45 protein-coding genes (2 of these 45 only partly in view) are annotated in these 57,671 nt (G+C 71.4%); 28 read left to right on the forward strand and 17 right to left on the reverse strand.

Going from position 1 to position 57,671, the window contains the following annotated elements; translation table 11 throughout:
- The 10 genes from Q9R20_RS08240 to Q9R20_RS08285 all read left to right on the forward strand — a co-directional run.
- Positions 1–135 carry the final stretch of an ABC transporter permease gene (locus tag Q9R20_RS08240; RefSeq protein WP_311248882.1) on the forward strand. The gene continues 870 nt to the left of window position 1, outside the view, so only the last 135 of its 1,005 coding nucleotides appear in the window; its start codon lies beyond the left edge, outside the window; it ends in the stop codon at positions 133–135.
- Positions 132–1,091, forward strand: a complete 960-nt coding sequence (locus Q9R20_RS08245) for an ABC transporter permease (protein ID WP_396653670.1) — start codon at positions 132–134, stop codon at positions 1,089–1,091. The genes Q9R20_RS08240 and Q9R20_RS08245 overlap by 4 nt, the downstream gene beginning before the upstream one ends.
- Before the next feature lie 123 nt (positions 1,092–1,214).
- Positions 1,215–2,729 carry an alpha-N-arabinofuranosidase gene (locus tag Q9R20_RS08250; RefSeq protein WP_311248883.1) on the forward strand — a complete coding sequence of 505 codons (1,515 nt, stop codon included), beginning with the start codon at positions 1,215–1,217 and terminating at the stop codon, positions 2,727–2,729.
- Positions 2,730–2,907: 178 nt separating this feature from the next.
- On the forward strand, positions 2,908–3,792 hold the full coding sequence (gene ddaH / locus Q9R20_RS08255; protein WP_311248884.1) for a dimethylargininase: 885 nt from the start codon (positions 2,908–2,910) through the stop codon (positions 3,790–3,792).
- Positions 3,789–5,006: an ornithine--oxo-acid transaminase gene (rocD, locus tag Q9R20_RS08260; protein WP_311248885.1), complete on the forward strand. Its 1,218-nt coding sequence runs from the start codon at positions 3,789–3,791 to the stop codon at positions 5,004–5,006. The genes ddaH and rocD overlap by 4 nt, the downstream gene beginning before the upstream one ends.
- Positions 5,007–5,150: 144 nt before the next feature.
- Positions 5,151–6,332: an alcohol dehydrogenase catalytic domain-containing protein gene (locus tag Q9R20_RS08265; RefSeq protein WP_311248886.1), complete on the forward strand. Its 1,182-nt coding sequence runs from the start codon at positions 5,151–5,153 to the stop codon at positions 6,330–6,332.
- Positions 6,333–6,467: 135 nt separating this feature from the next.
- Positions 6,468–8,249, forward strand: a complete 1,782-nt coding sequence (locus tag Q9R20_RS08270; protein ID WP_295839174.1) for a circularly permuted type 2 ATP-grasp protein — start codon at positions 6,468–6,470, stop codon at positions 8,247–8,249.
- The gene (locus Q9R20_RS08275) at positions 8,243–9,175 is read left to right on the forward strand and encodes an alpha-E domain-containing protein (protein WP_058233492.1); all 933 of its coding nucleotides are present in this window, start codon (positions 8,243–8,245) and stop codon (positions 9,173–9,175) included. Before Q9R20_RS08270 ends, Q9R20_RS08275 begins: the two co-directional genes overlap by 7 nt.
- The gene (locus Q9R20_RS08280) at positions 9,172–10,017 is read left to right on the forward strand and encodes a transglutaminase family protein (protein ID WP_311248887.1); all 846 of its coding nucleotides are present in this window, start codon (positions 9,172–9,174) and stop codon (positions 10,015–10,017) included. Before Q9R20_RS08275 ends, Q9R20_RS08280 begins: the two co-directional genes overlap by 4 nt.
- Positions 10,018–10,073: 56 nt before the next feature.
- Complete coding sequence (locus tag Q9R20_RS08285) at positions 10,074–11,327, forward strand: alpha-hydroxy acid oxidase (RefSeq protein WP_311248888.1); 1,254 nt, start codon at positions 10,074–10,076, stop codon at positions 11,325–11,327.
- A gap of 6 nt (positions 11,328–11,333) precedes the next feature.
- Here Q9R20_RS08285 and Q9R20_RS08290 read toward each other — a convergent pair whose 3' ends face one another.
- The 6 genes from Q9R20_RS08290 to Q9R20_RS08315 form a co-directional block, all read right to left on the reverse strand.
- Positions 11,334–12,416: a S24/S26 family peptidase gene (locus Q9R20_RS08290; RefSeq protein WP_311248889.1), complete on the reverse strand. Its 1,083-nt coding sequence runs from the start codon at positions 12,414–12,416 to the stop codon at positions 11,334–11,336.
- Between the two features lie 4 nt (positions 12,417–12,420).
- A complete protein-coding gene (locus Q9R20_RS08295; RefSeq protein WP_311248890.1) occupies positions 12,421–13,011 on the reverse strand; it encodes a TasA family protein in 591 nt (196 codons plus the stop codon).
- Between the two features lie 155 nt (positions 13,012–13,166).
- Positions 13,167–14,774, reverse strand: coding sequence for a DHA2 family efflux MFS transporter permease subunit (locus tag Q9R20_RS08300; RefSeq protein ID WP_311248891.1), 1,608 nt, complete (start codon positions 14,772–14,774; stop codon positions 13,167–13,169).
- A 255-nt stretch (positions 14,775–15,029) separates the two neighbouring features.
- The gene (locus Q9R20_RS08305; protein ID WP_311248892.1) at positions 15,030–16,403 is read right to left on the reverse strand and encodes an MFS transporter; all 1,374 of its coding nucleotides are present in this window, start codon (positions 16,401–16,403) and stop codon (positions 15,030–15,032) included.
- On the reverse strand, positions 16,400–16,861 hold the full coding sequence (locus Q9R20_RS08310; RefSeq protein WP_311248893.1) for a MarR family transcriptional regulator: 462 nt from the start codon (positions 16,859–16,861) through the stop codon (positions 16,400–16,402). Before Q9R20_RS08310 ends, Q9R20_RS08305 begins: the two co-directional genes overlap by 4 nt.
- A gap of 450 nt (positions 16,862–17,311) precedes the next feature.
- Positions 17,312–18,835, reverse strand: a complete 1,524-nt coding sequence (locus Q9R20_RS08315; protein ID WP_311248894.1) for a DUF222 domain-containing protein — start codon at positions 18,833–18,835, stop codon at positions 17,312–17,314.
- A 476-nt stretch (positions 18,836–19,311) separates the two neighbouring features.
- Here Q9R20_RS08315 and Q9R20_RS08320 point away from each other — a divergent pair, with 476 nt between their 5' ends.
- The 7 genes from Q9R20_RS08320 to Q9R20_RS08350 all read left to right on the forward strand — a co-directional run bounded on the left by Q9R20_RS08320 (position 19,312) and on the right by Q9R20_RS08350 (position 27,854).
- The gene (locus Q9R20_RS08320; RefSeq protein ID WP_311248895.1) at positions 19,312–20,160 is read left to right on the forward strand and encodes an alpha/beta fold hydrolase; all 849 of its coding nucleotides are present in this window, start codon (positions 19,312–19,314) and stop codon (positions 20,158–20,160) included.
- A 362-nt stretch (positions 20,161–20,522) separates the two neighbouring features.
- Positions 20,523–21,719: an inositol-3-phosphate synthase gene (locus Q9R20_RS08325; protein WP_311248896.1), complete on the forward strand. Its 1,197-nt coding sequence runs from the start codon at positions 20,523–20,525 to the stop codon at positions 21,717–21,719.
- Positions 21,716–22,582, forward strand: coding sequence for an SCO3242 family prenyltransferase (locus Q9R20_RS08330; RefSeq protein ID WP_311248897.1), 867 nt, complete (start codon positions 21,716–21,718; stop codon positions 22,580–22,582). Before Q9R20_RS08325 ends, Q9R20_RS08330 begins: the two co-directional genes overlap by 4 nt.
- The gene (locus tag Q9R20_RS08335; protein ID WP_311248898.1) at positions 22,579–24,306 is read left to right on the forward strand and encodes an EboA domain-containing protein; all 1,728 of its coding nucleotides are present in this window, start codon (positions 22,579–22,581) and stop codon (positions 24,304–24,306) included. The genes Q9R20_RS08330 and Q9R20_RS08335 overlap by 4 nt, the downstream gene beginning before the upstream one ends.
- 1 nt (position 24,307) lies before the next feature.
- Positions 24,308–25,192 (forward strand): TatD family hydrolase, encoded by an 885-nt coding sequence (locus Q9R20_RS08340; protein WP_311248899.1) that lies wholly within the window; start codon positions 24,308–24,310, stop codon positions 25,190–25,192.
- Entirely contained in the window at positions 25,189–26,475 is a 1,287-nt protein-coding gene (gene eboE / locus Q9R20_RS08345) for a metabolite traffic protein EboE (RefSeq protein ID WP_311248900.1), read from the forward strand. Before Q9R20_RS08340 ends, eboE begins: the two co-directional genes overlap by 4 nt.
- Positions 26,472–27,854 (forward strand): alkaline phosphatase family protein, encoded by a 1,383-nt coding sequence (locus Q9R20_RS08350; RefSeq protein WP_311248901.1) that lies wholly within the window; start codon positions 26,472–26,474, stop codon positions 27,852–27,854. The genes eboE and Q9R20_RS08350 overlap by 4 nt, the downstream gene beginning before the upstream one ends.
- A 156-nt stretch (positions 27,855–28,010) precedes the next feature.
- Here Q9R20_RS08350 and Q9R20_RS08355 read toward each other — a convergent pair whose 3' ends face one another.
- The 3 genes from Q9R20_RS08355 to Q9R20_RS08365 all read right to left on the reverse strand — a co-directional run bounded on the left by Q9R20_RS08355 (position 28,011) and on the right by Q9R20_RS08365 (position 31,373).
- Positions 28,011–29,015 (reverse strand): sugar phosphate isomerase/epimerase family protein, encoded by a 1,005-nt coding sequence (locus Q9R20_RS08355; RefSeq protein WP_311248902.1) that lies wholly within the window; start codon positions 29,013–29,015, stop codon positions 28,011–28,013.
- Positions 29,016–29,038: 23 nt separating this feature from the next.
- On the reverse strand, positions 29,039–30,229 hold the full coding sequence (locus Q9R20_RS08360; protein WP_311248991.1) for a Gfo/Idh/MocA family oxidoreductase: 1,191 nt from the start codon (positions 30,227–30,229) through the stop codon (positions 29,039–29,041).
- Between the two features lie 94 nt (positions 30,230–30,323).
- Positions 30,324–31,373, reverse strand: coding sequence for a substrate-binding domain-containing protein (locus Q9R20_RS08365; protein ID WP_311248903.1), 1,050 nt, complete (start codon positions 31,371–31,373; stop codon positions 30,324–30,326).
- A 215-nt stretch (positions 31,374–31,588) separates the two neighbouring features.
- Between Q9R20_RS08365 and Q9R20_RS08370 the strand changes: the two genes are divergently transcribed.
- The 3 genes from Q9R20_RS08370 (at position 31,589) to Q9R20_RS08380 (ending at position 35,487) form a co-directional block, all read left to right on the forward strand.
- Positions 31,589–33,160, forward strand: a complete 1,572-nt coding sequence (locus Q9R20_RS08370) for a sugar ABC transporter ATP-binding protein (RefSeq protein WP_396653671.1) — start codon at positions 31,589–31,591, stop codon at positions 33,158–33,160.
- Positions 33,157–34,206, forward strand: a complete 1,050-nt coding sequence (locus Q9R20_RS08375; RefSeq protein ID WP_396653672.1) for an ABC transporter permease — start codon at positions 33,157–33,159, stop codon at positions 34,204–34,206. The genes Q9R20_RS08370 and Q9R20_RS08375 overlap by 4 nt, the downstream gene beginning before the upstream one ends.
- Positions 34,207–34,305: 99 nt before the next feature.
- Positions 34,306–35,487: an ROK family transcriptional regulator gene (locus tag Q9R20_RS08380; RefSeq protein WP_311248905.1), complete on the forward strand. Its 1,182-nt coding sequence runs from the start codon at positions 34,306–34,308 to the stop codon at positions 35,485–35,487.
- A 316-nt stretch (positions 35,488–35,803) separates the two neighbouring features.
- On the opposite strand, the gene Q9R20_RS08385 is transcribed toward Q9R20_RS08380, so the two are convergent.
- From Q9R20_RS08385 to Q9R20_RS08400, 4 genes are all read right to left on the reverse strand, one after another.
- A complete protein-coding gene (locus Q9R20_RS08385; protein WP_311248906.1) occupies positions 35,804–37,000 on the reverse strand; it encodes a DUF916 domain-containing protein in 1,197 nt (398 codons plus the stop codon).
- A 75-nt stretch (positions 37,001–37,075) separates the two neighbouring features.
- A complete protein-coding gene (locus Q9R20_RS08390) occupies positions 37,076–38,347 on the reverse strand; it encodes a hypothetical protein (RefSeq protein WP_311248907.1) in 1,272 nt (423 codons plus the stop codon).
- 17 nt (positions 38,348–38,364) lie between these two features.
- The gene (locus tag Q9R20_RS08395; protein WP_311248908.1) at positions 38,365–39,393 is read right to left on the reverse strand and encodes a TIM barrel protein; all 1,029 of its coding nucleotides are present in this window, start codon (positions 39,391–39,393) and stop codon (positions 38,365–38,367) included.
- Positions 39,394–39,479: 86 nt separating this feature from the next.
- Positions 39,480–43,013, reverse strand: coding sequence for a PQQ-dependent sugar dehydrogenase (locus Q9R20_RS08400; RefSeq protein WP_311248909.1), 3,534 nt, complete (start codon positions 43,011–43,013; stop codon positions 39,480–39,482).
- 418 nt (positions 43,014–43,431) lie between these two features.
- On the opposite strand from Q9R20_RS08400, the gene tatA reads away from it, so the two are divergent.
- Positions 43,432–43,671 (forward strand): twin-arginine translocase TatA/TatE family subunit, encoded by a 240-nt coding sequence (gene tatA / locus Q9R20_RS08405; protein WP_311248910.1) that lies wholly within the window; start codon positions 43,432–43,434, stop codon positions 43,669–43,671.
- Positions 43,672–43,723: 52 nt separating this feature from the next.
- On the forward strand, positions 43,724–44,176 hold the full coding sequence (locus Q9R20_RS08410; RefSeq protein WP_311248911.1) for a twin-arginine translocase TatA/TatE family subunit: 453 nt from the start codon (positions 43,724–43,726) through the stop codon (positions 44,174–44,176).
- On the opposite strand, the gene Q9R20_RS08415 is transcribed toward Q9R20_RS08410, so the two are convergent.
- Complete coding sequence (locus tag Q9R20_RS08415; RefSeq protein WP_311248913.1) at positions 44,098–45,012, reverse strand: LysR family transcriptional regulator; 915 nt, start codon at positions 45,010–45,012, stop codon at positions 44,098–44,100. The two genes, Q9R20_RS08410 and Q9R20_RS08415, sit on opposite strands and share 79 nt — an antisense overlap.
- Before the next feature lie 71 nt (positions 45,013–45,083).
- Here Q9R20_RS08415 and Q9R20_RS08420 point away from each other — a divergent pair, with 71 nt between their 5' ends.
- On the forward strand, positions 45,084–46,058 hold the full coding sequence (locus Q9R20_RS08420) for a DMT family transporter (protein ID WP_311248914.1): 975 nt from the start codon (positions 45,084–45,086) through the stop codon (positions 46,056–46,058).
- A 201-nt stretch (positions 46,059–46,259) separates the two neighbouring features.
- Here the strand turns inward: Q9R20_RS08420 and Q9R20_RS08425 are convergent, their stop codons facing one another.
- On the reverse strand, positions 46,260–47,285 hold the full coding sequence (locus tag Q9R20_RS08425; protein WP_311248915.1) for a WxL protein peptidoglycan domain-containing protein: 1,026 nt from the start codon (positions 47,283–47,285) through the stop codon (positions 46,260–46,262).
- The gene (locus Q9R20_RS08430; protein ID WP_311248916.1) at positions 47,282–47,902 is read right to left on the reverse strand and encodes a hypothetical protein; all 621 of its coding nucleotides are present in this window, start codon (positions 47,900–47,902) and stop codon (positions 47,282–47,284) included. Before Q9R20_RS08430 ends, Q9R20_RS08425 begins: the two co-directional genes overlap by 4 nt.
- A gap of 462 nt (positions 47,903–48,364) precedes the next feature.
- On the opposite strand from Q9R20_RS08430, the gene Q9R20_RS08435 reads away from it, so the two are divergent.
- The 5 genes from Q9R20_RS08435 (at position 48,365) to Q9R20_RS08455 (ending at position 57,114) form a co-directional block, all read left to right on the forward strand.
- Positions 48,365–51,712, forward strand: a complete 3,348-nt coding sequence (locus Q9R20_RS08435; RefSeq protein WP_311248917.1) for a family 16 glycoside hydrolase — start codon at positions 48,365–48,367, stop codon at positions 51,710–51,712.
- Positions 51,713–51,783: 71 nt separating this feature from the next.
- Complete coding sequence (locus Q9R20_RS08440) at positions 51,784–53,946, forward strand: MMPL family transporter (protein WP_311248918.1); 2,163 nt, start codon at positions 51,784–51,786, stop codon at positions 53,944–53,946.
- A gap of 9 nt (positions 53,947–53,955) precedes the next feature.
- Positions 53,956–55,005 (forward strand): biotin/lipoate A/B protein ligase family protein, encoded by a 1,050-nt coding sequence (locus Q9R20_RS08445; protein ID WP_311248919.1) that lies wholly within the window; start codon positions 53,956–53,958, stop codon positions 55,003–55,005.
- On the forward strand, positions 54,984–55,955 hold the full coding sequence (locus Q9R20_RS08450) for a site-specific DNA-methyltransferase (protein ID WP_311248920.1): 972 nt from the start codon (positions 54,984–54,986) through the stop codon (positions 55,953–55,955). The genes Q9R20_RS08445 and Q9R20_RS08450 overlap by 22 nt, the downstream gene beginning before the upstream one ends.
- A gap of 175 nt (positions 55,956–56,130) precedes the next feature.
- Positions 56,131–57,114 (forward strand): LLM class F420-dependent oxidoreductase, encoded by a 984-nt coding sequence (locus Q9R20_RS08455; RefSeq protein ID WP_311248921.1) that lies wholly within the window; start codon positions 56,131–56,133, stop codon positions 57,112–57,114.
- 288 nt (positions 57,115–57,402) lie between these two features.
- Here Q9R20_RS08455 and Q9R20_RS08460 read toward each other — a convergent pair whose 3' ends face one another.
- Positions 57,403–57,671, reverse strand: the 3' portion of a protein-coding gene (locus Q9R20_RS08460) for a hypothetical protein (protein ID WP_311248922.1). 19 nt of this gene lie beyond the right edge of the window; 269 of the gene's 288 nt are visible here — the last part of the coding sequence; the start codon falls outside the window, past its right edge; the stop codon is at positions 57,403–57,405.

Consider the following 57,671-nt stretch of genomic DNA (forward strand, 5'->3'; position numbering starts at 1 on the left):
GCGCGGGCCATCTTCACGCGCGACTTCCCCGTGCTGCAGGGCTTCATCATCTTCATCGCGATCGCCTACGCGCTGATCAACCTGCTGGTCGACCTGTCGTACAGCCTCATCGACCCGAGAGTGAGAGTCAGTTGAGTTCCGGCATCCTCCCTCCCGCCCCCAGCGGCGGTCCCGTCGACGACAACGCGGTGGTGGACGCGCAACTGCTGTCCGCCCAGACGCGCGGCGGGTTCTGGCACGACGTGTTCCAGCGGCTGCGCCGCAGCCCCGTCGCGTGGATCGGCGCGATCATCGTCGTGGCCTTCCTGCTCGTCGCCGCCCTCGCGCCGCTGCTCGCGCCCTACCCGGCGGAGTCGCTTCCGGGCCAGCGCTTCATCACCCCGACCGACATCCCCGGCCCGGGGGAGCTCGCGGAGTTCCCGCTCGGCCTCGACCGCTTCGGCGGAGACGTACTGTCCAAGCTGATCTGGGGCGCGCAGGCGTCCCTGCAGATCGGTGTCATCTCCACCGCCATGGGGCTGCTCGGCGGCATGGCGCTGGGCCTGCTCGCGGGCATGTTCGGCGGCTGGGTCGACGCGCTGGTCATGCGCTTCGTCGACATCCTGCTGTCGGTGCCGAACCTGCTGCTGGCCGTGTCGATCGCCGCGATCCTCGGCCAGAGCCAGCTCGCGATCATGATCGCGATCGGGGCCTCGCAGGTGCCCGTGTTCGCGCGCCTGCTGCGCGCCTCGATGCTGCAGCAGCGCGGAGCCGACTACGTGCTGTCGGCGCAGACGCTGGGCCTGAGCCGCCGGACCATCACGATGACGCACGTGCTGCCCAACAGCGTCGGCCCCGTGATCGTGCAGGGGACGCTGACGCTCGCGACCGCCGTCATCGACGCCGCCGCGCTGTCGTTCCTGGGCCTGGGCGGGGGCCTCCCGCAGACCGCCGAGTGGGGACGCATGCTCACCTACGCGCAGTCCGAGCTCGCGATCGCGCCGTGGCTGGCCTTCCTGCCCGGTATCTGCATCGCGGTGACCGCCCTCGGCTTCACGCTGCTGGGGGAGTCGCTCCGCGAGGCGATGGATCCGCGCACGCGCGCCCGGTAGTCGCTTCGCGCACGACCGGCCCCGGCTCCGCTCGCGCGGGTCGGGGCCGGTCGTCGGGTTTCGAAAACATTCAGGGCCGCGCGCCCGCCGGGGTACCGTCGTCGGGACCCGCGAGGAGCACCGATGACCGCTGCCCGACTCACCGTCGACCCCCGTTCCGCGATCGGCCCGGTACGCCGACGCCTGTTCGGCGGCTTCGTCGAACACCTCGGCCGCCACGTGTACGACGGACTCTACGAGCCCGGTCACCCGCAGGCCGACGAGCGCGGATTCCGTCGCGACGTCATCGCGCTCGTGCGCGAGCTCGGCGTCTCGACCATCCGCTACCCGGGCGGCAATTTCGTCTCGGGCTTCCGGTGGGAGGACAGCGTCGGCCCCCGCGAGCAGCGGCCCCGTCGCCTCGACCTCGCGTGGCACTCGACCGAGACGAACGAGATCGGCCTGCACGAGTTCGCCGACTGGCTCGACGCCGTCGGCAGCGACCTCATGCTCGCGGTCAACCTCGGCACGCGCGGCACGCTCGAGGCCATCGACCTCCTCGAGTACGCCAACGTCCCCGGCGGGTCGACCCTCTCGCAGCAGCGCATCGACAACGGCCGCGTCGAGCCCTTCGACGTGCGCGTGTGGTGCCTCGGGAACGAGATGGACGGGCCCTGGCAGCTCGGGCACCGCTCCGCCGACGACTACGGCAAGCTCGCGGCGCGAACGGCCAAGGGCATGCGGCAGCTCGACCCGTCGATCGAGCTCGTCGTCTGCGGGTCGTCGGGGCGGGCGATGCCGACCTTCGGCGACTGGGAGCGCGTCGTGCTCGAGCACACCTACGACGACGTCGACATGATCTCGTGCCACGCGTACTACCAGGAGCACGACGGCGACGCCGCGTCGTTCCTCGCCTCGGCGGTCGACATGGACCGCTTCATCGAGGCCGTCGTCGCCACCGCCGATGCGGTCGGCGCCGCTCGCGGCAGCACGAAGCGCATCGACATCTCGTTCGACGAGTGGAACATCTGGTACATCGACCGCGTCGACGCGGTGAAGCCCACCGCCATCGACGACTGGCCGGTCGCGCCGCGCCTGCTCGAGGACGTGTATTCGGTCCAGGATGCCGTCGTCTTCGGCAGTCTGCTCATCTCGCTGCTCGCTCACAGCGATCGTGTGGCCTCGGCCTCCCTCGCTCAGCTGGTCAACGTCATCGCCCCGATCATGACCGAGCCCGGCGGACCGGCGTGGCGCCAGACGACGTTCTTCCCGTTCGCGCTCACCTCGCGCCTCGCGCGGGGCGCGGCGGTGCGGGTGTCCGTCGAGACGCCCATGATCGACACGGCGACGTACGGCGCGGTGCCCGCGGTGTCCGCGGTGGCCACGGCGGACGCCGAGGCGGGCGAGGCCGCGCTGTTCCTCGTGCATCGCGGACGGGAGGAGGCGATCGACGTCGAGATCGACGTCCGCGGGCTCGGCGAGGTGGCCGTCGTCGAGACGCACCTGCTGCACGACGACGACCTCTCCGCCCGGAACACCCGGGACGAGCCCGAGCGCGTGCAGCCCCGGGCCGTCGAGACGCGGCTCGAGGACGGCATCCTGCGCGTGTCCCTTCCGCCCGTCGCGTGGGCGGCGCTCGCGCTGCGGCGCGTGGGCTGAGGCGGGGCCGGCCGCGCCGCTCGCCCTCGCGCGCACCCGCGTGCGACAATGACACCGGCGTGCTCGGACCGACCTTTCCCCGCACGGCGCCACATGCAGTTGATGGGCGTCGCGCGGGTTCGAAGGGCCACCGAGCCCCAGGACAGCGTCCGCCGCACCTTTCCTCCGAGGAGCAGAGATGTCCGCTACCCCCATCGCCACCACCGCCGAGGCCACTCCCGGCGAGCGCGTGCAGCAGCACCGTCGGTACCTCATGTGCCGGCCGGAGCACTTCACCGTCAGCTACAGCATCAACCCGTGGATGGAACCCTCGCGGCCCACGGACACGAACCTCGCGCTGCAGCAGTGGCAGTCGCTGTACGACACGTACGTGTCGCTGGGCCACGAGATCGAGCTCATCGACCCGCTCGAGGGTCTGCCCGACATGGTCTACACGGCCAACGGCGGCTTCGTGATCGACGGGGTCGCGTACGGCCCGAAGTTCCGCTTCCGCGAGCGCGCCGCCGAGGCGCCGGCCTTCATCGACTGGTTCGCCGCCAACGGCTTCGAGGTCGCCGAGCCGGTCGAGGTCAACGAGGGCGAGGGCGACTTCCTGCTCGTGGGGAACACGATCCTCGCCGGCACGGGCTTCCGCTCGACCGGTGACAGCCACCGGGAGGTGGGCGAGGTGTTCTCGCGCGAGGTCGTCTCCCTGACCCTCACCGACCCGCGGTTCTACCACCTCGACACCGCGATCGCCGTGCTCGACCCCGTGGAGGGCCCCGGCGGCGTCGAGAAGGCCAACATCGCCTACCTTCCCACCGCGTTCGACGAGCGCAGCCAGGCGATCCTGCGCGAGCGGTACCCGGATGCCATCCGCGTGTCCGACAGCGACGGTGCGGTGTTCGGCCTGAACTCGGCCAGCGACGGCAAGAACGTCATCATCTCCCCGCGTGCCGTGGGCTTCGAGGCGCAGCTGCGCGAGCGCGGCTACACCCCCGTCATGGTCGACCTGTCCGAGCTGCTGCTCGGCGGCGGCGGCATCAAGTGCTGCACGCTCGAGCTGCGAGGCGGATCCCGATGAGCACCACCCTCGACGCGCTCGGCGAGCGTCTCATCGCCGAAGAGGGTGCGCACCTCGCCCACAACTACCACCCGCTGCCCGTCGTCGTCTCGCGCGCCGAGGGCGTCTGGGTCACCGACGTCGAGGGCAAGCGCTACCTCGACCTGCTGTCGGCGTACTCGGCGCTCAACTTCGGGCACGGTCACCCCGCCATCCTGTCCGCCGCGCGCGAGCAGCTCGACCGCCTGACGCTCACCAGCCGCGCGTACCACAACGACCGTCTCGGCCCCTTCGCCACGGCGCTCGCCCAGCTGTGCGGCAAAGACCTGGTGCTGCCGATGAACACGGGAGCCGAGGCCGTCGAGACCGGCATCAAGGTCGCCCGCGCCTGGGGGTACCGCACCAAGGGCATCGCCCCGGATGCCGCGACCATCATCGTCGCGAACGGCAACTTCCACGGCCGCACCACCACGATCGTCGGCTTCAGCGACGACCCCACCGCGCACGACGACTTCGGTCCCTACGCGCCCGGCTTCGTGCACGTGCCCTACGGAGACGCGGATGCCATCGCGGCCGCGATCGACGAGAACACCGCCGCCGTGCTGCTCGAGCCCATCCAGGGCGAGGCCGGCGTCGTGCTCCCGCCCGAGGGGTTCCTGCAGCGGGTCCGCGAGATCTGCACCGAGAACGACGTGCTGTTCATCGCCGACGAGATCCAGTCCGGTCTCGGCCGCGTGGGAGAGACCTTCGCCTGCGACCGCGAGGGCGTCGTGCCCGACGTGTACCTCCTCGGGAAGGCGCTGGGCGGCGGCATCCTGCCCCTTTCGGCCGTCGTGGCGGACGAGGACGTGCTCGGCGTCATCCGGGCGGGCGAGCACGGCTCGACGTTCGGCGGCAACCCGCTGGCCGCGGCCGTGGGTCTGCGCGTCGTCGAGATGCTGGCATCCGGGGAGTTCCAGAACCGCGCCAAGGCGCTCGGCGAGCACCTCGAACCGGCGCTGCGGGCGCTCATCGGCCACGGCGTGACGGGCGTGCGCATCGCGGGCCTGTGGGCCGGCGTCGACATCGACCCCGCCTACGGCACGGGTCGCGAGGTCGCCGAGAAGCTGCTCGCGCGCGGCGTGCTGGTCAAGGACACCCACGGCCAGACGATCCGTATCGCGCCGCCGCTGACGATCCGCGCGACCGAGCTCGACTGGGCGGTCGAGCAGGTCAAGCACGTGCTGTCGGCCTGACGCACCCGTTTCGAGGGGCCGGTTCCCGGTGGGACCGGCCCTTCCTGCGTACCGGCGACTGACGCATCGGGCGGGGTCCGTCAACCACCTCGGCCGGGTGCCGTCGGAGTCCGAGACTGGAAGGCCCGGAACGGAAGGCATCACATGAAGGCACTGACCTGGCAGGGCAAGCGCAACGTGAGCGTCGAGGAGGTCCCCGACCCCGAGATCCTCGAACCGACCGACGCGATCGTCAAGATCACCTCCACGGCGATCTGCGGCTCCGACCTGCACCTGTACGAGCTCTTCGGCCCGTTCATCGACAAGGGCGACGTGCTCGGCCACGAGCCGATGGGAGTCGTGGTCGAGGTGGGCGCGGCCGTGACGAACCTCGCCGTCGGCGACCGCGTCGTCGTCCCCTTCAACATCTCGTGCGGGCACTGCTTCATGTGCCGCCGCGGTCTGCAGTCGCAGTGCGAGACGACGCAGGTGCGTGAGTACGGCAGCGGTGCCGCCCTCTTCGGCTACACCAAGCTGTACGGCCAGGTGCCGGGCGGTCAGGCGGAGTACCTGCGCGTCCCGCTCGCGGACTACAACCACATCCGCGTGGGCGACGACCTGCCCGACGACCGCTACCTCTTCCTCAGCGACATCGTGCCCACCGCCTGGCAGGGCGTGCAGTACGCGAACGTCCCCGAGGGCGGCACGCTCGCGGTCATGGGCCTGGGCCCGGTCGGACAGTTCGCCGCGCGCATCGGCGTGCACCTGGGCTACCGGGTGCTCGCGATCGAGCCCGAGCCCGAGCGTCGGGCGATGGCCGAGCGGCACGGCATCCTGACGTACGACCTCACCGACACGGTGGTCGACGAACTGATCGACCTCACCGAGGGGCGCGGAGCGGACGGCGTTGTGGATGCCGTCGGCATGGAGGCCCACGGCAACGGCGGCATCAAGCTGGCGCAGAACGCCGTCGGCCTGCTCCCCGACCCGATCGCGCAGAAGCTCATGGACAAGGCCGGGCTCGACCGGCTCGCCGCGGTCTACGCCTCGATCGACCTCGTGCGCCGCGGCGGAACGGTCTCGCTCAGCGGCGTGTACGCGGGAGAGGCCGATGTGCTGCCGATGAAGACGATGTTCGACAAGCAGCTGAGCCTGAGGATGGGCCAGTGCAACGTCAAGCGCTGGATCGACGACCTGCTGCCCCTCGTGGAGGATGCCGCCGACCCGCTCGGCGTGATGGACCTGGTCACGCACCACGCCCCTCTCGAGGACGCCCCCGGGCTGTACGAGACGTTCCAGAAGAAGGAGGACGGCTGCATCAAGGTGGTGCTGCGCCCCGGCGCCTGACGCGCGCCGCGCTCCACCCGCGTGAGTCGCCAGGAATTGTTGCCCTCGCGGGCGCCGAGGCGACGAATTATGGCGACTCACGCGAGGTGGGGGCGGGAAACGTGTCCGCAACACCGCTCTGAGTAGAGTCGTCGCATGGGTGACCTGTTCGACGGTTACGGCTCCACGCTGGCGCCGCGCAAGACCGCATCCGGCATCCCGGCGTACGACGAGATGTTCGGCGTCCCGGCCTCGCCCGGAGACGCCGCCCCCTCGCGCGAGGCGTATCGGGAGCTGTACCAGACCTTGGCGCAGATGACGCAGGAGGAGCTGCGCGGGCGCACCGAGTCGCTCGCCAGCTCCTACCTCGCGCAGGGCGTCACCTTCGACTTCGCGGGCGAGGAGCGACCCTTCCCGCTGGATGCCGTGCCCCGCGTCATCGCGTACGACGAGTGGTCGCGCATCGAGGCCGGCGTGAAGCAGCGGGTGAAGGCCCTGGAGGCCTTCCTCGACGACGCCTACGGCAATCAGCATTGCGTGCGCGACGGCATCCTGCCCGCGGGTCTCATCTCGTCGTCGCAGTACTTCTACCGCCAGGCCGCCGGCATCCGCAGCGCCAACGGCGTGCGCATCCAGGTCTCGGGGATCGACCTCATCCGCGACGAGCACGGCGAGATGCGCGTGCTCGAGGACAACGTGCGCGTGCCCTCGGGGGTGTCGTACGTCATCTCGAACCGCCGGGTCATGGCGCAGACGCTGCCCGAGCTGTTCGTCTCGATGCGGGTGCGTCCCGTCGGCGACTACCCGAACAAGCTGCTCGCGGCCCTGCGCGCCTCTGCCCCGCCCGGGATCGACGACCCGAACATCGTCGTGCTCACCCCGGGCGTGTACAACTCGGCGTACTTCGAGCACACGCTGCTCGCGCGTCTCATGGGCGTCGAGCTGGTCGAGGGCCGCGACCTGCTGTGCATCGGCGGCAAGGTGTTCATGCGCACGACCCGCGGTCCGCAGCGCGTCGATGTCATCTACCGTCGCGTCGACGACGACTTCCTCGACCCGCTGCAGTTCCGCGCCGACTCGATGCTGGGTGCTCCCGGCCTCATGCTCGCCGCGCGTCTGGGCAACGTCACGATCGCCAACGCCGTCGGTAACGGCGTCGCCGACGACAAGCTGCTCTACACCTATGTGCCGGACCTCATCCGGTACTACCTCGCCGAGGAACCGATCCTGAAGAACGTCGACACCTGGCGGCTGGAGGATCCCGGTGCGCTCGAGGAGGTGCTCGACCGCCTGCCCGAGCTGGTCGTGAAGCCCGTCGACGGCTCGGGCGGCAAGGGCCTGGTCGTCGGACCCGACGCCTCGCCCGCCGAACTCGACGCGCTGCGCAAGCGCCTGCTCGCCGACCCGCGCGGCTGGATCGCGCAACCGGTCGTGATGCTCTCGACCATCCCGACGCTCGTCGAGGACGGGATGCGACCCCGTCACGCCGACCTGCGCCCCTTCGCGGTCAACGACGGCGACGACATCTGGGTGCTCCCGGGCGGGCTCACCCGGGTGGCGCTGCCGGAGGGGCAGCTCGTGGTCAACTCCAGCCAGGGCGGCGGATCGAAGGACACGTGGATCGTGGGCGGCGCCGCTCCCGGCCACATCGAGTACGGGCAGGGCAACGGCGTCTCGGGTCTCGTCGCCGACCAGGCGGCCGTGACCGAGGCGATCCCGATCATCTACGACGGTCAGCCCGCTCCCTCGACCTCGCCGCGCGATCCGCGCCCGGGCGGAGGACCCTCGGGCAAGGAACAGCAGGAGCAGCAGCAGCAGGATGCCGCCGTGCAGCACGGTCCGCAGGCCGAGCAGCAGCAGCAGGCGTCACAGATGGTCCCGGACCCTTCGACGGGCTCGGGGTCCTCGGGCGCCGGACGGGAGGACGCGTCATGCTGAGCCGCATCGCAGAATCGCTCTTCTGGATCGGACGCTACATCGAGCGCAGCGACGGCACCGCCCGCATCCTCGACGTGCACCTGCAGCTGCTGCTGGAGGATCCGTGGATCGACGAGGACACCGCCTGCCGTTCGCTGCTGAGCGTCATGGGCTCGGCCTGGCCCGAGAACGTCGACACGGTGCGGCGCGACGATGTGCTCGCGCGCCTCGCCGTCGACCGGATGAACCCGTCGAGCATCGCCTACTCGCTCACCGCAGCGCGCGAGAACGCCCGACGTGCGCGTGAGATCGTGTCGACCGAGCTGTGGGAGATCCTCAACACCACGAACTCGCGGATGCCTCGGCGCCTGCAGACCGACAAGGTGCATGAGTTCTTCCAGTGGGTGCGCGAGCGCGCGGCGCTGGCCATCGGCATCGTCGACTCGTCGACGAACCGCGACGAGGCGTGGCAGTTCTTCACGCTGGGGCGCAGCATCGAGCGCACCGACATGACGGCGCGGCTGCTCGCGACGCGGTCGCTGACCGAGGTCTCGGGGCCGTCGTGGACGACGATCCTGCGCTCGTGCGGCGCGTACGAGGCGTACCTCCGCACGTATCGGGGGATGCCGAGCGCGCGCAACGCGGCGGAGTTCCTCCTGCTCGACCGCTTGTTCCCGCGCTCGATCATCTACTCGATCCAGCGCGCCGAGGACTGCATGAGCGCGATCGATCCGCGCGCCGATCGTGTCGGTCACTCCAACACCGTGCTGCGGGCGCTGGGACAGATCCGCAACGACCTCGAGTACCGGCCCGTCAGCGACGTGCTCACGGATCTGCCTGAGCACATGCAGCGCGTGCAGACGGTGACACGAGAGGCGTCGGAGGCCATCCGTTCGCGCTTCTTCCCGACGCAGGCCGAGCCGAGCTGGATCGGGGAGATCTCATGAAACGCCTACGCATCGAGCATCAGACGGGGTTCGTCTACCCGGGCGACGTGGTCGCTTCGTACAACGAGGCGCGCATGCTGCCGCACTCCACCGACAGCCAGTTCGTGCTGAGCTCGTCGCTCGACATCGAGCCGTCGACCTCGGTCAACCAGTACGTCGACTACTTCGGCACGCGCGTGGCCGCCTTCGACGTGCTGTCGCCGCACGCGGCCCTCACGATCACGGCGCGCTCGCTCGTCGAGGTGCGGCCGCGACCGATCGAGCACGCCGACATCACGTGGGAGCAGCTCGCGGCCGAGGCGGGACGCTCGATCACGACCGTCGAGCAGCTCACGCAGACCCGTCGGACGACCCCGCACCCCGAGGTCGCCGAGCTCGCCCGCTCGATCGCGGCGCAGCACGACCGGCCCGGACCCGCGGCGCACGCGATCGCCGAGGCCATCGGCGATGCCATCGACTACATGCAGGGCGTCACCGGCGTGCACTCGACGGCGGTCGACGCCTGGGAGGCCCGTAAGGGTGTGTGCCAGGACATCGCGCACATCGCGATCGGGGCGCTGCGCGAAGTCGGCATCCCGGCTCGCTACGTCTCGGGATACCTGCACCCGAAGCCGTCGGCCGAGGTCGGCGAGGCGGTGACGGGGGAGTCGCACGCGTGGGTGGAGTGGTTCGCCGGCGATTGGCAGGGCTTCGATCCGACCAACAACATCGAGATCGGCGATCGGCACGTCCTGGTCGGTCGCGGTCGCGACTACAACGACGTGCCCCCGCTGCGCGGGGTCTACGCCGGGCCCGGCAAGAGCAACCTCAAGGTGAAGGTCACGATCACGCGCGAGACGTAGCGGGACGCCGGGTCGCGCCGTACGATGTGGTCAGACCACACCGACGGAGGATTCCCATGGTTCAGCGTCAGCTGCCGAAGGTCGGCGAGCTCCTCGAGCTCATGCAGTTCAAGAAGCCCGAGCTCGACGCCCGCAAGCGCCGTCTCGACGCCGCGCTCACGATCGCCGACCTCCGAGCGATCGCCAAACGTCGCACGCCCAAGGCCGCCTTCGACTACACCGACGGCGCCGCCGAGGGCGAGCTGTCGCTCGACCGCGCCCGCCGTGCGTTCGAAGACGTCGAGTTCCATCCCGACATCCTGCGCCCCGCCGCCGACGTCGACACCTCGTGCGAGATTCTCGGCGGGCCGTCCGCCCTGCCCTTCGGTATCGCGCCGACGGGCTTCACCCGTCTCATGCAGACTGAGGGTGAGACGGCGGGAGCGTCCGCGGCGGCGGCCGCCGGCATCCCGTTCACTCTGTCGACCCTGGGCACGACCTCGATCGAGGGCGTGAAGGCGGCGAATCCGCACGGTCGCAACTGGTTCCAGCTGTACGTGATGAAGGACCGCTCGATCTCGTACGGGCTCGTCGAGCGCGCCGCCAAGGCCGGTTTCGACACGCTCCAGTTCACCGTCGACACCCCCATCGCCGGGGCTCGCCTGCGCGACAAGCGCAACGGCTTCTCCATCCCGCCGCAGCTGACGGTCGGCACGATCATCAACGCGATCCCGCGTCCGTGGTGGTGGATCGACTTCCTCACCACCCCGAAGCTCGAGTTCGCTTCGCTCAGCACCACGGGCGGCACCGTCGGCGAACTGTTGAACGCCGCGATGGATCCGACGATCAGCTACGACGACCTCGACGTCATCCGCGGCATGTGGCCCGGCAAGATCGTCGTCAAGGGCGTGCAGAACGTCGCCGACGCTGCGCGCCTGATCGACCTCGGTGTCGATGGCATCGTGCTGTCCAACCACGGCGGTCGTCAGCTCGACCGTGCGCCCATCCCGTTCCACCTGCTGCCGCAGGTCGTGCGCGAGGTCGGAAAGGATGCGACGGTCATGGTCGACACCGGCATCATGAACGGCGCCGACATCGTGGCATCCGTTGCTCTGGGGGCGAAGTTCACGCTCATCGGCCGGGCTTACCTCTACGGCCTGATGGCGGGCGGGCGGCAGGGCGTCGATCGGACGATCGCGATCCTGCGCAGCGAGATCGAGCGCACGATGACCCTGCTGGGCGTCTCGTCGCTCGCCGAGCTCGAGCCGCGCCACGTCACGCAGCTGCGGCGGCTCGTGCCGGTGGACGACGGAGTGGGCTCCCGGGTCTGATCGGGCTCAGGAGCAGTAGGGGCGGCCGAAGAGGGTCCCCGAGATGGCGACTCCGCCGGACTCGGCCGTCCAGCGCTGACCGACGTTCACGCGGACGGTGACGCGGGAGGCGCCGAGGATCGGCCACGACCCGGACGGGAGGCGGACGGCTCGTTCTCCCGGTGCGATGTCGCGGACGATGACGTAGCCGTCGGCGAGGATGTCGAAGCTACGCGGCTGCCATCCGTCGTAGCTCCAGAAGATCACCGCGTTCGAGAACAGTCCGCTCGAGCATTCCAGTGCCCAGGGCGCCGTGACGCGGCCGGCGGTCACGGAGCCCGAGGTCGTCGCGTCCGCGTGGAAGCCCGCCGAGGCGGGGGTAGCGACGGCCGTCGCGACGAGGGCCGTGATCGCGGTCAAGGCGAGCGCACTCCGGGCGGTTCGTCGGCGCTGGCGGGCGGAGCCTGCTCTCGCGCGGGTGCGCAGCGCGCGTCGGGTGAGGGGTGGCGGGGGCGTGTCGGCATCCGGTTTCTCGAGTGCGCGGGTGCGCAGCGCGCGCCGGGTGAGGGACGCCGAAGGGGCGGGTGGCGGTGGGTGATCGGCATCCGTCTCCTCGTCCTCGTCGCCCCGGCGGAGGGCGAGGGCGAGGCATCCCGCGAAGGCGAGGACGCACGCGGCGAGCGGGACGACGTCGCCCGAGCGCACCCACACGATCGGCAGACCGACGAACGGCACCCGGAGCACCCCGACGCCGTGGACGGCGTCGGGGTGCAGCGGTGAGCTGTCGGCGGAGGGGTTGGCGTCGCCCTTGGTGACCAGGTCGCCGCGGTCGTCGAGCGCCGCGATGCGGTGCAGGCGCAGGCGGTCCGGCCAGTCGGGGTCGGTGGCCAGTACGACCCGTCCCGCGACGAGCGCTTCGCGCGGAACGGGTCGTGCCACCACGACGTCGCCCACCTCGATGGCCGGCGACATCGACGCCGTCATCACGGTGGTGGGCATCCACCCCAGGATGAGCGGCGCCGCCGCCCAGAACCCGAGCGTCACGATCAGCGTCACGATCGCTCGAGCCGCCGCCACTCCCGCCGTCAGCAGGAGGCGAGCGGGGTGCACCGGATCAGCTGTTCTGGGCTTCCCACACGAACGAGGTCGACGCGGTGCCGCCCTGGACGCTGTCGGGGGCGTCGTCGACGAGCTTCCACGAGATGCGGAAGGTGCGCGTCTCGGACCCGCCGCCGGTCGGGCTCCACGTGGCGGCGCCGTTCGCGAAAGACGAATGCGCGTCGGCGAAGCCGGTGAGGCGGCCGTCGTAGACGGTCTTCTCGGCGGTGAAGCCGTTGCAGGTGCCGTATCCGCCGCCCGAGCCCTGTTCGACGGTCAGGACGAGGTTGTCGGCGAGACCGGCGGTCGAGGAACGGTCGGTGGCGTAGAGGCGCACCTGCGAGGCGAGCGAGCCGGTCGAGGTGACGGCGATGCAGTTCGCGCCCCCGTCGCCGGGCTTGGCGTTGGGAACCGTGAACAGGGCGCGGCCCGCGTCGTCGTCGGCGAGCTGGACGGTTCCCGCGCGCCACGTGTTCTGCTCGTTCGAGGTGGTGTCGGAGAAGGCGGCGTACGAGCTCGTCGACACGAGGACGCCCGCCGCGACCACGGCCGCGGGCAGGGCGATCGCGGTGGCGATGCGAGAGGAACGGCGAGTGAGCTTCGGCATGATGGATCTCCCCACGAGATCGGTTGTGCGAAATGGACACCTGCACAGTAGGGAAACGCGATCGGGGGCGTCCGACGCGCGGGACCCCTTGACATCGCGGCGCGCTGTCTTCTATTCACTCGAATCGATCGTGCCGGACCCCCTTCCGGCCGGCCTCAGGTCCGCGTCGTCACCCTCGGTCGCTCGTCGCGACGTCGGGCCGGCGCACCGAGGCTCACCGTCGAGACGAGTCCCAGCGTGAGGAACGCCGCCGCCGTGAACGCCGCCGCGCGCGTGCCGTCGCTGAACGCCGCGCGGGCGTCGGTGGCGAGGTCCTGCGTGTCGGGCGAGGCCGCGAGTCCGGCGATCGCTCCGCCCGCGCTGTCGACCACCTGCGACACCACCTGGTCGCGTTCGGCGGCGGGGATGCCCCGGTCGTCGAGGGTGGATGCCAGCGCCCCAGCCGTCGTGGAGAACAGCACCGTGCCGAGCACCGCGACGCCGAGGGCCGCCCCGAGCTGTCTCGAGGTCGACTGCGTTCCCGAGGCCTGGCCGCTCGCCGCCGGCGGGACCTCGGCGAGGACCACGCCGGTCAGTTGCGCCGTGGCGAGGCCGACACCGACGCCGTAGACGAAGAGGAAGGGGATGAGTGGGCCCCACGTGGCATCCGGTCCGATCGTGAAGGCGACGCCCGCCACACCCACGATCTCGGCGAGCAGTCCGCCGCGCACGATCCAGACGGGGGTGACCCGCCCGCTCAAGGCACCCGCGATGCCGCTCGCGACGAAGGAGCCAATGGCGAGGGCGAGCAGGAGCAATCCGGTCTGCAGGGCGTCGAATCCGACGACGAATTGCAACCACAGGGGGAGGGCGAGGATGATGCCGAACTCGCCCAGCGACACCACGGCCGCGGCGATGTTGCCGTTGCGGAAGGAGGCGATGCGGAAGAGTCCGAAGGCCAGGAGCGTGGAGCGACCGCGACGCTGGCGTCGCGCGCCCCACGCGATGAAAGCGGCGAGGGCGACGGCGGAGAGGGCGAACGCGAGGGGAACCGGAGACAGAGGGACTGGCCAGGTCCAGTCGCCGAGGGTCGGGGCGGTGTCGACGGTCCACCATCCGTACGTCCGGCCCTCGATCAGGCCGAACACGAGGGGTGCCATCGTGAGGACCGACAGCAGGGCGCCGACGCCGTCGATGCGGTCGACGCGATCGCTGCGCGACTCGGCGACGGTGACCACCACGCCGATGACGATGATCAGCCCCAGGGGGATGTTGATGCCGAACGCCCATCGCCACGAGAAGGCGGTGGTCAGCCAACCGCCGAGGAGGGGCCCGACGGCGGCCATGCCGCCGATCGTCGATCCCCAGACGGCGAACGCGATGCCGCGCTCGCGCCCGCGGAACGTGGCGTTGATGAGCGACAGGGTGGTCGGCAGGATCATCGACCCGCCGATGCCCTGCACGAGGCGGGCGAGGATGAGCAGTCCGCCGGTCGGGGCGAGGGCCGCGCCGATCGAGGCGATCGCGAAGACGGCGACGCCCAGCAGGAGCAGTCGTCGTCGGCCGAAGCGGTCGGCGAGGCTGCCGAACACGAGGAGGAACGACGCGAAGACGAGCGTGTAGGCCTCCTGGACCCACTGCACCTCGGTCGACGAGATGCCGAGCTCCTCGACGATCGAGGGGACGGCGACGTTGACGATCGTCGAGTCGACGATGATCAGCGAGACGGCGATGCTGATGAAGACGAGGCCCGCCCAGCGGCGTCCAGCCATGTTCTCGGTCATGTCGCTAGCTTATCTAGCGAAATGACCGAGTGGGAGGGCTTGCGCGTCGGTTCCTCGGGAGGCACTCGCGGCTTCTCGGCTCGTGCGCCGGTTGTGGGGGGTGTGCGGACGCTCGACGACGTCGCTCGCGGTTCGCGCGGGGTGCGGTGGCATCGTGGCGTCCGGGATCGCGGTCGCGCGCGCAGGAAGGGCGCTGGTGTTCCGAGTGGATGGTGGGGTCGCGGGTGCGGAGCTCGAGGTGCCGTCGGCGCGCGCTCAGGCGCCGTGGCGCGGGCGCGGGGCGGGACGTGGGGCGCGATCGGCGGGCGGCAGGGGGATCGGGGTGGTGCCGGCGATCTCGTCGCTGAAGTCCTCGGGTTCGGCCGGCACCGTCTGGATGGGGCGGGTCTCGTCGAGGGTGAGGCGAAAGCGTTTCGTCTCGTGGCGGTGGAGTCGGCCCGAGGCCAGGGTCCACGCGACGCCGATGCCGCAGGCGATGGCGGCGACCACGGCCGCGAGGGCGATCGCGATGCGCGGGCCGAACTGGGCCGCGACGCTGCCGACGATGGGCGCGCCGATCGGGGTGCCGCCGAGCAGGATCGCCATGTACAGCGCGAGCACGCGTCCTCGCAGGGCGGGGTCGGTGGTCGTCTGGACGTATCCGTTCGCGGTGGTGAGGGTGGTCACGACGCAGAACCCCGTGAAGACGAGGGTGGCGGCGTACGCCGAGTAGCTCGGAGCGAGGACGGACAAGGCGGATGCCACGGCGAATCCGCCGGAGCCGAGGATGACGACGCGCATCCGCGCGCGGTCGCGCCTCGCCGCGAGGAGGGCGCCCGCGAGCGAACCGATCGCGACGAAGGAACTGAGCAGGCCGAACCCGTCGGCGCCGCGACCGAACTCGAGCGCCATCGTCGACGCGAAGATCGGGAAGTTCATGCCGAACGCGCCGAGGAGGAACACCATCACGAAGATGACGACGAGGTCGGGGCGTCGGGCGACGTAGCGGAAGCCGTCGGCCAGCCGTGCGGGCCCGCCGCGGCGATGGTGGGCGACGAGTTCGTGCGGGCGCATCAGCAGGAGGGCGCCGATCATCGCCAGGAAGGTGAAGGCGTTCACGAGGAACACCCATCCCGTGCCGACCAGGACGATCATCACGCCGGCCACCGCGGGGCCGATGAGTCGGGCGGTGTTGAAGGAGGCGGCGTTGAGGGCGACGGCGTTCGACGCGTTCTCCTGGGCCACGAGATCGGACACGAACGCCTGCCGGGCCGGGTTGTCGAAGGCCGTCACCACGCCCAGTGCGAGGGCGAACACGAACATCAGAGGCAGGGTCATCGCTCCGGTCAAGAGCAGGATGCCGAGCGTCAGCGCCAGTGCCAGGAGGGCGCTCTGGGTGCACATGATGAGCTTGCGTCGGTCGAACCGGTCGGCGACCCAACCGGTGACGCTCACGAGCAGCAGTGGCGGAGCGAACTGAAGGGCCATGGTGACGCCCATGGCGGCCGCGTCGTTGTCGGTCAGCTGGGTCAGGACGACCCAGTTCTGCGCTGTCGCCTGCATCCAGGCGCCGATGTTGGAGACGAGGGCTCCGATGAACCAGACGCGGTAGTTGAAGATCGACAGCGACCGGAACATCGATGTGCTCATCTGTCGGCTACCTTCCTCATGATCGTCGCGGCGCGGGCGAGTGTTTCGCGTTCTTCCGGGGTGAGTTCTGCGAGGGCCTCCTCGACGAAGGCGTCGCGTCGTCGGACGGTCTCGTCCACAATGCGGCGGCCGTAATCGGTGAGGTCGATCGTCACGCGGCGGCGGTCGGTCTCGTCGGGAGTGCGGGAGATGTAGCCCGCGTTCTCGAGCAGGGTCACGGTGCGGTTCATCGACGGCGCACTGACGCGCTCACGATCGGCCAGCTGACCGAGCGTGTGCGCGCCGTGCACCGTGAGAGCGGCGAGGACGGCGAACTGCCCGTCGCTCATGGTGTCGATGGCTCGTTGCGCCCTGAGGCGGCGGGCCAGTCGGAACGTGGCCATGCGCAGCTCGGATGCCGCCGCACTGTAGTCATGGCCCTGGTCGGGAAGGGGGGATTCGTCGACGCGGTCGTTCATGTTCCTGCCTCGAGGGTAGCTCATTAGCATTGCTAACGGAATAGGTCGTGTCGGGTAGCGAGGGATACGGCGCTATCCGTCTTACTGCTGTTCGTGTGGATCGACGTGGGTGCGAGGCGGGCGGTTTCTCTCGGTCGTGAGTGCGGTGGCGACGTCGAACGTCCATCGTCGCGTTGTGGGGAATCACCGTCCGGGTAGAGCCGTGTGGCTGCTCCAGCTCGAAGGGGCTGTCGGTCCGAGGCGGGTTGCGGATGCGCGGCACATCCGCGCGAGTGGATCACGGGCGCGCGGGTATGCCGCGCGGCTGAACCACGAACGCGCGGGCAGTGGTCGCGGGGATCGTCGAGGTCATGGTCTCAGGCAGACCGCGCGGGTGAATCGCGGGCGCGCCGGCATGATCTCGGGAATCGTCGAGGTCATGGTCGCGGGCATGCCGAGAGACCGTGCGCGTCAGAAGGGTGCGTTCTGTCGGTCGTTCGCTGATGTTGTCGATGAATCATCCGGGGCGAAGCGCACGGCCGGCGCGTACGGCAGCGGATGGTCGGTGTAGACGCGCCCGGTGGGTGAGGTGAACTCGATGACTCCGCCGGGGAGTTGTCTGACCTGCCAGCGGGTGAATTGCTTCTGGGTGTGGTGTCTTTGGCAGAAGTGGCAGAGGTTGCACACGTGGGTTTTCCCGCCGAGGGCGTGATCGAGGTTGTGGTCGACCTCGCAGCGGATGGCGGGGGCGGTGCAGCCGGGCCACCGGCAGTGTCGGTCGCGGGCGCGGAGGTGTCGGTCGATCGCGGCGGTCCGCTGGTATGTGTCGGTGCAGAGCACGGCTCCGGTGACGGGGTGGGTGAGTACCCGGTCCCAGGGCACTCTCGTCGCTTCTGCGAGGCGTCGGGCGGTGTCGATGTCGATGGGGCCATGTCCGACGAGTTCGGCGGGGTCGATGTTCTCCCGCTCGGGGTTCAGGACCGACAGCGCGGGGACGACGACCTGCACCCGCGCGCGGATCGCACCGAGTGCGCCGGGGCCGTCGTCGATGCGGGTGGGGTCTGCATCGGGCGCTGCGGTGAGGAGCAGGTCAGCGAGGATGTCAGCGCGCACTTGGTCGGTGCTGCGAGTATCCCGTTCGGCGTCGCCGCTCGTACGCCCGCTTGAGACTGGATTGCCCGCATACGCCTCGTCCCTGCTCGACGCAGAGGCAGAGGCGGGCGCCGTGTCGCCGGACCGGGAAGGCGGGCCCGCGGTGCTCTCGCCCGCCGGTGTCAGGCCGAATGCTGCGCCCGTTTCGTTCCGCCGCCCCGCCGCGGGCTGTGGCGCGTCGGCGTCTTGCCGCGCATCGATCAGCGCCCGCGACTGCTGCGTCAACCGGTCGTAGATCCCCACCGCGAGCACGGTCGGAAGGGTGGCGATGAGATCCGACATCCCGTTCTCACCCCGCACCAGCCTCACGCATCGTTCCTCACGTCCGCGCTGGTGCCGTTCCGTGATCGTCGTCGGCTGCAGACGTTCCGCCAGAGTCACCAGCCGCGCCTGTAGGCGCCCGGGGCTCAGCCCCTCCGCTGTGGCTACCGCGAGGAGGTCGAACTCCGCACGCTTGTCGACGGGCACCGGGGTGCCGGCGTCCACGATCGCTTGCACGTGAGCCCGGGAGAGTGCTCCCGCTTCCCACGCATCGACCGTAGCCGGGAAATGATCGACCAGCGTCAGTGCCTTGCCGATCTGTGCCTGCACCGACCGATCGGACAGGCACTGCGCGGCGGCGATCTCCGACGCGACCTCCCGAAGCGCCATCTCCGCGGCGCGGGACGACGCCCGCTGCCCCGCCATGACATCGAGCGCAAGGCGCCCCGCCCGGGCCAGCGCCCGGGTCTTGCGGGCCTCTGCGGCCGAGAGCGCGGCATCCGCGTCGAGGACCTCGCGCAGCACGACCGCGAGCGGGTCGGACCCGCCGGGTGGTGGGGGTGAAGGTGTCGGAAAGCTCATGCAGGCATGCTATCCCGAACCTCCGACATTAACCCCCTGATCGGGACTTTCTGTGGACAGATCTATGAAGTCGACGGTTGGGGAGAAGGAGTGAAAGCGGGACCGTCCGTGGCAGTCGCACCGTCGCGGCACGCCATTCGACACGTCGGCGCGGAGCCCTCCCCGCTCGCGGCGACCGCTCGCTCGCTTCACCTGAGGGCACACGGTCCCGGAACGCTTGCCCCGCCCCGACATCGGTGCCGCGCCCTGACCTCATCCCACCCCGCCGCTCCCCTGACCTCACCCCACTCGACGCCGCCCCCATGGAAGCGCCCCACTCGACGCCGACCGTCCTGAACTGGCCCCACTCGACGCCCCCTGAACTCGCCCCACCCAACCGCGCCCCACCTAACCGCGCCCCACCCAACCGCGCCCACCCCAAGCCCGCCCCACCCAACCCCGCTCCCACGCCGGCCCCGCCCCCTAAACTCACCCCCATGCCCGAGTTCGTCGACGCCTACGGCATCCCGATCGTGTACGACGTCTACGACGCGGAGCGTCCCCGCGCGGTCGTGCAGCTCCTGCATGGCGTGGGCGAGCATGCCGGGCGTTACGGTGCGCTCATCGATGCCCTCGTGGCCGCGGGCTACATGGTCTACGCCGACGATCACCGGGGCCACGGCCGCACCGGTCTGCGCCAGTGGGCCGGCGATCACGGCAAGCTCGGTCGCCTGGGGCCGGGCGGACTCGGTGCCGCCCGCGATGCCGTCTGGACCCTTACGCAACGCATCGAGGAAGAGCACGGCGATCTCCCCCTTGTGCTGCTCGGTCATTCTTGGGGCTCGTTCCTCGCGCAGATGCTGCTGGATCGGCATCCGGAATCCTTCGACGCCGTCGTCCTGAGCGGATCGGCGCTCAGGGTCCCCGGTTCGTTGAACGCCGGAGATCTCAACGCCCCGTGGAAGCACCTCCGGGGCTCGGGGATGGAGTGGCTGTCGAGCGACGAGCAGGTGGGCCGGGATTTCGTGGCCGATCCGCTGACCGTCTCCACGCCGCTCGCGCGCCTGTTCGGTCCGATCGAGACGGCGAAGCTCCTCGGCCGGCCCCGGCGTGATCTCGGGCGCGACGTCCCTCTGCTGCTCATGGTCGGACGTGACGACACCGTGGGCGGCCCCCGCAGCGTGCACAAGCTGGCGGACGCCTACACGCGTCGCTCCGGACTGACCGACGTCACGACCGTCGTGTACCCGGGCGCCCGGCATGAGATCTTCGCCGAGCGCGCGCAGGCGCAGGTGCGGGCTGATCTGCTGGCCTGGCTCGATCAGCGGATGCCGCCGCGCGCCTGATCCGCGGAACTTCGAGTCCCGCGCGCCCCGCGCCCGCCGCAGCGACCTGCGATCGCGCCGCCGGCCCTGACCCTCTGAGCCCCGGCCCCGCGCGCTCCTTGACTGCCGCCCCGGCGGCCAGCGCGACCACGCCGAGCGGGCGACGCATATTGCACCTCATTGCGACATCTTTTGGTTGCCTTTCCGCAAAAGCCTCACTATCGTCGAAAAGCACCAGGACACCTCGACGACGAGCCCCCCGAACCACACGAGCCGCTCTCCATCCCCCACCGGAGCGCCTCACCACGACAGCTCCCGCGCCGCGGAGCTGCGCCGTCGCGCGTCCCGGTCCTCGATGTCCCTCAACGAAGAACGGACCCCTTGTGAACACCACGGACACCCGCCGCACCGCCGACGTCGGCGCCTGGTTCATCGGCGCTCGCGGCTCCCTCGCGACGACGGCGACGCTCGGCATCCACGCTCTGGCCGCAGGCGCCGCCTCCCCGGTGGGTCTCACCACCGAGACCGACGCGGTGAAGGTCGACGAGTTCCCCGCGATCGCCGACATCGTCGTCGGCGGGCACGACATCTCGACCACCCCGCTCGAGGAGCGCGCGCGGCAGCTCGCCGCCGGTGGCATGTTCCCGGCGGCCCTCGTCGACGCGGTCGCCGATCGCCTGCGCGAGACCGAGCAGAACCTCCGTACCGTCCCCACGACGACGACCCAGCAGGAGGAGATCGACCTGCTCGCGGCCGACATCGTCGACTTCCGCGAGCGCCACGACCTTCGCGAGGTGGTCGTGATCGACGTCTCGTCCACCGAGCCCCTGCCGCCGTACCACCCCGGCTTCGAGGACGAGGAGGTGCTGCAGACGGCCCTCACCACGCCGGGCGTGCGGGTCCTCCCGCCGAGCTCTCGTGCGGCACTCGCCGCCATCGCCGCCGGTGCCGCGTACGCGGCGTTCACGCCCTCGGCATCCCTGAACCTCCCCGTGCTGCGCGAGCGCGCCGAGCGTGCGGGCATCGCGTACGCCGGGCAGGACGGCAAGACCGGGGAGACGCTGCTGCGGACGGTCCTCGCTCCGATGTTCACGGCCCGCGGGTTCCGCGTGCAGTCCTGGGCCGGTACGAACCTGCTCGGTGGCGGCGACGGCGCGACCCTGGCCGACCCCGAGGCGATGCGCTCGAAGCTCGTGTCGAAGAACCGCGGCCTGCACGCCCTGGTCGGCGACGACGTCGTGACCCCGCTGCACATCGACAACGTCCCCGACCTCGGCGACGTCAAAACGGCCTGGGATCACGTCAGCGCGACGGGCTTCCTCGGCAGCCGCGTGACGCTGCAGACCACGTGGAGCGCGTACGACTCCGCCCTCGCGGCCCCCCTGGTCATCGACCTCGTCCGCGCCCTCTCGCTCGCGACCCGCGCCGGCCACGCCGGTGTCGTCACCGCGCTCGGCTGCTTCTTCAAGGACCCGTGGGGCAGCGACATCCACGGCTTCGGGGAACAGACCGCCCACTTCGTCTCGTGGGTGCACGAGACCGCCGCCGCCGTCGCGGCAGCTCGGGTCGCCGCACCGTGACCCGGGTCGCGGACTACCTCGACCTCGTCCGCGCCCCCGCCTCGCTCACCGTCCTCGGCGACGCTGTCGTCGGGGCGCTGAGTGCGCGCGGACCGGGCGTGGACGCCCCCGTCCGCGTCGGCGCCCTCGCGGTCTCCTCGGTCTGCCTGTACAGCGCCGGCATGGCCCTGAACGACTGGGCGGATGCCGACCTCGACGCGCTCGAACGCCCCGAACGCCCCATCCCCTCGGGGCGGATCAGCCGTGACCGTGCCCTCGCGGTCGGCGCGGGACTCACCGCTCTGGGCGTCGGCTCGGCCTTCGTCGCCGGTCGCTCCTCGGGCCTGGTCGCGATCGCTCTGGCCGGGGCGCTGTGGGCCTACGACACCGTGTTCAAGCCGACGGCGGCCGGCCCGGTGGTCATGGCCGTGTGCCGCGGTCTCGACGTGATGATGGGCGCGGCGGGCCCGGGGTGGCGCTCCGCCCTGATTCCCGCGGGCGCCGTCGCCGCGCACACCGTGGCGGTCACCGCGATCTCGCGCGGCGAGGTCGACGGCTCCACCGAGACCACCGGCCGCGCCGCCGTGGCCGCGAGCGTCGCCGTCGCGGCATCCGGTCTGCTCGGTCAGGGGAACCGCCCCGCCGCGCTCCTCGGGGGAGCGCGCTACCTCGCCGCGGTCCTGCCGGGGCAGCTGGCGGTGGCACGTCGGCCCGGGGCGACCGAGGCGCGGGACGCGACCCGCGCCGGGATCCGTGCGGTCGTTCCCCTGCAGTCGGCTCTCGCCGCGCGGGCCGGCTCGCCGGTCGCCACCGCCGCCCTGCTGGGTGTCGAAACCCTCGGCCGCCTCCTCGGCCGCCGCCGATCGACGGGAGACATCACATGAGCTGGACCTGGGGCTACGGCACGAACGGCTTCACCGATCATCCGCTGCCCGCCGCCCTCGACGTGCTGCAGCACCACGGGTACGGTGCGGTCGCGCTGACCCTCGGCCACCCGCACCTCGACCCCTTCGCCGCCGACTGGCGCGCGCAGACCGAGGCGCTCGCCGCGGATCTGCACCGCCGCGGCCTGCGCGTGGTCGTCGAGACGGGTGCCCGCTACCTCCTCGACCCCCTGCGCAAGCACCGGCCGACCCTCGTGGACCGCGAGGCCGGGCCGCGCCTGGCGTTCCTGCGCCGAGCCGTCGAGATCGCCGCGATCCTCGACGCCGACTGCGTCTCCCTGTGGAGCGGCGTCGTGCCCGACGACGTCCCGGTCGATCAGGCCCGTGTGCTGCTCGAGGAGCGTCTGCTCGAGCTCACCGCCTTCGCGTCCGCCGCGGGCGTCACCCTCGCCCTCGAGCCCGAGCCCGGGATGCTCGTCGAGACCGTCGCCGACGCCCTCGCGCTCCGCGCCCGTCTCGGCCACCCCGCGAACCTGGGCCTCACCGTCGACCTCGGGCACTGCGTGGTGGTCGAACCCGAGGGAGTGGTCGGGGCGCTGCGGGCGGCGGGCCCCCTGCTGCGAAACGTCCAGGCCGACGACATGCTGCCCGGGGCCCACGAGCACCTGCCGTTCGGGGAGGGAGAGCTCGACCTGGATGCCGCCCTCCAGGCCCTGCGCGACCTCGAGTACGCCGGAGTGATCGCGGTCGAACTGCCGCGCCACGCCCACGCGGCCCCGGAACTGGCCCGCGCGAGCATGGCGGCGCTGGTGGCGGCGGCGGAGCGCATCGCGCCCGCGGGGATTGCGGCGGGAGGGGAATCGGCCGGGGGAGGAGCCCCGGCCCTCGCAGAGTCCTCCGCTGCTCGAATCCCCTCCCCTCCGGGACCGGCCGCGGCTGTGCGGACGGTCGCCGCACCGGCCGCGGCGGGAGGGGAATCGGCCGGGGGAGGAGCCCCGGCCCCCGCGGCGTCCTCCGTTCCCGGCATCCCCTCCCTTCCCGTACCGCCCGCGCCGGCACCGCCCGCACCGACCGCGGCGGGACCCGCCGCACCGCCTGCAACCCCCGCACACCCCTGGACCATCCACGCCGTCGAGCAGGTGCGGACGGATGCCACCCGCGCGGCGCGCCTGTTCGCCGCGGCGGGACGCGAGGTGGGCCGCGAACCCCTCGGTGACGAGCCCTTCGCGCCGACCGCCGACGATGCCGCGCGCGCCGCGATCATCGCGGCCCTGGCCGACAGCGGCGCCGACCCCGCCGTGGCGGTCGCGCTCTACCGCCGCGGCGACGACGCCGAGCGGCGGGGCGTGCTGCGCGGGCTCGACGCGATCGTCGCTGTGTCGCCGGACTGGCGCGACGCCGGTCTCGAGCTGATCGCCGACGCGCTCCGCGCGAACGACACCCGGCTCGTCGCCGCCGCCCTCGGGTCGTTCGCCGCGGAGCACCTCGACGACCACGCGTGGCGCCACGGGGTGTTGAAGTGCGTGTTCCTCGGCATCCCTCTCTCGGTCGTCTCGGGTCTCGAGGCCCGTGTCGACGACGAGCTCGCCGCGATGGCCGAGCGCTTCGCCGCCGAGCGTCGCGCCGCGGGCCGACCCGTGCCTGAGGACCTCGCGCTCATCGCCCCCGCGGCAGAACCCGTCCCCGACGACCTCACCCTCCTCCGTGCTCGTGAAAGGGCCTGACATGCGCATCTTCGACCCCCATATCCACATGTCGGCGCGTACCACCGACGACTACGAGGCCATGTACGACGCGGGTGTCCGTGCCCTGGTGGAGCCGGCGTTCTGGCTCGGTCAGCCGCGCACGAGCGTGGGGTCGTTCCTCGACTACTTCGACGCCCTGATCGGGTGGGAGAGGTTCCGGGCTGCGCAGTTCGGCATCCGCCACCACTGCACGATCGCGCTGAACCCCAAAGAGGCGAACGACGCGCGCTGCCGCGAGGTGATGGCGGAACTGCCGCACTACCTCGCCAAGGACGGCGTGGTGGCGGTCGGCGAGACCGGGTACGACTCGATGACGCCCGAGGAGGACGAGATCCTCCGGCAGCACCTCGCCCTCGGCATCGAGTTCGAGCTCCCCGTCCTCGTCCACACCCCGCACCGCGACAAGACCGTGGGCACGCAGCGCACCCTCGACGTCGTGGCCGAGTCCGGCATCCCGATCGAGCATGTGCTCGTCGACCACCTCAACGAGACCTGCGTCGACGCCGTCGCCGACAGCGGCGCCTGGATGGGCTTCTCCATCTACCCCGACACGAAGATGGACGAGCACCGCGTCGTCGCGATCATGCAGCGCATCGGCCTCGACCGCGTGATCGTCAACTCCGCCGCCGACTGGGGGCGCTCCGACCCGCTCAAGACGGCGAAGACGGGCCTCGCCATGCTCGACGCCGGCTTCAGCGACGACGACGTCGATCGCATCCTCTGGCGCAACCCCCGCGACTTCTACGCCCAGAGCGGCCGGGTGAACACCGATCCGATCGAGGGCTTCGCCCCCGCGAGCCAGGGTCCCGAGCTGTTCGCGGGCAACTCGGTGCTGCGCGGCATGGCGTCGCGCCAGGGGGCGTGAGGGTGGAGCTGTCGTACTGCACCAACGTCCACCCCGCCGAAGACCTCCCCGGTATCCTCCGACAGCTCGACGAGCACGCGGGCCCGATCCGGCGGGCGGCGGGCCTCGACCGCCTCGGCGTCGGATTGTGGATGCCGGTGGGCGTGGCATCCGCCCTCGCCGACGACCCGCGCGCCCGGGCGGTCCTCGCCGCTGCCCTCGAGCGCAACGGCCTCGAGCTGCGCACCGTCAACGCGTTCCCGTACCGCGGGTTCCACGACGACGTCGTCAAGCTGGCGGTCTACCGCCCCGACTGGACCACGCCCGAGCGCCTGGAGTACACCCTCGACTGCGCGCGGGCCCTTGCGGGCCTGCTGCCCGACGGCGCCGAGGGGAGCATCTCGACGCTGCCGCTCGGGTGGAGAGCGGGGTGGGATGCCGCGGCCGACCGCGCCGCGGAACAGCACCTCTCCCGGCTGGTCGAGGGCCTCGCCGCTCTCGAGCGCGAGACCGGCCGCACCGTGCGCGTCGCGATCGAGCCCGAGCCCGGCTGCATCCTCGACGACGTCGCCGACGTGGTGGCCTGGCTCGGCGCCCGCCCCGAGTTGACGGCCGAGGGACGCCTCGGGCTCTGCCTCGACACGTGCCACCTCGCGGTGTCGTTCGCCGACCCCGCCGGAGCCGTCTCGGCCGCGACCGCCGTCGGCATCCGGATCGTCAAGGTGCAGGCCTCGGTGGCCCTCGAGGTGCCCGACCCCGCCGACCCCCGCACGGCCGCGGCGCTCCGCCCCTTCGCCGAGGAACGCTACGTGCACCAGGTGCGCGAGGCAGGGCGCATGCGACGGGCCGATGACCTGGCCGAGGTGCTCGACGCCATCGAGCCGTGGCCGAGCGACCGCCCCTGGCGTGTGCACGTCCACATCCCCCTGCACGCCCGGCCCGCTGCCCCGCTCCGCGCCACGACCGAGGTGCTCGTCGCGGCCGTCGACGCCGTCCGCGCCGCGCCCCACGGCGACGCGGCGCACCTCGACGTCGAGACCTACACGTGGTCGGTGCTGCCCGACAGCCTGCAGCCCGAGACGCTCGTCGACGGCATCGCCGCGGAACTGCGCTGGGTGCACGCACACCTCCCGCACGCGCTCGCCGGGGTCCCGGCATCCGCGGCCCCGTCCGAGATCACCCGATCCGCACGAAATCACACCGTCGCGGAGGCCCGGACCGTGTCGTCTCGAACGGATCGTGTGCTCTCGACCCCGCCGACCGACCGACGACCGATCACGAACGAGGAAAGGAGCCGCGCATGAGCAAGGTTCTGCTGCTGGACATCGTGGGGCTCACCCCGCGCGCGCTCGCCGCGATGCCCCGGCTCACCGCCCTCGGCCGCGCCGGGGGACAGGTGGGGCTCGACACGATCCTCCCGGCCGTCACGTGCAGCGTGCAGTCGACGATGCTGACCGGCACGATGCCGCGCGAGCACGGGATCGTCGGCAACGGCTGGCACTTCCGCGGCCTCGGCGATCCGCTGCTGTGGCGTCAGCACAACAGACTCGTCGCGGGGGAGAAGGTGTGGGAGACGGCGCGGCGCTCGCGGCCCGAGCTGCGCACCGCCAACCTCGGCTGGTGGTTCGCGATGGGGGCGACCACCGACGTCACCGTCACGCCGCGCCCGATCTATCACGCCGACGGGCGCAAGAGCCCCGACGCCTACGTCCGCCCGGCGACCCTGCACGACCAGCTGGTCGGGGCGCTCGGCGAGTTTCCCCTGTTCCAGTACTGGGGCCCGACCGCGACGATCCAGAGCAGCGCGTGGCTCGCCGAGGCGACCCGCGGCGTGATCACCGAGCGGTGGGGGCCGGCGCCCGACCTGGCGATGGCTTATCTGCCGCACCTCGACTACGACCTGCAGCGCTTCGGTCCGAACGGTCCCGAGGCCGACCGCGCCGCCCGCGAGCTCGACGACGCGATCGCGCCGCTGCTCGATGACGCCGCCGACCGCGGGTACACGGTGGTCGCGGTGTCGGAGTACGGCATCGAGCAGGCGTCCCGCCCCGTCGACGTCAACCGGGCGCTGCGCCGCGAGGGGCTGCTCGAGGTCTACGTGCAGGACGGCCGCGAGCAGCTCGACCCGTGGACCTCCCGCGCCTTCGCCGTCGCCGACCACCAGGTGGCCCACGTCTACATCCCGGATGCCGCCGACCTCCCCCGCGTCACGGCGCTGCTGCGCGGACTCGATGGCGTCGACGAGGTGCTCGATCGCGAGGCGCAGGCGCGGTACGGCCTGGACCACGAACGCTCCGGCGAACTCGTGGTCGTGGCCGAGCCCGGGGCGTGGTTCACCTACTACTTCTGGCTCGACGACGAGCGGGCGCCCGAGTACGCCCGGGGCGTCGACATCCACCGCAAGCCCGGATACGACCCCGCGGAGCTGTTCTTCGACCCCGCCGACCGCCTCGCGAAGGCCAAGGCCGGCGCGAACCTCGTCAAGAAGAAGCTCGGCCTGCGCTATGCCATGAGCACGGTGCCGCTCGACCCTTCGTGCGTGCGCGGGACGCACGGGCGCCTGTCGTCGTCGCGCCGCGACGGGCCGATGCTCCTCACCGGCGACGCCGGCCTGCTGCCCGACGCCGAGTCCCTGCCCGCCGCGGGCGTGCGCGACCTCGTGCTGCGGGGGCTGGGCGTCTGACGCCCCGCCGCCCCCCAAAGGTCGAGCGTCCAGGACACGCCGTCCCGCCCGGGCGCGATGCGGCGTGTCCTGGACACTCGACGAGGGAACGGCACGCGGAAGGGCCGGATGCCCTGGCATCCGGCCCTCCCGTGGCTCGCTTCCGCAGCCCCCCGGTTACCGCTGGCTGAACGCCGCGTCGAACGCCGCCCCCGACGGCTCGTACGACGACAGCTTCCGCACGAATCCGAGCGCCTCGGGCGCTCCGACCAGGCGGTCCATGCCGGCGTCCTCCCACTCGACCGACAGCGGACCGTCGTAGCCGATCGCGTTCAGCATGCGGAACGCGTCCTCCCACGGCACGTCGCCGTGGCCGGTCGAGATGAAGTCCCAGCCGCGGCGCGGATCGGCCCACGGCAGGTGCGACGACAGGCGGCCGTTGCGCCCGTTCGTCAGGCGCTTCTTCGTGTCCTTGCAGTGGACGTGGAAGATCTTGTCCTGGAAGTCCCAGAGGAACGCGACCGGATCGATGTCCTGCCACACCATGTGCGAGGGGTCCCAGTTCAGCCCGAACGCCTCGCGGTGGCCGATCGCCTCGAGCGCGCGCTGGGTGGTCCAGTAGTCGTACGCGATCTCAGAGGGGTGCACCTCGTGCGCGAAGCGCACGCCGACCTCGTCGAACACGTCGAGGATCGGGTTCCAGCGGTCCGCGAAGTCCTGGTAGCCGGCATCCACCATCTGCTCGGTGGCGGGCGGGAACATCGCGACGTACTTCCAGATGCTCGACCCGGTGAAGCCGGTCACCGTCTTCACGCCCAGCTTGGCCGCGAGCCGTGCGGTGTTCTTCAGCTCCTCCGCGGCGCGCTGACGCACGCCCTCGGGGTCGCCGTCGCCCCACACCCGGTCCGAGACGATGTCGCGGTGGCGCTGGTCGATGGGGTCGTCGCAGACGACCTGTCCCTTCAGGTGGTTCGAGATCGTCCACACCTTCAGCCCGTTGCGTTCGAGAACGTCGAGCTTGCCCTGCACGTAGGCCTCGTCGTCCCAGCGCCACGGGTCGAGGTGGTCTCCCCAGCAGGCGATCTCGAGGCCGTCGTAGCCCCACTCGCCGGCGAGGCGGGCCACCTCCTCGAAGGGGAGGTCGGCCCACTGGCCGGTGAACAGCGTGATCGGTCGCGTCATCGCGCGGCTCCTTTCGGGTCGGTTCAGGATGCCGCGAGCACGGCGCCCGCGGTCGAGGACACGGCGGGAGAGGTCTCGACGCCCGTCCAGGCACCGTCGGCCGCGGAGCTGCGCTCGACGGCGTCGAGCACCTCCTGCACGTGCAGGCCGTCGGCGAACGACGGTCGCGGGTCGGTGCCCGCGGCGACGGACTCGACGAAGTCCTTCGCCTGGTGCGAGAAGCCGTGCTCGTAGCCGAGCATGTGGCCGGTCGGCCACCACGCCCCCACGTAGGGGTGCTCGGGCTCCGTCACGAGGATGCGGCGGAAGCCCTGCTCGGTCGCAGGCAGGGTGGCGTCGTAGAACTGCAGTTCGTTGGGGCTCTCGAGGTCGAACGAGAGCGAGCCGAGGGAGCCCGCGACCTCGATGCGCAGGGCGTTCTTGCGGCCCAGGCGGAAACGTGAGGCCTCGAACGAGGCGAGCGCGCCGTTCTCGAGACGGCCGGTGAACAGGGCGAGGTCGTCTACGGTGACGGCTCCGCGATCGGTGCCCGCGGAGCCGGACAGGCCGGCGGAGGAAGCGAGCACGGGGCGCTCGGCGACGATGGTCTCGAGGATCCCGGCGACGCGGGTGAGCCGCTGCCCGGTGAGGTATTCGGTGAGGTCGACGGCGTGGGCGCCGATGTCGCCGAGGGCGCCGGAGCCGGCGCGGTCCTTCTGCAGGCGCCACGTCAGCGGGGCCTCGGCGTCGCTGAGCCAGTCCTGGAGGTACTCGGCGCGCACCTGGCGGATCTCGCCGAGGCGGCCGGCGGCGATGAGGTCGCGGGCGAACGTGGTCGCGGGCAGGCGCCGGTACGTGAAGCCCACCATCGAGCGCACTCCGCTCTCGGCGGCGGATGCCGCGGCCTCGGCCATGCGGCGCGCTTCGGCGGCGGTGTTGGCGAGCGGCTTCTCGCACAGCACGTGCTTGCCGGCGGCGAGGGCGGCGATGGCGATCTCGGCGTGCGAGTCGCCGGGGGTGACGATGTCGACGACGTCGATGTCGTCGCGCTCGAGCACCTCGCGCCAGTCGGTGGAGGTCTGCGTCCAGCCCCAGGTGTCGGCCGCCGCCCGCGTACGGTCGGCGTCGCGTCCGACGAGGACGCTCATCTCGGGGGCGAGGGGGAGGTCGAAGAAGCGGGGGGCCACGCGCCATCCCTGGGAATGCGCGGCGCCCATGAATCCCGCGCCGATCATGGCGATACGGAGGGGCTGGGTCACGATGGAACTTCTTTCCGGGGGTTGTGGGGAGCGGGGCGCCCGCGCGTCGTGCGCGGGCGCCCCGGGCCGATCAGGACTCGAACGCGAGGTCGATGAAGGACGCGACGTTGTCCTTCGTCACGACGGGGGCGTCGAGAACGATGCGGTTGGGAACGCTGGGCGTGATGAGGTCGCCCGCGGTCTTGCCCTGAGCGATCAAGCGGGCCAGCGCGATGCCGTCGGCCGCCTGCGTCGACGGGTAGATGACCGTGGCCTTCAGGGGCGAGTCGTCGGCCTGGATGGCCTCCATGGCGTTCCGGCTGCCGGCGCCGCCGACCATGATGAACTCGTCGCGACCCGACGCGGTGACGGCGGCGAGGACGCCGATGCCCTGGTCGTCGTCGTGGTTCCAGATGGCGTCGATCTTCGGGTTGGCCGACAGCAGCTGCGAGGTGGCCGACTCGCCGCCCTGCACGGTGAAGTCGGCGGCCACGCGGGGGCCGACCTTCAGGCCGCAGTCCGCGAGCGCGTCGGCGAAGCCAGCCGAACGGTCCTGCGTCAGCGGCAGCGAGTCGATGCCGGCGATCTCGCCGACGACGGCGCTGCTGTTGCCCTCGAGCTGTTCGCAGATGTAGGTGCCGGCGCTCACGCCCATGCCGTAGTTGTCGCCGAGCACGGTCGATCGAGCCGCGAACGGGCTGGAGAACTCGCGGTCCACGTTGATGACGGGGATGCCGGCGTTCATCGCCTTGATCGCGACCTCGGTCAGGGCCGCACCGTCGCTGGGCAGGAGCACGATGGCATCCACGCCCTGGTTGATGAAGGTCTCGACCGCGGCGATCTGCGCGTTGACGTCGTTCGTGCCCTCGGCGACCCGCAGGTCGACGTCCGAGAAGCTGTCGGCGGCCGCGAGGGCCCCGGAGTTGATGGCGCCGAGCCAGCCGTGGTCGGCGGCGGGCCCGGAGAAGCCGATGACGACGGTGTCGCCCGCGGCGGCGTTCTCCTCGGTGGTGGTGCCCTGGTCGACGACGTTCTGGCCTTCGTTGGTCGAGCCGGTGCAGCCGGCCAGCAGGCCGACGGATGCGAGCACAGCGAGGCCGGTGAGAGCCAGACGAGAGCGCGATTTCATCTTCGAGCGCATGTTCTTCCTCCTTGAATGTGATGCAGCTGGGGTCATCGCGGCCCCGGGTCATCCGTACGGGAGGGTCCACTCTGACGCGGCTCACGCTAGCAGAAGTGTCGAGCCAGTGGTCAACTTTTGATAACAACCCGCTAAAAGTCGGGATTCCTCGCTGGGGCGCGCCGAATGACGTCGATCGCGACGCCGCCCGCGGTGGGGATGAATGGTCGTCCGGCATGCATTCATGCGGGTCGCGCGACGGCGAGGCGGCGTGTTATGTTCGCCACGTGATCAAAGTTGACCATGCATCGTCATTACTCGATGTCCGCGGCGTAACGAAGTCCTTCGCCGGCGTTCGAGCCCTCCGCGGTGTCGACCTCGAGGTCCGCGCCGGTGAGGTGCACTGCGTCCTCGGTCAGAACGGCGCCGGCAAGTCCACGCTCATCAAGACCCTCGCCGGTGTCCACCGGCCCGACGACGGCGAGATCACCTGGCAGGGAGAGGTGGTCGAGATCGCCGACCCCCAGGCCGCGATCGACTTCGGCATCGCCACCATGTACCAGGAACTCGACGTCGTCGACGGGCTCACCATCGCCGAGAACATCTTCCTCGGCCACGAGCTGGCGCGCGGCGGCTTCACGAAGCGCTCGGAGGCGGCTCGACAGACCACCGAGCTCCTGCGGCGCCTCGGGCACGCCTCGCTCTCGCCCCACACCGAGGTCGGCTCGCTCAGCGCGGCGAACAAGCAGATCGTGAGCATGGCGCGCGCGCTGTCGCACGACACGAAGCTCATCATCATGGACGAGCCCTCGGCCGTCCTCGACAGCGAGGAGGTGAAGAACCTCTTCGCCGTCGTGCGGGAGCTCACCGCCGCCGGCATCGCCGTGGTCTACATCACGCACCGCCTCGAAGAGATCCGCGAGATCGGCGATCGCATCACGGTCCTCAAAGACGGTCGGACCACCGCCGTGGGCCTGTCCGCCGCCGACACCCCCACCGCCGAGCTGATCCGCCTCATGACCGGCCGGGAGGTGACGAACGTCTTCCCCGAGCGCATCCCGGTGGCCGACGACGCTCCCGTCGTCCTCGACGTGAAGGACCTCGCGCTCTCCGGCGTCTTCTCCGATGTGTCGTTCTCGGTGCGCGCCGGCGAGGTCGTGGGCCTGGCCGGACTCGTCGGTTCGGGCCGCTCGGAGATCCTCGAGACCGTCTACGGTGCTCGTCGTGCCACCGGGGGACAGGTGAGCGTGCGCGGACGCGCCCTGCCGCGCGGATCCGTCTTCGCCGCCGTGCGCGCCGGCGTGGGCCTCTCGCCCGAGGAGCGCAAGAGCCAGGGGCTCGTGCTCGACGAGCCGATCTACGTCAACGCCACCCTCGCGTCGATGTCGCGCTTCGCGAAGGGCGGGTTCCTGGACGACGCCTCCGCCCGCCGCGTCGCGGAGGAGCAGATCGACGCCCTCGAACTGCGCCCCGCCGATCCCACCCGCCCGGCGCGCACCCTGTCCGGCGGCAACCAGCAGAAGATCCTCCTCGCCCGCTGGCTCATCCACGGCACGAGCGTGCTGCTGCTCGACGAGCCCACCCGCGGCGTCGACGTGGGCGCCCGCGCCGAGATCTACGCCCTCATCCGCGACCTCGCCGCCGCCGGCAACGCCGTCGTCGTCGTCTCGAGCGAGATCGAAGAAGTGCTCGGTCTCGCCGACGTCGTGCTCGTCGTGGCCGACGGCCGGATCCTGCGCACGCTCCCCTCCCACCAGATCGACGAGCACGGAGTGCTCGACCTCGTCATGAAAGGATCCGCCGCGTGAGCGAGCCGACCACCCCGACCCGTGTGCGCACGGTTCCCGCCGAGACCGGCGTCACGCCGACTCCCGCCTCGACGCCGGCCTGGCGCCGCGCCTTCTCCGGCTCCGCCGGCCGCAACCTCGGACTCGTCGTGGCCCTGCTGGTGATGCTCATCGTGGGCGCCATCACCGCCCCCGGCACCTTCCTCACGGTCGACAACATCTTCGTCATCCTCCGTCAGGCCTCGATCGTGGGCGTCATCGCGGTGGCGATGACGCTCGTCATCATCGCCGGCGGCATCGACCTGTCGGTCGGCTCGGTCACGGGCCTCGCCTCGGTCGTCGGCACGCTCGCGGTCGTGCAGGACCTGGCCGACTCGATGCATTGGGTGGTGTTCGTGCTGCTCGCGCTCGCCGTGGGCGCCGCCGCGGGCCTCATCAACGGCGTCGTGATCGCCTACGGCAACGTGGTCGCGTTCATGGCGACGCTGGCGATGCTCGTCGGAGCGAGAGGGCTCGCCGAGATCCTCGCCGAGCGCCGCACCCTCGTCGTGCAGGACCGCGGCTTCATCACCTTCATGAACGCCGACATCCTCGGCGTGAACATGCTGATCTGGATCTTCCTCGTCGTGGCGATCCTGGGCTGGGTCCTGTTGAACCGCACCACGTTCGGCCGTCGCACGGTCGCCATCGGCGGCAACCGCGAAGCCGCCCGCCTGGCCGGTATCAACGTCAAGCGTCACGTCATGTGGCTGTACGTCCTCGCGGGGCTGGCCTCCGGCATCGCCGGCGTGATGTTCCTCGGACGCACCACGGCCGGAAGCTCCACCAACGGCCTGCTGCTCGAACTCGACGTCATCGCGGCGGTCGTCGTCGGCGGAACGCTGCTGGTCGGCGGTCGCGGCACGATCACCGGGACCGTGTTCGGCGTCCTGATCTTCGCCACCCTCACCAACGTCTTCATCCAGAACAACCTGTCATCTTCGATCCAGGCGGTGGCGAAAGGTGTCATCATCGTGGTCGCGGTGCTTCTGCAGCAGCGCTTCTCCCGTCCGCCTGGACGGGGCTGACGACCCTCATGCCGACGGCGGTTGCGTGATCCGCGCAGCCGCCGTCGGAATGTGGATGGAACACAAGACAACTAATGGTGTACTGAGGGCGTGAAGAGGATGACGACAGATTCCCTGCAGTCGGTCAACGGCGTGAGCCAGTTGTTCCAGCTGCTGCGAGACGGCGTTCCGCGCACGCGCGCCGAGCTGGCGAAGTCCACGGGTCTGGCCCGCTCGACCGTCGCCGTCCGCGTCGACGAGCTCATGCGGATGGGCCTCATCACCCCCGTCGCCGATGCGGTGTCCACCGGCGGCCGCCCGCCGTCGCAGTTCGCGATCAACCCCGCGGCCAAGGTCGTCGTCGCCGTCGACCTGGGTGCTTCGCACGCGACGGTCGCGATCGCCGACCTCACCGGCAAGGTGCTGTCGGAGAAGACCGGCGACATCGACATCGCCCAGGGCCCCGAGCCCGTCCTCACCTGGCTCGTCGAGACGGCATCCGTGCTGCTCTCCGAGTCGGGGCGCTCGACGTCCGACGTCGCCGCGATGGGCATCGGCGTCCCCGGCCCCGTCGAGCACTCCACGGGTCAGCCCGTGAACCCGCCGATCATGCCCGGCTGGGACCGCTTCGACATCCCGGGCTGGATCAACCAGCACGTGCCCGTGCCCGTCCTCGTCGACAACGACGTGAACATCATGGCGCTCGGCGAGCGCAGCGTCGCGTGGCCGTCGGTGGACCACCTCATGTTCGTGAAGGTCGCCACCGGCATCGGCACCGGCATCATCTCCGACGCCCGCCTCCAGCGCGGCGCCCAGGGCATCGCCGGCGACATCGGTCACGTGCAGGTCGCCCGCGGTGCCGACATCCCGTGCCAGTGCGGCAATCGCGGCTGCCTCGAGGCCTTGGCATCCGGTCCCGCGATCGCCCGCGCCCTGCGCGCGCAGGGCATCGACGCGCACACCGGCACCGACGTCGTCGACCTCGTCAAGCGCGGCAACATCGACGCGATCCAGGCCGTACGGCAGGCGGGTCGCGACATCGGCGAGGTGCTCACCACGTGCGTGAGCCTGATGAATCCGTCGGTCATCGCGATCGGCGGGTCGATGGCCCGCGTGGGTGAGCACCTGATCGCGGGCGTCCGCGAGGTCGTCTACACGCGCTCCACGCCGCTGGCCACCGAGTACCTCTCGATCGTGCAGTCGGTCGCGGCGGAGAAGGCCGCCGTGATCGGCGCCAGCATGCTCGCGGTCGAGCACGCTCTCGCTCCCGAGTCGCTGAACGCCGCGTTCCTGCGGGCCTGAGGCCGCCGGAACGGTCCCGACGTCGGCCGCCCGCGCATCGGCGGGGCCATCGAACGACGCGCCGGTTTCCGGATGCCGTGCCATCGGCGTGCCGGCGATCGCTCCGCCGTCGTGCTCGGGGCGGAGGCGCGGCGTGCGCGTGCACACCGGGGCGATCGCCCGGATGCTCCCCCTCGGCGTGCGGTCGGGTTCCCTCCGGCCTGATACGCCCGGCGGAAGGACCCGCCGCACGAAGAACGCCCGCCGTGCCGGAGCACGACGGGCGTCGGGGATCGCCCGCGGCGCGGAGTGTCCCTCTCCGCGCCGCGAGCGGGTCTCAGGGCGCCCGGCGCGAGGCGCGCGTCGGCGTCTCGGGCGACGCACCGTCCGCATCGGCCGCGCCGCCCGCGGGCACGGGCTCGGGTTCGCGCTCGGCGCCGGCGCCCACGGTGGCGTCCACGTCCGCGGCATCCGGCCCCTCGGCGTCCGCCCGTGCGGCGGCGACGGCCGCGGCGATCTCGGCGGCGTGGGCGGCGCGACGGCGACGGCCGGCGACGACGCGCCAGGCGACGAGCAGGGCGACCACGGCGAGGATCGCGAGCGCGGTCCACGGCACGGCGGCGGTGGCGGCGGCGCCCTGTGACACGAGCGGATCGAGGGTCGAGGGCTCGGCGCCGGTGAGCGTGCGCGAGACCACCTGCGAGGTGGCCGTCACGTCGGCGGACAAGAGCACGAGGGGCACGACCCCGGCGACCTCCACCGTGCGCTGCAGCGAGCTGCCCGGGAGCAGTTCGGGGGCGTCGTCGGTCGCGGTCACGCGCGCCCAGCCGAAGGGGCCGCCCAGGGCGACCTCGACGTTCGGGTCCAGTCGCGTGTTGCCGGTGTTGGTGAGGGTGTAGCCGACGGTCGCGGATCCGGTCTCGGCGGGGTTCGCCGTGCCGTGGTAATCGACGACGACGTCGTTCACCGCGAGCGCGGGCGCGAGGTCGCCCTGCACGCGCAGGTGCATCCGCGAGCCGAGGCGGCGCTCGGTCACCGTGCCGTTGTCGGCGGTGACGAGCATGGATGCCACGATGCCCGCGGCGTAGTCGCCGGGAGCGGCCGCGGCGGGGACGGCGACGGTGAAGGGGACCTCGGCGCTCGCGCCGCTGTCGAGGGTGAGCTCGGAGGCTTCGATCGACACCCAGCTGCCGAGGTCGGTGGACTCCGTGCCCCCGGCGAGGATGTCGAGGGCTCCGTCCTCGGTGAGGAAGCCGTCGGCGGCGTAGACGCGCAGCGTGATCGGCTGGGGGCTGCGGTTGGCGACGTACAGGGCGTCGCCGACGGTTCCGCCCGGGGGGAGGTCGTAGGCGTAGTTGGGCCGGTCGCGCCCTTGAGCGGTGTCGGCGGGTTTGACGCTCCACGTCACCGTGGTCTCGCCGGAGGGAGCGGCCGCCGCGGAGGCGGCGACGGGGCTTCCGAGCAGCAGCGCGAGGCCGGCGAGGAGGGACAGGAGCAGTCGGAGCGGTCGGGGGGAGGTCTTCGCCTGGGACATGGGCGCGGCTTTCGTGTGGAAGGGGTCCGCCGGGGCCGCGCTCTCGAGGAGCGCGACCCCGACGGGGTGGAGGGATCAGCTGAGGGCGGTCAGCGTCACGGTCGCGGTGTAGGTGCCGCGGGGGGTCTCGAGCGGGAGCTTGAGATCGAGGTCGGCGCCCACGAGCGAGGAGCCGCGCTCGTGTCCGTCGTTCGCCTGCGCGAGGGTGCGGGCGACCGACAGACCCTGGCCGCTGTCGAAGCCGGAGGGCACGGGAGCGCCGGCGACGGCACCGCCCTGCGTCTCGAGCACCTCGGGGGTCCAGCCGAGGTACTTGCTCGACACCTCCTGGCCGCCGGCGGTGAAGTTCGACACCTGCGCGGTCAGCGACCACCCGGGGTTGCCCGCCCGGGTGTCCTGCACGCGGATCGGCACGATCTCACCGGACGCGGCGTAGTGGTCGAGATTCTCCGTCGCCACCCCCAGGTCGACGAGGCGCGAGGTGCCCTCGATCGACCAGGTGAGCTCGCCCGAGCCCTGGTCGGGCACGGTGACCGCGATCGACTGGTCGCCCGCGGGGGGAGCGGTCGGCGCCTCGCCCGTGTAGTCGCCCGTGGTCGAGCCGGCGCGTACGCCCGCCCCGAACGCGGCGGCGGGGGAGTTGCCGTCGAGCACGAGGGCGCCGTACACCGTGGTGTTGGCGACCCGCAGGTTCGCCGAGTTCCCGGTGAGCGAGAGGCCGCCGCCGATCGAGTTGGCGAAGGCGTCGGATCCGCCGTCGGCGGTGGCGCCGATGAGCACGTCGCGCGAGCTGCCGCTCACGGTGACGTCGCCCTTGACGACGGCTCCGGTCATCGACACGCCCCAGCCCGAGCCGTCGACCGACACGTCGGCCCCGACCGAGGTGCGCACCACGTCGACGTAGTTCGCCTGCTGGGTGAGCAGCGAACCGGAGATCGCGCTGTCCACGACCTCCACGTCGATCCCGCCGGCCTCGACCGAGCCGCCGACCTTCAGGTCGTTGACGTAGAGGAAGCCCACGGTGGTGTCGGCGGAGTAGGCGCTGACGTCGCCGGCGACGCTCGTGCCGTCGAGCGAGACGCCATACGCGTCGGTGGCGACGACGTCGCCGGTGACGGTGACGGAGGTGGCATCGAGCCATCCGCCCGCCTCGACGACGATGTCGCCCTCGACGGTGGCGCCGCCGAGGACGCAGTCGGCGCCCCCGGGGACGACGAGGTTGCCCGAGACGGTCTGGCTGCCCAAGTCGTCGGTGCAGGTGAGGTCGGCCGCGTACGCGGGGACGGCGACGACGCTGCCCCCGATGACGAGCAGTCCGACGGTGGTCAGTTTCGTGATCCTGTTCATCTGTTCTTCCTCGTCGCTCAGCCGCGGAGGGCTGCGATGTTGTCGTAGCTGCGGTCGGCGTTCGCGAGCGAGTCACCGGGGTTGACCGGGACGGTCGAGGCGTTGTCCTGCTCGAACATGCCGAAGCGCTGTCCGCGGTCGCGCAGCTGCGAGAGGAACGCCGTGTAGTCGATGTTCCCGGCGCCGAATTCGACGATGTCGTACCCATTGGGGCTGTTCGGGTTCAGCTTCCCGTCCTTGAGGTGCAGGATCGGGAAGCGGCGGGGGTCGCGCTTGATGTAGTCGATCGGCTCGAACCCGGGGTACAGGTGCTTTCCGACGTGCGCCCAGTAGACGTCCATCTCGAAGAACACCGTCTCGGGGTTCAGGTGCTGCCAGTACAGGTCGTAGACGCGCTCGTTCGTGTCGGTGGTGTACCCCCACTCCTGGGCGTGGTTGTGCAGGTAGAGCTTGATGCCCGCGGCCCGCCCCTTCTCGCCCATCTGGTTCCACGTGCCGATCGCCTGCATCCAGGCGTCCTTGGCGACGGGGCCGCCGTAGCCGCCGGCGATGGGTCCGCCCTGGCCGAGGTGCGGCATGCCCAGCGTGTGGGCGATCTCGAGCTGCTGGTCGATGTTGGCCGGGGTGAGGTTGACGTGCGCACCGGTCGCGCGCAGGCCGTTGTCGTCGAGCAGCTGGCGGATCTGCTGCGGGGTGATCGCGCCGACATTGCCCTGGGTGTAGCCCGCGAACTCGATCTCCGAGTAGCCGATGCGGGCCAGTTCCTCGAACACCGCGCGGAAGCCCAGCGAGCTGACCTTGTCGCGGACGGTGTAGAGCTGGATGCCGATGCGGTTGACGGGGACGAGACGCTTGCCGGCGCTGACCGGGGGAGCGGCTGCCGCAGCGCGCGCGCCGGCGGCGGTGGCCGCCGAGGCTGCGGTGGGCATGGCGGCGGCGCCGATGCCGATCGCGACCGACGAGGCGGCCAGGGCCTTGAGCAGGGTGCGCCGGCTCATGGGGCGATCCGGCACCGTGGGGTGCGCGTGGTCGTGGTGGTGACTCATGACTCTCCTTCGAGGTGGGTCCGCCCCGGGGCCGGGGACGACCGATGGGGTGGTGGGGGCCGCGGTGCGCGACCCCCACCGGGGTGTTACTTCTTGACCGTCAGGCTCGCGCTGCCGGTGCTCTTCGCGACGCCGGCCGACCCGGTGTACGACGCCTGCACCTGGTAGGCGCCCTCCGCGCTGAGCTTGGGCAGGGTCACCTGGACGGTGCCGTCCGCGCCGAGCGTGCCGGTCAAGGTGGCGACGACCGCGTTGTTGCGGCGGACGGTCACCGTGGCGTCGCCGGTCGGGACGATGCCCGTCGACGAGGCCACCTGGACCGTGGCGGTGGCCGCCACGGCGGGCTTGACCGGCGTCGGCGAGACGGCGACCGAGGTCGTCGACTTCGCCTGCGAGACCGTGAGGCGACCGATGCCGGCCGACCCCTTGAAGGTCTCGTCGGCCCCGTAGGTGGCCCGCAGGGTGTGCGTGCCGACCGGGAGGTCCGCCGGGAGGGCGATGACGGCGTTGCCGTCGGCGTCCAGCGTCGCGCGGCCCAGCTCGGTCTCGCCGACGGTGAGCACGACCTCGCCCGTGGGGGCGCCGCCCTCTCCGCGCACCGACACCGTCACGTCGCCGGGGGCGCCGTAGGTGACGCGCGGGGAGCCGAGCGTGACCAGCGTCCGCGTGTCGATCGTCGGCTCGTTGGGAGCGTCGAGGTCGATCGTGAACGACACCGAACCCAGCTCCGACACGTTGCCGCCGGTATCGGTGGCGCGGTAGCGGAGGTCGTAGGTCCCGTCCTGGTCGAACGTCACCCCGTACTGCTGGTTCGCCGCGAGGTTCACCCAGGTCGCGCCGTTGTCGCGCGAGTACTGCACGCTCGCGAGCGTGCCGTTGTCGGCGGCCTGCACCGAGAAGCGGACCGGCTCGTTGAACACGCCGCCGACGCCCGTCGGCGTGGCGGGGGCCAGCGTGTGCGCGACCGTCGGGGGCGTGACGTCTCCCACGCCGTCGCCGACCATGGTCAGCGCGTCGACGGCGAGCTCGTCGGCCGAGGTGACGTAGAGCGCACCCGTGCCCTCGGGGGCGTCGAAGGTGATCTCGACGTCCTTCCAGCCGTTGCCCCCGGGAATCGTCGCCGTGGCGAAGGGCTCGGCGTCGGCCGCTCCCCAGCGCAGCTGCACCTCGCCGGCTCCGCTTGCGCGGACCACGGCTCCGTCGATCCCGGCGAAGTTCACCGGGTCGAAGGCGAGGAAGTCGCCCGCTCCCAGGCCGCGGACGGCGTTGCCGCCCGAGGCGTCGGCGTCGGCGTACGTGGTGACGCCCTGGCGACGGATCGCGTGCTCGGCCTGCTGCAGCTTGGGGTTCAGGCGAACGGTCGCCTCGCCCGTGGCGGCGGGCAGCCCGTTGGCTCCCGCGTCGGTGTAGGTGACCACGACCGCGCCGTAGAGCAGCGCGCCGGGACCGTGCTCGGGCGAGTTCGGGTCGGTGCGGAAGACGCCCGTGCAGCCCGTTCCCGAGACCTCGGGGTGGGCGTGCTCGTCGTGGCCGAGACCGTAGGTCCAGCTCACGCGCGAGCACTCCGTGGCGTCGCCGTCCTCGGCATCCGTCGTCGTGACCTTGAAGGGGATCGCCTGACCCCAGTCGAAGAACGCGCCGTTGCCGGGGAACTCGACGGTGACCTCGGGTGCCTGGTTGCCCACCGAGATGGTGCGCGAGGTGAGGCCGAAGCGTCCACCCGGGTCGGACACGCGGAGGCGGGCGCTGTAGTTGCCCAGCTCGGTGTACGTGTACGACGCGGTCGCGCCCGTGGCGTCGAAGGTGCCGTCACCGTCGAAGTCCCACTCGTAGGTGAGGGCGTCTCCGTCGGGGTCGACCGAGCCCGACGCGTCGAACTGCACCGTCAGGGGAGCCTGCGACGACGAGGTCGGCGTCGCGGTGAAGCTCGCCTGGGGCGACTTGTTACCCGCGACGTAGTCGATCCGGTAGAGACCGGCGTCGGGGTTCGCGCGGAAGAAGCCGTCGCCGTAGTCGAGCACGTACATCGAGCCGTCGGGCCCGATCTCCATGTCCATGGGGTTGTCGTGCGGCGGCTGGCCGAGCGTGCTGAGCGCGGCGTTGGGCAGGAAGTCCTCGATGTCGCTGACCTCGAAGGTGTCCCAGTCCAGGGTGAAGGCGGCGATGTAATCCTGCGAGAACTCGCCCATGAACGCCTTGCGGTCCCAGTGCGCCGGGAGCTTCGTCGGCGAGGGGTTGGACTCGTCGTAGTGGTAGACGGGTCCGCCCATGGGGCCCTGGCCGGTGCCGGCTCCGAAGTTCACGAGCTCGTCCCACGGCTGGTCGCCGGGGTTGTCGCCGTACCAGAGGGTCGCCGGCTGCGCGGGGGGGAGGTCGACCAGACCGGTGTTCCAGCGCGACTCGTTCTTGAGGTTCGCCGGGTCGAAGAACGCCCCCGGCGTCGCCGTGGCGAAGTCCCAGTCGTTGTACGCCTGGTTGTCGGCGTGCACGTAGGGCCAGCCGGCGTTCTGCGGCTCGTCGAGGCTGATGGCGTTCCACTCCACCAGACCCATGGGCCCGCGACCCGCGGTCTCGGCGACGGCCTTCGTCGCGTCGGGGCCGTAGTCGCCCCACGACAGCGAGTTGGTCTCGATGTCGACCTCGATGCGGAACGGGTTGCGCACGCCCATCACGAAGATCTCAGGGCGGGTGAGCTCGGTCCCGGGGGCGAACAGGTTGCCCTCGGGGATCGTGTACGACCCGTCGTCCTCGACGTGGATGCGCAGGATCTTGCCGCGCAGGTCGTTGGTGTTGCCGGCGCCGCGACGCGAGTCGAAACCGGGGTTGTAGCCGGGGGCGTCGTTGTTGGGGGCGAAGCCGTTGGCTCCCGGAGTGGATGCCGGGGTGTTGTCGCCCGTGCTCAGGTAGAGGTTGCCGTCGCCGTCGAAGCCGATGTCGGCGCCGACGTGGCAGCACTGTCCGCGCTGGACCTCGATGTCGAGGATGGTCTGCTCGGTGGAGAGGTCGAGCTGGTCGCCGGTCCACTGGAAGCGGGCGAGGCGGTTCACGCCGACCCACTGGTCCCAGTACGACTCGTCGGCCCCCGCGGGGAGGGTGTTGGGCGAGTTGCCCGCCGGGGTGTCGGCCACGCCGTCGCCGTCGGCGTCGCGCGGGGAGTACACGAGGTACACCCAGTTGTTCTCGGCGAAGTCCGGGTCGAGGGCGACCGTCTGCAGTCCGTCCTCCGAGTTGGCGTAGACGTCGAGCGTGTTGGTGACGCGGGTGACGCCCGTCGCCGGGTCGGTCAGACGGACGTCGCCGTTGCGGGCGGTGTGCAGCACGCGCTTGTCGGGGAGGACCGCGAGGTCGATGGGCTCGCCCACGTCCTTGGTGAGCAGCACCCGCTCGTAGTTGCTCCAGTCCAGCGCGCCGCCGTCTTCGCCGGTGTCGCCGGGGTCGGGGGTGCCGGGGTCGGTGGGGTCGCCGTGGTCGCCCCCGGGGTCTGTCGTGCCGTGTTCGTGCCCGTCGTGCGCGAAGGCGGGGACGGGGGCCGCGGCGATGGCGCCCAGGCCCAGTGCGGTGGCCGCGAGGACCGCCGTCAACCGGGACCGGACGACCGGATGCCGAGAAGTAGAGTTCATCGTGAAACAGCTCCTGTGAATGCGTTCGAGTTGTTTTCACCGGGTCGCCACCAGCCGGTCTCAACGGCTGATCGTGGCGGCCCGGGCTCTTTCGTGCGGTGGCGATCGGCCACGCGCGGTGTCTGCTCCTTACTCTTCGTCGAGTGGGGAGGGGTCGCCGATCACCGCCTCGTCGGGCGGTTCGTGGGCGAGCCTCGGGGGGAATGAGGGGCCGTTCGTGGGGAACGGTGCTCGTCGTCATCCTGTCGGATGTTTTTCCATAGGTCAATCAAAAGTTGCGCGTTATGCGTACAACAAAAGTGCACATGACTCGAACCTTGTGAATCGCATTCGTCGCGGGCTAGCATCGCCGCACGGTGCGTCGTGCGCCGATCCCCCCACCCGTCGGCGAAGAGGCCGGCACGGCCGAGGAGGCCCCATGCTCCATGGACTGACCGGATGGCACCTGCTGATCGTTCTCGCGGTGATCCTGCTCTTGTTCGGCGCCGCCAAACTTCCGGCTCTAGCGCAGAGCGTCGGGAAGTCGGCCCGCCTGTTCAAGGGCGAGATGAAAGCGATGAAGGACGAGGACGAGACTCCTCTCGCCGCGCCGACCACGTCGTCGCACCCCGGTCCCGGGACGCCGGCGGTCGCCTCCGACCCGCCCCCGATCCGCTGACCGGTCCGCACCGATGGGCGACACCCGCCGTGCGCTCGCGGAGGTCTGAGCCGTGTTCTTCGGGCTGACCATCGAGAAGCTCCTGCTGATCGGCGTCATCGCGGCGCTGATCATCGGCCCCGAGCGTCTCCCCGCCGCGGCGGAATCCCTGCGGCGCGCCATCGTGCACGTCCGGGGCCTGGCGAGGACCGCTCATGAGCGGGCGCGCGAGGAGCTCGGTCCCGAGGTGGCCGACATCGACTGGCAGCGCCTCGACCCCCGGCAGTACGACCCGCGCCGCATCATTCGAGAGGCGCTGCTCGCCGACCCGGAGCCGACCGTGGCCCCGGCCCCGGCCCCGGCCCCGGCCCCGGCCCCGGCCCCGGCCCCGGCCCCGGCTTCGGGCGGCGGATCGTCGGGGAGCGCCGGCGAGCCCGTGGCCGCCGATCAGGTGGAGACCGAGCCGCCCGCCGCCCGGGCCGAGACCGTCCGCAGCGCCGTCAGCACGCGCCGCACCGCGGAGTAGGCGAGCGCGTCGGGCCGTGCGAGCGCGTCCACGTGGCGCACCAGGGCGAGATCGGCGAGCGGCCGCAGGACGAGGCCGTCGACCGCGAGGGGCGTCGCGGTGATCCGCGGCATGACGGCGACCGCGGCCCCCGCTCGCACGACCTCGGCGGTGACGGAGAACTCGTTGATGCGGTGCGCCACGTCGAGGGGGCGTCCCACGTGCGCGGCGAGGTGATCGAGCACCCCCGCGAGCGGGAAGCCGTCGTGGACGGACACCCACCGTTCGTCGGCGAGGTCGACGGAGCGGAGCTCGCCGCGTCGCGCCAGCGGATGCGTGGCGGGGAGGGCGATGTCGAGCGGCTCCTCGAGCAGCGGCACCGTCGCCACGCGATCGGCGGGCCACGGTTCGTCATGGGCGAGGCGGTGGGCCACGACGATGTCGTGGTCGGCGGTGAGCCCGGGGAAGTGGCGATGCGCGACATCCGCGTCGGAGAAGTGCACGGGCGGCGTTTCCTCGAGCTCGCGCAGCAGGGGGCCGAAGAGCGCGAGGGCGGCGCTGTGGAAGGCCGAGACGCGCACCGGGCGGTCGCGGGCGTCGAGGAACGCGCCGACCGCCTCCCGCGCCGCGATGAGGGCCTCGTCGACGCGGGTACCGGCGGCGGCGAGGGCCTCGCCGGCGGGAGTGAGCGCGAGGGTGCGCCCACGGCGGGTGGTGAGGGGGACGGGAACGTGGGCCTGAAGGGCGGCGAGTTGCTGCGATACGGCGGATGCCGAGACGTGCTGGGCGGCGGCGACGGCGGCGACGCTCCCACGGTCGCGCAGGTCGCGCAGCAGGCGCAGGTGAACGGCATCCATAAGCGCAAACTTACGCGATGATGAAGAAAATGGCGTTTGCTCTTCCGACTTGGTGAGGCGACGGTGGGGGTATGACCCGCCGCGTCCCCGAACTCGTCATCGACGTCCTGCTCATCGCCGTCGCGGCGGTCTGGGGAGCGAGCTTCCTCGCGGCCAAGGAACTGGTCGCCGAGACCGGCGTCGCCGCCGGCGTGGCCCTGCGCTTCCTCGTGGCCGCGGCGGCCCTCGGCATCCTGTGCCTGGTGCGTCGGGAACGGATGCCGCGCGGCCGAGGCCTCGCGATCGCGGCGCTGCTCGGGTGCTCGCAGGCGGCGGTGATCGGGCTCGAGACCGCGGGCGTGCACCTGACCTCGGCGACGAACGCGGGTCTTCTCATCAGCCTCGCCCTCGTCTTCACCCCCGTGCTGGAGAGCGTCGCGGTGCGGTCGTGGCTGCCGCGGTCGTACTTCGTCGCCGCCGTGGCGGCGGTGGTCGGGGTCGCCCTCCTCGTCTCCGGCGGGGGCCTGCGCGCACCGAACCTCGGGGACGCCCTGGTCATCGCTGCCGCGGTCGTCCGTGCCGTGCACGTCACCGCCAGCGGACATCTCACCCGCGGGCGAGGGGACAGCACCCTCGCCGTCGTGTTCGTGCAGCTGGTCGTGTGTGCGCTGGCCTCGTCCGCCGTGGCCGGCGCCGACCTCCCGCGCGCGGCGGCCGGGCTCTCGGCATTCGGCTGGGTCGACGTGCTCTTCCTGGGGCTGATGTGCTCGGTGTTCGCCTTCGTCGTGCAGCTGTGGGCGGTGCGGCGCACCTCGGCGACCCGCGCGAGCATCCTCATGGGGACCGAGCCCGTGTGGGCGCTCGCCGTGGGGGTGGCCGTCGGCGGAGAGGCGGTCGGCGCCCCGGGGCTGGTCGGGGCGGCGCTGATCGTGGCCGCCTCGTACGCGGGACAGGCGATCGAGCGCCGCCACCGCCGCTCGCGCGAGGACGCGGGCAGCGGTGGCGCCGTGCGGGTCAGTCCCGACCGGACGCGGGCCGGCGCCGCCGCGCCCACGCGGTCGCTGTGACGCCGGCCGCCGCGAGCGCGACGGCGAGGAGGATCGAGGCCGGTTCGACGCCCGTCGCGGGAAGGCCCCCCGCGGGGGCACCGGGGCCGGCCCCGGGCGGCGACGCGCAGGTCTCGGCGCAGGTGCTCGTGGGCAGGGGAGTGATCTCGACGGTGATGCCGACGCCGTCGTCGCCGACGACGTTCTCGGGGGTCGCGGCGCTCAGGAGACCGTCACCGCCTCGCGTCGGCCCTCTTCGCGCGCCCGTTCCACCAGGTCATCGAGGCGGCGGCGGGACCGGCGACGGCCGGCCAGCACCGCGGCCAGGAGGAGAGCCAGGCCGAGCGCCGCTGCGAGGTGCAGCCACGGCACCGCCCAGACGGACACGCTCTCGGACACAGGCGCCGCGGTGAGCGTCGAGTCGGGGACCGCGGCATCCACCGTCAGCCCCCGCACGAGCAGGAAGAACGGCCAGGCGGAATGCGCCTCGGTCTGCACCCGCCGGGACTCGCCGGGCAGCAGCACGCCGCGATCCGCCGTGGTCCCCTCGACGGCGTCGGTCACGACGAGGGCGGTGTTGCCCGTGTTCTCCGCCGTGTACGACACCGACAGCGAGCCCGGGGAGAACAGGCTCCATGACGGCGTGTACTCGGCGCGCACCTCCGCGACCTGCACCGCCGGGGCGAGCTCCCCGGTCACCCGGGTCGACACGCGGAAGCCGACACGGCTGTCGACCCCCACTCTCGTCCCGTCGGCTCCCGCCGACGCGGATCGGACGGATGCCGAGACCCCGGCCGCGTGATCGCCCGGTGTGGCGTTCGGCGGCACGGCGATCTCGAAGGGGATGACGCGCGTCTCGTTCGGGGCGAGCGTGACCGAAGGCTCGACCGCGACCCACGTGCCCGCATCGACCGAGGGGCGGTCGGCGGGGAGCATGGTGAAGCGTCCGGTCTCGGTGTAGTAGCCGTCGGCGGCGCTCAGGGAGAAGGTGGCCTCGCGCTCGCTGAAGTTCTTCACCGCGAGATGCTCGGTGACACGCTCACCCGGGTCGAGCTCGATCTGCATCACACGCCGCCCGTCGGGTCCGTCCGCGGAGGCCGGAGTCACCGACCAGGTGACCGCTGTGTCGGGGGTCGTGTCCTCGGCGGAGGCGGAGGGGGTCCCCATGAGCGCAGCCGCGACCGCCAACAGGGCCGCCAGGGCGGCGGACCCCCCGCGGGCGACCGTGATGGTCACGGCGCCGCTCACCCCTCGAGCAGGGTCAGGGTGATGGTGGCGGAGTAGGCGCCGGGCGCCACCGTGGCCGGGGTCTTCAGCAGCAGCCCGGCGGTGGCGGAGTAGGCGCCGCCCGCCGCATCGGCCGCGCTGTCGACGCTCGCGAGGAGTTCGGCGTCGACGAACCCGCCGGTTCCGGGATCGACGTCGTCGCCCGGTGCGACGACCTGGGATCCGCCCGCGGGGTTGCCGGCGACGATGTCGGGGTACCAACCGAAGCTGTCGGCCGAGGAGATCGGGGGCTGACCGTCGTCGCCGGTGAAGTCGGTGATGGCGCCCATCACGTACCAGAACGCCTCGGGGTCGACGTTCTCGGCGAGCCGGGTGTCGGTGACCGTCACCGTCGGCAGGGAGCCGGCGAAGGTGCGGTCGGTCCCGGACGGCTCGCTCTCGGTGAGTCTGGTCGCACCGTCGGCGACGGTGAGCGCGAGGACGCCGGGTTCGGCAGCCGGGGCGATCTCGACCTGGACGTCGACGGTGTCCTCGTCGGCGGCGAAGGCGCTGCCGCCGCCGACGGCGGCCAGGATGCCGACGCCGAGCGCGGCGACGCCGATGCGGGCCGACAGGCCGCGACGGGAGGTGGGGGACATGGGTGCTCCGTTCTTCCACCGCGGGTCGGGTGGAGTCGTCGGCGGGCGCCAGCGGGTGGTCGATCGGCCGGCGTCGAGCCGGTCGGTGAACGAGGGATGCCGTCGTAGCGGGCGGGCGCGGCGGACTCGGGGGAGCCTCGTGGCGGCGCTGTCACGGGTCGGTACTGCGGGTTCGTTGCGACGATAACCGGGCTTCGGCGAAGCGTCAAGCAAAAGTTGCTCAATCTTCGACCGGTACCTACGCGGCCCTTTTCATCGATCTGATCAGGAAATTCTCCGCAGACTTGCTGTCTTGAGGGCGGTTACGTTCGCCCGTGGCCCTCAGATCCAGCAGTTCTTAACGCAATTTGGTCAAGTTTTGTAGACGTATCGACAAAAGACTCCTACAGTGACCACGGTCGAGGGCGACCTGTGCGATCCGAGCGGTCGACGCCGCCCCGCCGCTGATCCGAAGGAGCAATGATGCCCGTACCCGCTGTCTTGTCCGGCCCCCGCCGGCGCAGCACCCGCGTCGTGAGAATCCTCACGGCCGGTCTTCTCGGCGGAGCACTCGTGGCCACAGGAGCGATCCTGCCCGCCGGTGCCGCCGTCGCCCCCGCCGTCAACACCCCGGCGGACCTGCCCAGACAAGAACCGGGGGTGACGCTGCGCACCTACGCGACCCCGCCCCTCACCGAGCTGTGCACGCTCAAGTCGGGCCAGACCCCCAACGTCGACAAGCTCATGTCGACGATCGACTGGCGCACCGACGAGCAATTCGGCGCGGGGGACAACTTCATCACGCACGCCCTGGCCAACCTCACCGTCAGTACCCCCGGTTCATACACCTTCCGGCTCACGAGCGACGACGGCTCGCGCCTGACGCTCGACGGGAAGCAGCTGATCGACAACGACGGCCTGCACGGGCCGGAATCCGTCGAGGGCACGGTCACGCTCGACGTCGGTGTGCACGATCTCTTCGTCGAGATGTTCGAGGCCACCAACGGCCAGCAGCTCACGGTGGAGTGGAAGACCCCTGGCTCCTCGAGCTTCACCGTCATCCCCAACGACGTGCTCAGCACCGAGGCGGGCGTCGTGCGCGTCACCGCCCCCGGGACGAAGTACTGCGAAGGCAGCACGGACTCCGCCGGCGACGGTCTGCGCCTGGATGCCGTGAACCCCAATTACACGCTCGTGAACCTCCGTCCCGAGGGCTTCACCCCGAAGGTCTCGGGGCTGGCCTTCCTCGGCAACGGCGACCTCGCCGTGCTGACCACCGGGTCGGTCAACTCCGGCGGCTGGGACACCTCGACCCCCGGCAAGGTCTTCGTGCTGAAGGGCGCCCAGGCGGCCGACGGCCCGGAGGACGTCACGGTCGTCGAGGCGGCCGGCGGTCTGCTCAACCCCATGGGCATCGACGTCATCGACGACAAGATCTACGTCTCCGAGCGCTATCAGCTCACCGAGCTCAGCGACACGAACGGAGACGGCTCGTACGAGACGAAGCGGAAGGTGGCGGAGTACCCCTCGGGCAACAACTTCCACGAATTCGCCTTCGGTCTGATCCACGACGAGGAGAACTTCTACGTCAACCTCTCGGTCGCGATCGACAACGGCGGGGCCACGACCAACCCGCAGCCCGCGAAGAACCGCGGCACCTCCGTCAAGATCGACCGTGCCACCGGGGCGATCAGCTACGTCGCCGGGGGTCTCCGCACGCCCAACGGCGTCGCCTTCGGTCCCGAGGACGAGCTCTTCGCGATGGACAACCAGGGTGCCTGGTTGCCGGCCAACAAGCTCGTCAACATCAAGCAGGACCGCTTCTTCAACCACTACACGAACCCCGCGGGCCCGTTCGATCAGAACCCCGTCACCCCTCCGGTCGTGTGGATCCCGCAGAACGAGATCGGCAACTCGCCGAGCACGCCCATCATGCTGAAGGACGGACCCTTCGCGGGGCAGATGATGTTCGGCGACGTCACCTACGGCGGCCTGCAGCGCGCCTTCCTCGAGAAGGTCGACGGCGAGTTCCAGGGGGCGGTGTTCCGCCACTCCGCGGGCTTCGAGGTCGGTGTGAACCGGGTCATCGAGGGTCCCGACAAGTCCCTCTACATCGGCGGCACCGGAGAGGGCGGCAACTGGGGCGAGGCGGGAAAGCTCACCTACGGTCTGCAGAAGCTCGTCCCGAACGCCACGCAGAACGCCTTCGACATGAAATCCATGAAGGTCGTCGAGGGCGGGTTCGAGATCGAGTACACGCAGCCCCTCTCGGAGGAGACGGTGGCGAACCTCGCATCCGCCTACCGCGCCGAGCAGTGGCGCTACCTGCCGACCTCCACCTACGGCGGCCCTAAGGTCGACGAGGAGATCCTCTCGCTCACGGGCGCCACGGCATCCGCCGACCGCAAGACGGTGACGGTCGCCTTCGACGGTCTCAAGCAGGGCCGCGTCGTGCACCTGCGCTCGCCGCAGCCTTTCGCCGCCGCGAGCGGCGACAAGCTGTGGAGCACCGAGGCCTGGTACACGCTCAACTCGCTGCCGGGCTACGTCTCGCCGGCCGACCAGGGCTGGTACGAGGCCGAGGAGGCCCGCCTGATCGGCGGCGCCAAGTTCGACGCCGAGCACAGCGGCTACTCCGGCGCCGGTTTCGCCGGCGGCATGTGGCAGGCCGGTTCGGCGTTCGAGTTCACCGTGAACGCCGAGGCCGCGGGCACCGTCCCGGTCTCCGTGCGCTACTCCAACGGCCCCAACCCGGCACCCGGCACCAAGGACGTGAACCTGTACGTCAACGGACAGAACCTCGGGAAGTGGGACTTCCCCTCCACGGGCGACTGGAAGACCTGGGCCACGATCACTCGCGACATGCCGCTGATCGCCGGGGCGAACACGATCGCGCTGAAGTACGAGTCGGGCAACAAGGGCAACATCAACGTCGACGTCCTGTCGATCGGCACCGCCGACATCTGCGCCCCGGCGCAGGTCGAGGACGGGTACCGCTCGCTGTTCGACGGCACGCTCGAGAGCCTGAACGCCGGCTGGCGCATGGCCGGCCCCGGGGGCTTCGGTCGTCAGAACGACTGCAGCATCCGCGGCGAGGGCGGCATGGGTCTGCTCTGGTACAAGGCGCAGGAGTTGAACGAGTACAGCCTGAAGCTGGACTGGAAGCTCATCGCCGACCACAACGGCGGCGTCTTCGTCGGCTTCCCCGACCCGAAGAACGACCCGTGGGTCGCGGTCAACCAGGGATACGAGATCCAGATCGACGCCTCCGACGCCGCGGACCGCACCACCGGTGCGATCTACACCTTCCAGGGTGCGGATGCCGAAGCGGTCGAGGCCGCGCTCAAGCCGGTCGGTCAGTGGAACGCCTACGAGATCGTCGTGAAGGGGCAGACCATCAAGATCTTCCTCAACGGCACGCTGGTGAACGACTTCACCAGCACCGATCCGGCACGCGACCTCTCGCAGGGCTTCATCGGTCTGCAGAACCACGGCGGCGGTGAAGCGGTGTCCTACCGCAACGTGCGCGTGAAGGACATCGACGAGCCGGCGCCCCTCGCGGTCACCGCCTCCGCCGAGGTCCGCTGCCTCGCCAAGAAGGCGTCCCTGACGGTGCGCGCGACCAACACCGACACGGTGCCGGTCGATGTGACCCTCGGGACGGCGTGGGGCGAGCGGGTCATCCCCGCCGTCCAGCCGGGTGCGACGGTGTTCCACACGTTCACCACCCGTGCCGCATCGGTCACGGCCGGTGAGGCGACGGTGTCCGCGACCGGCGACGGTCGCGCCGGTGAGGCCTCGGCCTCGTACGCGGCCAAGAGCTGCGGCTGATCCCCCTGCGCCTCCGGCGGCGGACTCGCGTCCGTCGCCGGGGGCGCTCCCTCATGTCCCAGAGGTCCCCCATGCTCTCCTCCCTCGGCCGACGCGTCAGTCGGCATCGCCTCTTCGTCCTGCTCGCGTGGGCCCTGCTCGTCGTCTTCGGCGGCGCCCTCGCCGGCGAGGCCTTCGACCGGACGGTCCCGGTCGCCGACGCCCCCGCCGGCAGCGAGTCGCTGCGCGCGAGCGACCGCCTCGACGCCCTCGACCCGGAGGGGGAGATCGTCACCGCCGTCATCCGCGGGCAGGACTTCTTCTCCCCGACGCTGCGCGACAGCGCGACCGCGGTGATGTCGTCCATCCGCGCCCTCCCCGGGGTCGCCGAGGTCACCGACGCCTATACGGCCGGCGGGGCGATCGGCGACGACGGCCGCTCGTCGCTGGTCGTCGTCGAACTCGCCCTGGGCCTTCCCTCCGACGAGGCCGTCGCCACGGCATCCGCGGTCTCCGACCTGCTGCAAGGGATCGCCGCCCCCGAGGTGCTCGTCGGCGGCCCCCTCCTGGCCGAGGAGGCCTTCGTCGACCGCGCCACCACCGACGCCGCCGTCGGCGAGGGCGTCGCGATCGTCGTGCTCGTCGTGCTGCTCACCCTGGCGCTCGGATCCTTGCGCATCGCGCTCGTCCCCGTGGTGGCCGCTCTCGCCGCGATCGCGCCGACGCTCGCGATCCTGGGCCTTCTCGCCCGTGTCGTCGACATCAACGAGTTCGCGGTCAACGTCGTGACGATCCTGGGCCTCGGCCTCGCGGTCGACTACAGCCTCCTGGTGGTGCTCCGCCTGCGTGAGGAGCGCACCGCCGATCCCGCTGCCCCGCTCGACGAGCTGATCGCTCGGGCCGTCGCCGGCGCCGGTCGGGCGGTGCTCGTGTCCGGACTCGCCGTGGCGGTGGCCCTGCTCGGCATCCTGGTGCTCGGCGACCCGCTGCTGTCGGGGATGGCCCTGGGCGGTGCGGTCGTCGTCGCGGTGGCCACCCTCGCCGGGCTCACGCTCGTGCCTGCGTCGCTGTCGTTCCTGCACCGCGCTCTGCCGTCCGCCGGCGCGCGTACCTGGGCCCGCCCCTGGGCCGGCCGCGGCTCGCGCGAGGGGATCCTGGCCCGCTCCACGCGCCTCGCTCAACGGCGCCCGGGCGTCGTGGCGGTCTCCGCCGCGGCGGCGATGCTGCTGCTCGCCGCTCCCGTGGCATCCCTCGCCCTCGATGACTCCGACATCCGCTCCCTCCCCGCCACGGCCGAGGAGCGGCGGGCGTACGAGGCGACGACCACCGGATTCACCGGCGTCGGGATCGAGCCCGTCACGGTCGTGCTCGACGGGTCGATCCAGGATGCCGCCGTCACCGGCGTCCTCGATCGGATCGCGGCCCTGCCCGAGGTCGCCGACACCGACGTGGTGCAGGGGCTGCCGCCGGAGGTCACCGCGGTCGCATTCACACCTTCCGGGGACAGCGCGACGGGGCCGGCCGCGCGACGCCTCGTCGAGGCGGCTCGCAGCCTGGACTCTGCGGTCCCGCTCGAGGTCACCGGCCCCGCGGCCTCGCTCATCGACACGCGCGACCACCTCGCCTCGCGCCTGCCGTGGGTGCTCGCGATCGTCGCCGCGGCGAGCTTTGCGCTGCTGTTCGCCCTCACCCGCTCGGTCGTCGTGCCGGTGAAGGCGCTCGCGCTCGCGACCCTCACCGTGGCCTCGACCCTGGGCGTGCTCACGGCGGTCTTCGGGTGGGGGTGGGGTGCTCCGCTGCTGGGCATCGAACCGACGGGGACTCTTGATGTCACCACGCCGCTGCTCATCGGTCTCCTGGCCTTCGGCCTGACCATGGACTACGAGGTGTTCCTGCTCGCCCGCATCACCGAACGCTGGCGCTCGCGCGACCCGTTCGCCGACCCGCGCGCCGCGAGCGCCGAGGCCGTGCGGTACGGCATCGCCCGCACGGGGCCGGTCGTGACCCTGGCCGCCGCGGCCATCTGCGTCGTGTTCCTCGGCTTCGCGTTCGGCGAGCTCGTCGCGATGAAGGAGATCGGGGTGGGCATGGTCGTGGCCGTGGTCCTCGACGTCACCGTCGTGCGCGGGCTCCTGCTCCCCGCGCTGATGACGCTCCTCGGCCGCGCGAACTGGTGGCCGGGCGCGCGTCCGCCGGTACCGGTGATCCTCGGGACGGGGGCCGCCGTCGAGAGCCGTACCCCGGTGCGGTCGTAGGCTGGACGCATGCACGGCGAGTACAAGGTCCCCGGCGGGAAACTGGTCGTCGTCGACCTCGAAGAGCGCGAGGGCCGTATTCACGGCTTCCACCTCGCGGGCGACTTCTTCCTCGAGCCCGACGACGCCCTCGACGACATCGACGCGGCCGTCAACGGCCTGCCCGTCGAGTCCGACGTCCCCACCATCGCCGCCGCGATCCGCGCCGCCCTCCCCGAGGGGGCGCAGCTGCTCGGCTTCACCCCCGAGTCGGTCGCCACGGCGATCCGCCGCGCGCTGGTGACGGCTCCCGGCTGGGCCGACTTCGAGTGGGAGGTCGTGCACGACGGCCCCGTCTCGCCGCGCATGAACCTCGCCCTCGACGAGGTGCTCACCACCCGCGTCGGCGCGGGACTGCGCAAGCCCACGCTGCGCCTGTGGGAGTGGAACGAGAGCGCCGTGGTCATCGGCTCGTTCCAGTCGCTGCGCAACGAGGTCGACCCCGAAGGTGCCGCGAAGCACGGCTTCGACGTCGTCCGTCGCATCTCCGGCGGGGGAGCGATGCTCATGGCCGCGAACTCGATCGTCACCTACTCGCTGTACGTGCCGGCATCCCTCGTGGCGGGCATGACCTTCGCCGACTCCTACGCCTTCCTCGACGACTGGGTGCTGCAGGCGCTGCGCTCGCTGGGCATCGATGCGGTCTACCAGCCGCTCAACGACATCGCCGGTCCGCACGGCAAGATCGGCGGGGCCGCGCAGAAGCGTCTCGCCAACGGCGGGGTGCTGCACCACGCGACCCTGAGCTACGACATGGACGGCCAGGTGCTGACCGAGGTGCTGCGCATCGGTCGCGAGAAGCTCAGCGACAAGGGCACCGTCTCGGCGGCGAAGCGCGTCGACCCGCTGCGCAGCCAGACCGGTCTTCCCCGCGACCAGGTGATCGACCGCTTCATCCAGACCTTCACGACCCTCTACGGCGCGACCGAGGGGCACATCACCGACGAGGAGTACGCCGAGGCCGAGGCCCTGGTGGACACGAAGTTCGCCACCGACGCGTGGCTGCAGCGCGTCCCGTGAGCGCCGACGTCCTCGCCGACGCGCCCGCCCCGGGCAGCGTCGAGATCCACCACGCCGACAACCTGTCGATCACCCCCGCCTTCCCCGACGGCTCCTTCGCCCTGGTCTACCTCGACCCGCCGTTCAACACCGGACGCACCCGCTCCAAGGCCGTCGAGTCGGCCACGTGGACCCCGCCGGCCGACGAGGCCCCGGATGCCGCACAGCCCGAGGTCCCGGCATCCGTCGACGATCCCGACATGCTGACGTTCCCCGAGGAGGAGCCGCCCCCGCCGCCCGTGGTGCAGCGCGGTTTCCACGGGCGCGAGTACGCGCGCCTGCGCGGCGACCTGCGCACCTACGACGACCGTTTCGACGACTACTGGGGCTTCCTCGAGCCGCGGCTCATCGAGGCGTGGCGGCTGCTCGCCGACGACGGCACGCTGTACCTGCACCTCGACTACCGCGAGGTCCACTACGCCAAGGTGATGTGCGACGCGCTGTTCGGTCGCGACAAGTTCTTGAACGAGCTCATCTGGGCTTACGACTACGGCGCGAAGACCAAGCGCCGCTGGCCCACGAAGCACGAGACGATCCTCGTCTACGTGAAGAACCCGACGCGGTACTTCTTCGATTCGGATGCCGTCGACCGCGAGCCGTACATGGCCCCGGGCCTCGTCACCGCCGAGAAGGCGGCGCGCGGCAAGATGCCCACCGACGTGTGGTGGCACACGATCGTGCCGACCACGGGTCGGGAGAAGACGGGATACCCGACGCAGAAGCCCGAGGGCGTGCTGCGCCGCATGGTGCAGGCATCGAGCCGGCCCGGAGACCGCGTGCTCGACATGTTCGCCGGCAGCGGCACGCTCGGAGCCGTCGCCGCCCCCCTCGGCCGGCACTCGGTGCTGATCGACGACAACGCCGACGCGGTGGCCGTGATGCACAAGCGTCTGGAGCCGTTCGCGGGCTGAGGCGAGGCCGAACGCATCGGGCCGCACCGGGGCGTCCGGTGAGCGCCCCGGTGCACGTTCCGCGCCCCGTACCGGCACCGCCCCGGCGCTGGCGCCGTCCCGCGCATCCCTTCCCGCACCGGCGGATTCCGGACGAACGACCCGCGATGTCGGCACCCCCGCCTAGGGTGAGCCCATGGAATTCGGCATCTTCGTTCCCCAGGGCTGGCGCTTCGACCTCGTGGGCATCGACCCCGCCGAGCACTGGCGGGTGATGAACTCCCTGGCCCAGAGCGCCGACGACGGCCCCTGGGCGTCGCTGTGGGTCTACGACCACTTCCACACCACGCCCGTCCCCAGCGCCGAGGCCACCCACGAAGCGTGGACGCTCATGGCCGCCTTCGCCGCCGCGACCGACCGCGTGCGTCTCGGCCAGATGTGCACGTGCATGGGCTACCGCAACCCCGCGTACCTCGCCAAAGTCGCCGCGACCGTGGATGCCATCTCGGGCGGCCGTGCCGAGATGGGCATCGGCGGCGGTTGGTACGAGCACGAGTGGAAGGCCTACGGCTACGGCTTCCCGCCCATCGCCGAGCGCCTGGGGCGTCTGCGCGAGGGCGTCGAGATCATGCACCAGGCGTGGACCACGGGCGGGGCCACCCTGTCGGGGAAGTACTACGAGGTCGACGGGGCGATCGTGCAGCCGCAGCCGCTCCAGCCCGGTGGCATCCCGCTCTGGATCGCCGGGGGCGGCGAGAAGGTCACGCTCAAGATCGCGGCGAAGTATGCCTCCTACACGAATTTCGGCGGCTCGCTCGACGAGTTCGACCACAAGTCCGAGGTGCTGCGCGGGCACTGCGAGGCCCTCGGCCGCGACGCCGGCGAGATCACCCGTTCGACGAACTTCAACACGATCGTCGCCGAGACCGAGGCCGAGGCATCCGACCGGCTGGCCGCCGTCGTCGAGCGCCTGCGTCCGCACGTGGGCGATGAGCGAGCGGATGCCATCGAGGCCGACTACCGCTCCTCCGACGCGTTCGGCACGCCGCACCAGATCGTCGAGCGCCTGCGCGAGCGTGCGGCCCACGGTCTCGGTTACGCGATCCACTACTTCCCCGAGGCCGCCTATGACACGTCCGGCATCTCGCTCTTCGAGCGCGAGGTCATCCCGCACCTCTGACCCGTCCGCGCCCGCGCGGCCCGCGCGGCCCGCGCGGCCGGCCCGCATCGGATTTGAGGGGGTGCAGCGGACGCGGGTCGGTGGGGCTTCGGCATCCGCTTCTGTTGCGCGGGTCCGATTCTGTTGCGGCGGGGTGGCGCGGGGGTCGTGCGTCGGCGTCGGTCCGGGCCCGCGCGGCTAGCCCGGAACGGACTCGGATCGCCGCAGCGGATGCGGGTCGGTGGCCTTCGGCATCCGCTTCTGTTGCGTGCATCCGAGTTCCGTGCGCCGCGCCGGCCCGCGCAGCGGTCAGATCAGCGGGGCCACGTCGGCGTAGGCGTCGGACTCGACGAGGGGGACGGATGCCGCGGCGTCGAACACCCGCGCCCGCCGCGCCGTGGCATCCCACAGCGACCAGCCCGGATTGCGGTCCCGCACGAAGGAGACGGCGGCGCCGTGCACCTGCCCGGCCAGGTCGGCGGGAGGGGCGCCCGCGATGCGGTCTACTCCGTCGGCATCGAGGTGGTCGAACCAGAACGGCACGTCGAGGCAGTGGTACGCGACGCCGATCGACGGTA

This window comes from Microbacterium sp. PRF11 (assembly GCF_031844085.1).
GTDB lineage: Bacteria > Actinomycetota > Actinomycetes > Actinomycetales > Microbacteriaceae > Microbacterium.

Excerpts from the sequence above, each read along its gene's own strand:
- Q9R20_RS08250 (WP_311248883.1), top strand. The coding sequence starts at position 1,215 with ATGACCGCTGCCCGACTCACCGTCGACCCCCGTTCCGCGATCGGCCCG.
- ddaH (WP_311248884.1), top strand. The coding sequence starts at position 2,908 with ATGTCCGCTACCCCCATCGCCACCACCGCCGAGGCCACTCCCGGCGAG.
- rocD (WP_311248885.1), top strand. The coding sequence starts at position 3,789 with ATGAGCACCACCCTCGACGCGCTCGGCGAGCGTCTCATCGCCGAAGAG.
- Q9R20_RS08265 (WP_311248886.1), top strand. The coding sequence starts at position 5,151 with ATGAAGGCACTGACCTGGCAGGGCAAGCGCAACGTGAGCGTCGAGGAG.
- Q9R20_RS08270 (WP_295839174.1), top strand. The coding sequence starts at position 6,468 with ATGGGTGACCTGTTCGACGGTTACGGCTCCACGCTGGCGCCGCGCAAG.
- Q9R20_RS08275 (WP_058233492.1), top strand. The coding sequence starts at position 8,243 with ATGCTGAGCCGCATCGCAGAATCGCTCTTCTGGATCGGACGCTACATC.
- Q9R20_RS08280 (WP_311248887.1), top strand. The coding sequence starts at position 9,172 with ATGAAACGCCTACGCATCGAGCATCAGACGGGGTTCGTCTACCCGGGC.
- Q9R20_RS08285 (WP_311248888.1), top strand. The coding sequence starts at position 10,074 with ATGGTTCAGCGTCAGCTGCCGAAGGTCGGCGAGCTCCTCGAGCTCATG.
- Q9R20_RS08295 (WP_311248890.1), bottom strand. The coding sequence starts at position 13,011 with ATGCCGAAGCTCACTCGCCGTTCCTCTCGCATCGCCACCGCGATCGCC.
- Q9R20_RS08300 (WP_311248891.1), bottom strand. The coding sequence starts at position 14,774 with ATGACCGAGAACATGGCTGGACGCCGCTGGGCGGGCCTCGTCTTCATC.
- Q9R20_RS08305 (WP_311248892.1), bottom strand. The coding sequence starts at position 16,403 with ATGAGCACATCGATGTTCCGGTCGCTGTCGATCTTCAACTACCGCGTC.
- Q9R20_RS08310 (WP_311248893.1), bottom strand. The coding sequence starts at position 16,861 with ATGAACGACCGCGTCGACGAATCCCCCCTTCCCGACCAGGGCCATGAC.
- Q9R20_RS08315 (WP_311248894.1), bottom strand. The coding sequence starts at position 18,835 with ATGAGCTTTCCGACACCTTCACCCCCACCACCCGGCGGGTCCGACCCG.
- Q9R20_RS08320 (WP_311248895.1), top strand. The coding sequence starts at position 19,312 with ATGCCCGAGTTCGTCGACGCCTACGGCATCCCGATCGTGTACGACGTC.
- Q9R20_RS08335 (WP_311248898.1), top strand. The coding sequence starts at position 22,579 with ATGAGCTGGACCTGGGGCTACGGCACGAACGGCTTCACCGATCATCCG.
- Q9R20_RS08340 (WP_311248899.1), top strand. The coding sequence starts at position 24,308 with ATGCGCATCTTCGACCCCCATATCCACATGTCGGCGCGTACCACCGAC.
- Q9R20_RS08350 (WP_311248901.1), top strand. The coding sequence starts at position 26,472 with ATGAGCAAGGTTCTGCTGCTGGACATCGTGGGGCTCACCCCGCGCGCG.
- Q9R20_RS08355 (WP_311248902.1), bottom strand. The coding sequence starts at position 29,015 with ATGACGCGACCGATCACGCTGTTCACCGGCCAGTGGGCCGACCTCCCC.
- Q9R20_RS08360 (WP_311248991.1), bottom strand. The coding sequence starts at position 30,229 with ATGATCGGCGCGGGATTCATGGGCGCCGCGCATTCCCAGGGATGGCGC.
- Q9R20_RS08365 (WP_311248903.1), bottom strand. The coding sequence starts at position 31,373 with ATGCGCTCGAAGATGAAATCGCGCTCTCGTCTGGCTCTCACCGGCCTC.
- Q9R20_RS08370 (WP_396653671.1), top strand. The coding sequence starts at position 31,589 with ATGCATTCATGCGGGTCGCGCGACGGCGAGGCGGCGTGTTATGTTCGC.
- Q9R20_RS08380 (WP_311248905.1), top strand. The coding sequence starts at position 34,306 with ATGACGACAGATTCCCTGCAGTCGGTCAACGGCGTGAGCCAGTTGTTC.
- Q9R20_RS08385 (WP_311248906.1), bottom strand. The coding sequence starts at position 37,000 with ATGTCCCAGGCGAAGACCTCCCCCCGACCGCTCCGACTGCTCCTGTCC.
- Q9R20_RS08390 (WP_311248907.1), bottom strand. The coding sequence starts at position 38,347 with ATGAACAGGATCACGAAACTGACCACCGTCGGACTGCTCGTCATCGGG.
- Q9R20_RS08395 (WP_311248908.1), bottom strand. The coding sequence starts at position 39,393 with ATGAGTCACCACCACGACCACGCGCACCCCACGGTGCCGGATCGCCCC.
- Q9R20_RS08400 (WP_311248909.1), bottom strand. The coding sequence starts at position 43,013 with ATGAACTCTACTTCTCGGCATCCGGTCGTCCGGTCCCGGTTGACGGCG.
- tatA (WP_311248910.1), top strand. The coding sequence starts at position 43,432 with ATGCTCCATGGACTGACCGGATGGCACCTGCTGATCGTTCTCGCGGTG.
- Q9R20_RS08415 (WP_311248913.1), bottom strand. The coding sequence starts at position 45,012 with ATGGATGCCGTTCACCTGCGCCTGCTGCGCGACCTGCGCGACCGTGGG.
- Q9R20_RS08420 (WP_311248914.1), top strand. The coding sequence starts at position 45,084 with ATGACCCGCCGCGTCCCCGAACTCGTCATCGACGTCCTGCTCATCGCC.
- Q9R20_RS08430 (WP_311248916.1), bottom strand. The coding sequence starts at position 47,902 with ATGTCCCCCACCTCCCGTCGCGGCCTGTCGGCCCGCATCGGCGTCGCC.
- Q9R20_RS08435 (WP_311248917.1), top strand. The coding sequence starts at position 48,365 with ATGCCCGTACCCGCTGTCTTGTCCGGCCCCCGCCGGCGCAGCACCCGC.
- Q9R20_RS08440 (WP_311248918.1), top strand. The coding sequence starts at position 51,784 with ATGCTCTCCTCCCTCGGCCGACGCGTCAGTCGGCATCGCCTCTTCGTC.
- Q9R20_RS08445 (WP_311248919.1), top strand. The coding sequence starts at position 53,956 with ATGCACGGCGAGTACAAGGTCCCCGGCGGGAAACTGGTCGTCGTCGAC.
- Q9R20_RS08455 (WP_311248921.1), top strand. The coding sequence starts at position 56,131 with ATGGAATTCGGCATCTTCGTTCCCCAGGGCTGGCGCTTCGACCTCGTG.